Source organism: Rhizobium sp. WW_1, assembly GCF_003610155.1.
Classification (GTDB): Bacteria; Pseudomonadota; Alphaproteobacteria; order Rhizobiales; family Rhizobiaceae; genus Rhizobium; species Rhizobium tropici_A.
Genome location: NZ_RAIN01000011.1, coordinates 115,344 through 173,014 on the forward strand (window position 1 = coordinate 115,344; position 57,671 = coordinate 173,014).

Sequence of the window (57,671 nt, forward strand, 5' to 3'; positions counted from 1 at the left end):
TCTGACGGCCTCCCGCGTTCTTGCCTCCCGCCGATTCTTCGGCAGCGGGCGTAAGCCGGAAACCTTCATGCTGTGGGCGTGGCTCGCCGCGGCCTTCTCCTGGGTATCGGGGCTTCTTTGGGGGACGGTCGGCTGGGTCGGTTTCCTGCCAGAAAACCCGGTCGTGCTTTCCTTTACCGTGATCGTGCTGACCGGACTCGTCTGCGGCACGGTGCCGTCTCTATCGGCCTTTCCGCCGGCGCTTGTCGGCTCGATCATCATCACGGTCATACCGATTGCCCTGAAATGCATTCTCAACGATAGCGCGATATCCGGGGCTTTCCTGTTTCTGCTGGCCTCCCTGGTCGTCATCAATATCTATTATTGCCGCATCACATACGGCATGCTCCGGGAAACGGTGGCGCTGCGCCTGCGCAATGAGGAGCTGGTCGTTAGTCTGCAGGAGGAACGTGATCGCGCGCAGACGGCCGATCGCGCGAAAACACGCTTTCTTGCCGCGGCAAGCCACGACCTGCGCCAGCCGACCCATGCGCTCAGCCTCCTCATTTCTACGCTCGGCATTCTCGGGCAGCGCGGCAATGTCGCATCCCAAGCTGCGCGCGAACTTGCAGACAAGGCGAAATCGATCGTCGGCAATCTCAGTGACCTCCTGAACAGGCTACTCGATATTTCCCGGCTCGATGCCGGCGTGGTCACTGTCGCAAGAGAGCCGATCTCGCTGGCAAGGCTCTTTTCCGGGCTTGAAGACGAATTCGCCGGTGCCGCTGCCAGCCGCGGCATCGAATGGCGTGTCGTCGACAGTAGCCTCTGGGTCGACAGCGATCCCGTCTTGCTCAAGCGAATACTCGATAATCTGATTTCCAATGCGCTGCTTTATACGGAAAAGGGCCGCGTCCTCCTTGGTTGCCGCCGACGCGGCACGTCGGTCGAGATCCAGATCTGGGATACCGGTACGGGCATTCCCACCGATCAGCAGAAGCTGATATTCGAGGAGTTCGTGCAGTTGCACAATCCGGCGCGCGACCGAACACAGGGACTTGGCCTCGGCCTTGCGATCGTCCGACGAAGCGCGGGCCTGCTCGATCATCCGCTCAGGCTTGTATCCAAGCAAGGGAAGGGTTCGATGTTCGCCCTGATGGTTCCGATCGCCGCTCCGGACAGTCGCAAGTTCGGCGTCGCCGGTAGAGAAAGCGCATCTGATGGCGCGCTCGGCGTGGCGGTGATCGACGACGAGCGCGATGCGCTCGATGCAATCAGCCTGTTGTTGAACACCCTTGGCCACCGCGTCTATGCCGGACGCTCGGCGGCCGAGGCCCGCCGCGCCCGTGATGAAGCATCGCGGGATGGCGCCGCACGGATCGACATCATCATCACAGACTACCGGCTGGAGGCCGGCACGACTGGTCTCGAAGCGATCGAGGAGATGCGCATCCATGCAGGGGGCCGCCTGCCAGCTATCATCTTGACCGGAGACACGTCGCCGGCTCGCCTGAAGCAGGTCACCGAAAGCGGCCATCTCCTGCTCCACAAGCCCGTCGATGCCGAGCAGGTGCAGCAGGCCATTGACGAGCTGCGTACCGTTTGTCAGGCTGACCGTCGCGAAAGATCGACGACGAGCTGAAGCGAATATCGATGCTGAAAGAGTAGTTTGTCTGCCGAGCTGCGATCCGCACAAGCTGATCGCACCGCAGCTGTCGGTGCACAGCACCAACCCTTAAATTGCCCAGATTGTGCTATCATAGCCGCCCGGTACTAGCAGTTTTACCCCGGCTCCCGCGAGGAATGATGGTTCGTATTCTAAAAATGGTCGCAGCTGGCATATGCGTGGTGATGCTCGCCAGCGGCGCATTTTATGGATGGCCGATCGACACGCCGCGCAAGGCCGATGGCTTGCAGGAACGCATGACCAATTGCGACCGGAACATCGATGAATTGATGCGGCTGCATGATGAGAAAATTGCACCTGGGACCGGCGACCGCATAGTTGTCGAAGGCCATGTGAAGGCGTGCCTGGCCGAACTGAAGAACTATTTCTATGTCACGGTTGCCAGGGCGAAGCTGAAGGCCAAGGGCGTGTCCAGCTTCTGATCCCGCCGCCGTCATAGTCAACGCAAGAGCTTGCTGCCGACACTCGTGGCACACGGCACCCTGGCCGGAACCAGGCGCCTTGCTCGAACTACCATTTCACACGCAGCCCGACATTGCCCTGAAACACACGTTCATGCTCACCGCTGACGTCGAACCTGTAGTCGGCTGTCGCAAAGGCACTCAGCGACGTGTTGAAGGCATAGACCACGCCGCCGCCGACCTGCATCGAGGTACCCTTCATTGAGGTGTTCATCGCATCTGAATCGAAGCGGACCGTGTCCGTACTGTCGAAATTATGCCAGATGTCGGTCTTCAGATAGGGTTGAAGCAAACCTGCCGATGTTTGGAAATTGCCCTGCAGCCGGGCACCGACGCGCCCGGTCCAGCTGGTATCGGAACCGAAGGAAACGGCGGAGAAGGCATCACGCTTGTCGTCGAGCGATATATCCTGCCAGATCAACTGCGCCTGCGGTTCCAGCGACCACTCACCGCCGAGCGCGATTGGATAACCGCCTTCGAGAGACGCGGTGAAGCCGCTGCCGCCGACATCGATCCCGGTGCCGCCGATCGAGTTGGCGTCGCCGCCGAACCAGGTGCCCATCAGCACGCCATCGAGATACCAGCCTGTGGGGCCGATATGGGTCCAATGGGCGCCGACGCTTGTGGCATCGAGATTGATCTTGCCGGTTTTGACATTGTTCCAGCCGACTGCCTGCCCCGTCACGTCGGCGCGCAGATCGGCATAGCCGAAGAACAGGCCCGCAATATCGCGATGGCCATTGTCGCTCTCGTGGCGAAGAATGTCGATGCCGGTCTGCAGACCCCAGAGCGAGCCGTCGATCGACGGCGATACCGAGCCCGACCAGCCCTGGTCGACATGCTCTCCGAAGCCTCGTCCCCAGACCGCGGAAGCAACATTGCCCGAGGTCACCACGCTTTGCTCCCCGCGTCGCTCATGAAACGTTCCGAGCGTGGCGAGTGTCGCGACTTGAGCTGCCGGCGGGATAGCCGTGTAGGTCGCGACCTCGGGGCGGATCAGCGGGATGACCTCCACGTCAACGCCGCCGATATTCATGATCTCGGGAGAGATCGGTGTCGCGCCTGGATTGGGCGGTGTTGGCGTCGGGTTGTCTGGAGTCACCAGCGGCGGCTGAATCTCCGTGGTTCCGCCCGGAGGCGGGGTCAAAATGGGGCCTTCTGGGTCAGGGTCGGTCGGCGTCGGAACGGGCGCGACATAGGCCGAGCGCAGATACCAGTTGTTGCTCGTTCCCGCGCTGACGCCACCCTTGAAAAGGTAGTATTCATAGGCGCCCGCCGCGACCCGGCCGTTCAGGGAAAAGGCGCTGCTGCTGGCGGTGGCGCCGTTGGTCGCCTCGACGACATTGATGCCGTTCAGCATGGTGGCCGCGCCGCCTCCACCGATGTTGTTGACGGTGATGGCGGTCGAACCCGACGCCGTTCCGCCATTGATCACCAGCTTGTCGGAGGCGGAGGCATCGTCGCCAAGTACGGTATTGAGGAGCAGGCTACCGCCAGAGCCGACATAATTGCCGGCGACGGTGAGGCTGTTTGTGGTTTGAGAGCCGCCATTGGTCAGGTCGATCACGCCTGAATTGGTAAGTGTGATGGCCGGGCCGCCTGGATAGGGGGTGATCGAGGGATTGAAGCCGCCGCCGGCAAGCAGGCTAGCGCCGGACGACACCGTCACATTGCCTGTCAGGTTTGTTTGCAGCTGAAAGGTGCCGTTCTGAATGAAGCTGTCGCGAAAGTCGCCGGTGCCGGCCCAGGTCCAGTCTGTGCCTGTCATGTAGAGCGTCTGGAAATTGGTGAACGCGTTATCGATCACGCCTTCGCCCTGTAGCGTGACGGTGTTGCTGCCGTTGCCGCCATTGGCCGTGCCGATCATTTTCGATCCGGTTTGCAGGGTCAGGGAAATATTGCCGTTGCCGCCGCTGATGGCAAAGCCGTTGCCACCACTCAGAAGGCCGGCATTGGTGATGGCTGTCTGGCCGTTGAGCGTGCGGATCGCGGGCCCCTGGTCGCTGATGATCTGACCGCCGGCAAGGTTGATGATCGTCGCATTGAACCCCGAGCCGACCGTATTGGAGAACACGCCGTCCGACGGCGGGCTGCCCGAAGCTGCGCCGCCGCTAGCGTGAATGGTGCCGCTGTTCACCAGACGGCCGTTGATGCCCTGGATATAGACTGCCGGCGCGCTGTTTCCGCTCGTGGTCAGTGTTCCCGTGTTGGTGATTGTACCGTTCGAGCCGAGGATTGATGCTGCGCGTGCGTTGCTGCCACTTGTTGCGACCGAGCCGTTGTTGATGATGGTGTTGTTCGGGAAGCCGCCGCCGACCTGGCCCCAGCTCGCGGTCATGCCATAGGCGTTTGGTCCCGTCGTCGTGATCGAGCCGTTGTTGATGAGGGTGTTGCCGCTGCCGTCGGCAGCCATGCCGTCATTGTATTGGCCGGTATTGCTGATCGAGCCGTTGTTGGTGATCGAGTTATTGCTGCCGGTGCCGACCAGCCCCGCGCCGCGGTTGGTGCCAGTACTGCCGGAACCGGTGAGAGAGATGCTGCCATTGTTGACGATGGTGCTGGAATCGGCGACGCGAGCGCCGGCATTGGCGGTCGGCGAGCGAGTGACGGTGACGATCGCGCCTCCGAGAATGTCGATCGTGACGTTGGAGCTTCCCGCCGCTCCATAGATGCCCGTGGTAACCGGGTTGGGCGATGTCGCATCGCAGGTCGCCGTCTGGCCGCTTGCTGGCGTGAAGCGGCTGCATGCAGCCTGGGCTATCTCCGGCGCGACGAGGCTCGTTCCCAAGACGAGTGCTGCTTTGAGCGAGACGGAAGCGGTTTTCGAACCTCGATTCGTGATATGGCGCATCGGTCCCCCCAACTTCACCAGCACTTCCAGCCGATGGATCGCTCGCCTAAAGAGCATGGGTTAAGATTCGCATCAACTAAAAAATCTAAACCTAATAATACAGTGCAGGAGAGAAGTTAGCAGTCGAGGGGAGTCGATGGCCGACCTTGCCGAAAAATGGGACACCGACGACGGCAATCGCGAGTAAGCAAGGGAATGTCCATTCGTGGCGTGATCAGCGGCGGATCCGAGAACTCGAAAATCGTCGTTTGGTCGGGCCCCGCTCGGAGCCCGACCGCCGCTTTTGCTTACTTTATCTGCGTAACGGTCAGCTTGCCGTTCACGCGCTCGGCGATGAACTCGATTGCCGAGCCCTCCTTCAGTTTGGCGCGGATGGCGGGATCTTCGACGCGGAACACCATCGTCATCGCCGGCATGTCCAGGTTCTTCAATTCCTCATGCTTGATCGTGACCTTGTTCGTCTTGGCATCGATCTTGTTGATCACGCCCTTGGTGAATTCCTGCGCATGGGCGCTTGCGGCAGCGCCGATGGCCAGGGCAGTTGCAAGGGCAATTCCAGCGAGATTTTTCATGTTGCTTTCTCCAGATGTTCAAGAGTTCATTTGGTAGTGACAGACACGTCGCCATGCATGCCCGCTTCGTAGTGTCCGGGGATGAGGCAGGCGAATTTGAAGTCACCGTCATTGGTGAATTTCCAGACGATCTCGCCGGATTCGCCCGCGGCAAGGCGGATCGAATTGGCGTCGGCATGCTCCATCTCGGGGAACTTCGCCATGACAGCCTTGTGCTCGAGGATCTTGTCTTCCTGATCGAGCACGAATTCATGGTCGGTTTGGCCGGCATTGTTGAGCACGATCTTTACGGTCTGCCCCTTGCGCACCTTCATGACGGCCGGTTGGAACAGCATCCGGCCGTCTTCGGTTTCCTTCATGGTCACGCGGATCGTCTGCGTGACTTTGCTCTTGTCGCCGGGTTCGCCGACCGCGAGTTTGTCGTCATGGCCGCCGGCATGGTTTCCGGAGGCAAAAGCGGGACCGGCAAGGGTTGCAATGAGCATTGCGATTACGAGTTGCTTCACTTTGAGTTCCTTTGCAGTTGGGGATGTTTGGGCATCATTGATTGTTCGACTTCGGGGTAATGCGAGTTTCCGCATTCTTGGCTCTCGCCTGATCCGGCAACTCGCCGGTCCATTCGAAGGCCTGCGTTCCCGGTGGGTTCTGGTACCAGCCGGGATCGGCGTAATCGTCCGCGGAGATGCCCTGGCGGACTTTCACGACCGAGAACATGCCACCCATCTCGATGGGGCCGTGCGGACCCCAGCCAGTCATCATCGGCACGGTGTTTTCGGGTATGGGCATTTCCATTTCGCCCATATCGGCCATGCCCTTGGTGCCCATGGGCATATAGTCGGGCTGAAGCTTCCGGATCTTGGCGGCGAGTTTGGACTTATCAGCGCCGATGAAGGTCGGGATGTCGTGTCCCATGGCGTTCATCGTGTGATGCGACTTGTGGCAATGGATCGCCCAGTCGCCCTCATACTTGGCATCGAACTCATAGGCCCGCATGGCGCCGACCGGGATGTCGATGCTGACTTCCGGCCAGCGCGCCTCGGGCCGCACCCAGCCGCCGTCGGTGCAGGTCACCTCGAAGTCGTAGCCATGCATATGGATCGGATGGTTGGTCATCGTCAGGTTGCCGACGCGCACGCGCACGCGATCGTTCTTCGAGACGACGAGCGGTGTGATGTCGGGAAAGACGCGGCTGTTCCAGCACCACATGTTGAAGTCGGTCATTTCCATGACGCGCGGCACATAGGAGCCGGGATCGATGTCGTAGGCATTGAGGAGGAAGACGAAGTCGCGGTCGACCCGCATGAATTTCGGGTCCTTCGGATGGACGACGAAGAAGCCCATCATGCCCATTGCCATCTGCACCATCTCGTCCGAATGCGGGTGGTACATGAAGGTCCCCGACTTCACGAGATCGAACTCGTAGACAAAAGTCTTGCCGACGGGGATGTGCGGCTGTGACAGACCGCCGACACCGTCCATGCCCGATGGCAGGATCATGCCGTGCCAGTGGACGGTCGTGTGCTCGGGCAGCTTGTTGGTGACGAAAATGCGCACCCGATCGCCCTCTACCGCTTCGATCGTCGGGCCGGGTGACTGGCCATTGTAGCCCCAGAGATAGGCCGTCATGCCGTTCGCCATCTCGCGCTCGACGGGCTCGGCGACGAGATGGAATTCCTTGACGCCATTGTTCATTCGGTGCGGTAGGGTCCAGCCGTTGAGGGTGACGACCGGCTGGTAATCCGGCCCTGATGATGGCTGAACGGGCGGCTGCATGTCGGCCGAGGCCATGGAGGGTGCCTCGGGCAATCCCATGGCCGACGTCTTGCTCCAGGCGCCAGCCGCAAGCATGACGGCGCCCGCGCCGAAGAACTGTCTTCTGTTGAACATCGAAATATCCTTTCTACTCACCGGAGCCGGCGGCCGCGGTTTCCGAGGCACTGGAGGAGCCGCCGCCATAGATGGCGGGTGCGAGATTGGCCTCGGCGAGCCAGAAGTCGCGTTTGGCGTTGACGGACTGCACGAGGGCGTCGATCTTCTCGCGCGTGTCGGTGAGCAGCTCGAAGGTGTTGGTGATCATGCCGTTGTAGGTGAGCAGCGATTGCTCCTCGACCTTGGTGCGCAGGGGCACGACATTGTTGCGATAGTGACGCGCGATATCGAGGCTGGAGCGATAGGCCTCATAGGCCGATCGTGCCTCCGAGCGCACATTGACGGCCTTTTCCGCCAGCCGGTTGGCCGCGCGCATATAGGCGAGTTCCGCCTTTCGCATGCGTGCCTTGCCGCTGTCGAAGATCGGAATGGCAAAGCCGATTTCAGCCGATCCCGCGAATTCGACCTTCTTCGTCCCATCCTCGCGGCTGCGCTCGGCCTCAAGACCGGTCATGAGCTCCAGATCCGTGACGTAGCGGGTCGCTTCCGTCAGGCCGTAGGATTGTGCGGAGGCTGCAAGTTCCAGCCTTGCAGCCTTCAGGTCGATGCGATTCCCAAGGGCGTCCGCCTCGATACGGTCGCGTTTGGCTATCGTTTTCGGCAAAGACGGCAGGCGGTTCGGCAGCCGGTAGCTCATGTCCGAACCCCAAAGTCCGAGCCGTCGGGTCAGCTCCTCCTTGGCGAGACGGGCGGTCAGTCGCGCCTTGGCGGTTTCTGCGGCGAGTTCGGCGGAAAACGCATGCTCGCGAGCCTGCGGACCTTTCGCCATTGCTCCGGTTTCCCCGAGCTTCTCCGCCAGTTCCGATGCCGCATCCGCTGCCGCCTGCGCACGTTGCAGTCCGGCCACATTCTCGTCGGCGGCAACGGCGGTGATCCAGGCGCGGCGCGCATCGGCAGCGAGACTTAGCGTCTCGATCGCGGCATTGAGTTGCGCCTGCCGGAACCGCGTATCGGCCAATGCGACATCGCGCTTCTTGGTCATCAGCGCCAGGATGTTCGCCGTGAGCGCGCCCTCGATCGTCCGGAATGCTTCAAGCTCGGGCGTGCCGATGCCATTCAACCCGACGGAGGCGGTCGGATTGAGCAGCATGGTCGTCTGCCACGCATCGGCAGCACTATCTCCGAGATCGGCATAGCTAGCCTGAAGGCCCTTGTTGTTGAGGAGCGCGATCTGGACCGCGGTTTCGGCATCAAGGACTTTCTCGCGGGACAGAAGCGCTTTGGTTCGCGCCGACAGTGCCTTGGCCTGTTCCTGGTTTTGTACCCAGACGGCATCCTTTGCGATGACGGATCGGGTCGTCGTCGACACGGTAGAAAAGCCGGCTTCCTTTCCGGCATAGTTGGCGCCGCTGACGCAGCCGCCGAGAAAAATTGGAAATGCGGTGACCACCGCAAGCGTGCGAATTGAACTCATTGCGCATCTCCCTTGGCCGGAGATTGCTGGTCGTTCTGCTGGCGCCAGGGTCTTGGATCGACCGGCATGCGCGGGACATAACCCGAGACAGGGGAACTGAATTGCAGAGGCACGACAGAATGCGTCTGTTCGAAATCCGATGACGCGACGACGTCAGGAGGGAAGGTGGATGCGCAGCCGCCCACGAAAAGGGGCAGCCCCACCACGATTATGGAAGGTCTCATCTTTAGAAATCCGAATAGGAGATTGCCAATGGCATTCGCGGGAAAAATTCCGGCAAAAGCCATGCGAACCCGTCACATGCGGGTAGGACCTATTCAGATATTCGGGGGGCGATCGAGATTGGGCCGTTCGCCGGGCGCGTGCCGATCGTCGATGAACTGGCGGATGGAGGATACGGCAGGGCCGCCGGCATCATAGCCGTTGCAGACAATACCGAAGCCGACACAGAAATCCTTGCAGCATTCCTGCTTGGCGATCTTGGCCTTTGCCAATCCGGACGCATCGTCGTGATGCTTGCCGGTGGCGTCAGTCTGCATGGCATGATGATCGCCATGATCCACGAGCTTTTCGGCACGGAATTCCGGAAATGCCGAGCCATGCATGGCTGCGTTGGCATTGGACAACGTATAGCCCGCCAGCGATACGATGATCGCCAGCCGCACAAGAAGGAGCAGCTTGCTCAGTGCGATTCGATAGGCTTTACCCATGGGCTGACAGGTACAATCAAACGTGACCCGCTTCAACGGGAATTTGCACGGTGCCCGATATCATTTACGTGAGCGGGCAGGCGCATGGCATCGTCTCCACGGTCAGGGTGACGATGCCGGCTGGCTCAGCATCGAGTGGCTCCAGTCGTCGATGAAGCGCCGCCGCTGCGCTTCGTCTTGCGCGGCGAGCAATGCGGGGCCGATGCGGATCGGCTGGACGAAACTTAATTCGCCGAGGGTCGGTGGGCCGTCGACCCCTTCGGGAATATCGCCCTTTTCTGCAAAGAAGAAGGCCTTGCGGCGCGCCACGTCCTGACCGCGCTTGGAGAGCAGATAATCGAGAAAGCGCCGGGCGAGGTCCGGTCGCTGCGAGGTTTTCGGTATCAGCACGCCGCGGCTGAGGATCAGTGTATAGTCGCGCGGAATGACGACCTTCAGGTCGGGGTTGGCCTTGGCCGCCGCGTAGGAATAGGACCCGATCATATTGTAGGCGAGATAGAGGCGTCCGCTTGCAATCTCCTGCAGGATGGACCCTGTGCAGCAGCTGACCTTCACGTCGGCGCGGCTCATGCTTTCGAGAAGGCGGCCATAGGTCGCCGTCGCCTGGCGCGCATCGCTGAAGGCAAGGAGGTAGCCGACCCCGGAGGTCCTGATGTCGTAGGTTCCCACCCGCCTTTCATAATAATCGAGCCGACGCCTGAGGAGATCGGCAAGCTCGGCGCGGGTGCGCGGCACATCGCCAGCAGGCACGTAGCGCATGTTGTAGACAAAGACCGCCGGTTCGAAGGTGAAGCCGAAGACCTCGTCACGCCAATTGGCCCATTTCGGCACCTGGGCGGTTTCCGATGAGTTGTAAGCCGAGGCACAGCCATTATTGGCAAGGCTGACCAACTGGTCGAGTGAGGAGGAGAGCCACAGATCGCCAAGGGGGGTATTCTGCTCGCAGGCCGCACTGGCCTTCTGATGCAGATCGTTCGTGACATAGTCGGAATACTCGATGGCAATATCCGGCGCCATCTCCTGAAAATCCCGGATCAATGGCGCCATGGCTTCAAGATCGGCCGCGCCATGGATCGACAGGCGAGCCGCTTCGCTACTGATCGCCGGGAAGAGCCTTGTCGTGCCTTCGACGGCTGTTGCGAGCGTCGGCACAAGGGCAAAAGCCGCAATGCCCAGCGAGAAGGCGACGAGGTGCCGAGATTTCATTTTCCCTCCCTGTGAATGCGCGGAAGAGCGAGAATGACGGTGAAGCCGTGGGCATCCGCGCCCTTGGCGCGAAATTGCAGCGCGCCGCCATGCGCGGCCGCAACCTCCGAGGCGATGGCAAAGCCAAGTCCGGCACTTCCTTCGCCGGCTTTTGACGTCTGAAAACGCTGCGTAACGCGCGGCCATTCTTCCGATGGAATACCCGGACCGTCGTCCTCCACCTCGACATGAGCAAAGGGGCCGGCATCGCGCACCCGCACCTCGAGCCTGGAAAGGGTGCCATGCCTCAGCGCATTGTCAATGACGTTGACGATCGCCTCGCGCAGGCTGACGGGATCGCCGAGGACTGTAAGTTCGGCATCCGCTTCCTCAAAGGATACCACGATATCGGGGTCCACGGTGATCGGCACCGCGACGCGAAAGGCGCGCCGTGCGATCTCGTTGAGATCGACGGGCTCCAGCTGCACGGATTCGGCGCGATGAATGACCATGGCATGGCTCAGCAGCTGGTTGGTCAGTCGCGCCAGCTCGTCGGCGCGCTGCTGCACGCGGCTGAGATGCTGCCTGTCCGTCTCATCGAGCTCGCCGCTGTTCAATAGGTCGAGCTGGGCCGTGAGCGCAGTGAGCGGCGTCCGTATCTGGTGTGCCGCATCCGCGATGAAGCGCTGCAGCAGCACGACACGCTCGTTGAGGCGGCCCATGAAATGATTGATAGAGCCGACGAAGGGTCGCAGCTCGCGCGGCACCGATACGGAAAGCGGTGTCAGATCCTGCGGATCTCTGCGCCGAAGCGCGCCGCCCAATTGATTGACCGGCCGCAGCGCCTGACGGATGGAGAGGATCATGACAACCAGCGCCAGGAAGCACATGATGACGATGGTGATCGCGGCGCCGAGCGTCAGCTCATGCGTCAGCCCCCGGCGCGCCTCTACGGTCTGGGCGAGGATCACATGCGCCCAGCCCGAGGCGGCTGGGTCCGAGAGCGCCCGCCCGACGACCGCGATCCGCACCGCTTCCCCCTTATAGAGGCCGGAGCTCAAGACCGGCTCTCGATGCACGGTGGCAAGGTCGATGTTCGTCTCCAGGTCCCGGTGGCCGGTGAGCGTCTTTCCTGTGGGATCGACGATGCGATAGAAGATGCGATCGCGGTCGGCGAGCCCCAGCATTTCGAATGCCGAGGCCCTGAGATCGACAATCAGGGCGCCTTCCTGGACGGCCAGGCCATCGGCAATCTGGAGCGCTGCGCCGACCAGCACGCGATCATAAGCATCGTCGGCCGCCGTGCGGGCGGAATACCAGCTTGCGGTGATGAGCACGGCTGCCCCGGCAGTCAGGAGAACCGACATGACGACCGCCAGGCGGCCAAAGAGCGAGCGTTCAAGCGTCATCGGAGACCAACTGGTAGCCGATGCCGTGAAGCGTGACGATGCGGGCCTTCGCTCCCTCGAGCTTCTTGCGCAGTCGTCCCACATAGAGCTCGATCGCATTGGCGCTGACGGCCTCGTCGAACCCATAGAGCTGGTCGAGCAGCTCCTGCTTGCTGAATACGCGCCCGGGCCGGGAAGCAAAGATTTCCAGTAGCGTCATCTCCCTGCGCTTCAACTGAACCTCACGCTTGCCGACTTTGACCGAGCGGCTGGTACGATCGAGCACGATGTCGCCGCAGGTGACGAGGTTGGTGGCGTCGCCGCTGCGCCTTCGTAGCAGCACCCGGGCCCGCGCTTCAAGCTCGCGAAAGTCGAACGGCTTGACAAGGTAGTCGTCCGCGCCGAGGTCGAGGGCACCGACGCGATCGTCGACCTCAGAGCGTGCCGTCAGCATAAGGACCGGCGTCGTGACGCGGGCACGTCTCAAACCCTTCAGGATTTCGAAGCCGTCGAGCTCGGGCAGCATGACATCGAGGATGACGAGATCATAGTCCGTGAAGGCCAGGATCTCGGCCGCTGCGCGGCCGTTCACCTGCCAATCGACCGTATGGCCGACAGCCTGGAAACGACGGCAAATGGCCTCGCCGACATCCTGCGTATCTTCAACGAGCAGGATGCGCATGGCGACCGTCTTGTCCGATCCTCATGGGTTCCAGACGCAAAGTTCCTCCCTTTCCAAAGCGGCTCGGTTCTTCGCGGAGCTCCGAACCGCTTTTCTATTGCTTTTAGGCGGCTTCCGGATAGAGCCAGACGCTCTCGCGTGGGATCTCCGTCCAAACCGTGCCCGCCGCCATCAGCTTCGGGCCAAACGCCTTGGCTTTAAAATCGCCGTAGGACAGGCGATACTCCCAGCGATCGCCGAGGAACAGGCATGCCTCCAGCTGCATCTCGATGCGGCCCGGTGCCGGCTGATCGTGAACAGCGACCTGTTCGACGCGAATGACGGCCTTGCCTTCGCTTTCCGCCCCATCCCCCATCATCACGCCATCGAGCTGCCAGTTGCTACCATGGATGCTGGCTGCAGGGCCATCGCGTTTGATGCGACCTGCGGCAACATTGTTCGCACCGAGAAAATCGGCGACGTAGAAGCTCGAAGGCTTCGAATAGATATCCTGCGGCGGGCCTTCCTGCGCAACCTTTCCATTGCGCAGAAGCAGGATATTGTCCGAAGCCGCCAACGCTTCGGCCTGATCATGGGTGACAAGGACGCCGCAAATGCCGAGATCGAGAACGAGCTTGCGAATCCAGTAGCGGGCTTCTTCGCGCAGTTTCGCATCCAGATTGGAGAGGGGCTCGTCCATGAGCAGGATCTTCGGCTCGTAGACGAGCGCGCGGCAGATGGCGACGCGCTGCTGCTGGCCGCCGGAAAGCTGATCCGGATAGCGTTCGGCAAGGTGGCCGAGACCGATCTTGCCGAGCGTGTCGAGGACGCGCTTTTCCGCATCAGCCTTGTTGACGCCCCTGAGCTTCAGGCCATAGGCGACATTTTCCGCGACAGAGCGGTGCGGCCACAAGGCATAGGACTGGAAAACCAGCCCGATATTGCGTTTTTCGGGCGCGACGGTGACCCGCTTGTCACCATCGAAAACAACCGAGCCGCCGATCTTGATCTGGCCAACTTCGGGCTGCTCGAGACCGGCAATGCAGCGCAAGAGGGTCGTTTTGCCGCTGCCGGATGCCCCGAGCAGCGAAACGATCGATCCGCGATTGGCGGTAAACGAAGCGCCCTGAAGGATATGCAGGCCACCGAGATATTTATGCACGTTTTCAACGATGAGATCAGTCATGGATCTTGGCTCCGAGACGAAGGGCGAGGGCAAGGCCGCCGCCGGTAAGAAGGATGCTGACAAAGGCGAGGGCAGCGATGGTGTCCATGGCGCCGGACTGGAGCTGCGCCATCATAAGGGAACCGATGACCTCGGTGCCGGCGCTCATCAGATAGATGCCGGTGGCGTAGTCGCGCAGGAACACGATCATGATGAGCGCCCAGGCGCCGACGAGACCCGGCCGGATGATCGGGATGACGATGTCGCGCCAGCTCCGACCGATGGTCGCCCCCGTGGTGCGCGCCGCTTCTTCCAGCTCGGGGCTGACCTGGATAAGCGTGCCCTGCAGAAGGCGCAACCCATAGGAAAGGCCGACGATGACATAGGCTGCGAATAGACTGATCAGCGTCGTCCTCAGCGGAATGAGGAAGGGTACGAACAGGAACAGCCAGAAGAAGGCGAGACCGATGATGAGGCTGGGCATGGCGCGCGGCAGTAGTACCATATAGTCGAGCACGGTGTTGGACATGCCTCTGTGGCGATGTCCGGCAAGCCCGATCACAAGATAGATCGCCACGGCTGCCGCCCCGCCCACGACCGAAAGAACGACCGTGTTGACGATGCCACGAAAAAGCGTCGGCACTTCCAGAAGTGTGGCGAAATGCGCGACGGTCAGATGCGCCAGCGGATTGACGCCCTGGCCCCAAGCATCGACGAAGGCACGCAGCACGATGCCGCCGATCGGCAGTACAACCGAGACGAAGAGCCAGAAGCCGATGAAGGACAGAGAGATGATCTGGCCGGTAGGCCCCAGCCGCATCACGGTCGTTCGCGGCCCCTTGCCTCCGAGGGCGGCATAGCGGCGGCTATGGCGCAGCAGGCGGCGCTGATACCAGACGAGCGGCAATGTGAGCAGGACGAGGAGAACGACGACGACGGCCATCAGCTGATAGGTCGGCACGCCGAACAGCGTCGTGAGCTTGTAGACATAGGTTGTGAGAACGATGATGCCGCTCGGATCGCCCAGAACATAGGGAACGCCGAACATCTCGAAACCGATTAGCAGATTAAGGGCGGTCGCAAAGACGAGCGCCGGCAGGACCATGGGCAGCGTCACATCCAGGCAGACCCGCCAGATCGGCGAGCCCATCGAGCGCGCAGCCTCTTCCAGATCGGAAGGCAGGTTGCGCATGGCGGCCGACACATAGAGATAGACATGCGGCACATGGGCGAGCCCCGTGACGATGACGATCCCGGTCAGCGAGTACAGGTTCCAGGGCGCCGAGCCGAAGAGATCGCGCGACAGCATGGTGAGGAAGCCGGCAGGGCCGACCGAGACCGTATAGCCGAAGGCAAGCACGATCGCCGAAATGAACATCGGCACGAGGACGACGACTTCAAGCGCCTTGCGGAACTTGACATCAGTCCGCGTCAGCAGGAAGGAGAGCGCGGCGCCGAGCGGTACCGCGATCGCCACCATGCCGACCGCCATGATGACCGTATTCCAGAGCGCGTCGTAGAACATCTCGTCGGTCAGGATATAGCGATAGGCCTCGATGGACAGCTTGCTCTTCGGCGCGAAGAACGGTCCGTCGAGCAGGCTTTGGTAGATGATGAGGACGATCGGCGCCAGCACGACGACGGCCAGGAGGCCGATGACGATGCGCCTGAAGCCGAGGGCATTGGCCGGCTGCGGGATCGATGTGAATGTTGGGCTCGCATGACCCGCCGGCTGCGCGGCGTGAGACAGGGTCGATACTGTTGTCGACGGTGCCGACATCGGCGTGCCTCCTTCTCGATGGTTGTTGTTCCCAAGCACTTTCGCTTTCTTCACGTCGCGGAAATGCTCTATCTTCTTGTTTTTACGGGCACTCCTCATGGAAAGCCGCAGCGCGGCTTTCCGGGAAATGCTCTTAAGGGATCTGACGCGGCGTCAGCCCTTGACCGATCCGCGCCACTTCTTGAGGAAATCAAGGCGCTTTGCAGGGTCCATAAATTCCAGGCGCGAGTCGTCGAGCGCGATAGGCTTGAGGTTGCCGCCGACCAGCTCGTTGATGGTGTTGAGATTGTATCCCTGGTCGACATCGGTGCGCAGGGACGGCATGCCCTTCGACGCGATTGCGTTCTGGCCTTCCTGAGACAGCATGAAATCGAGGAAGAGCTGCGAGGCATTGGGATGCGGCGCGTTCTTGATGATGGCGGCGACACGCGAGAAGGCCGGCGTATAATCCTTGCCGAAGGCGACGCCGAGATTGGAGGCGCTCTTCACCCAATCGAGCGCATAGGAGCCGATGAGGTTGAAGGCAATCACATTCTCACCGGAAACCACCGTCTCGCGCATGGAGCCGGTCGAGGAATAGGTCTTGCCCTTGGCGGTGCCGAAGGCCGAAACCAGATCCCAATAATCGCTGCGCTGTTTGGAGTCGTTCGTCTGGATCATGAAGCCGACGCCGGACTTTTCCGGATCGAAGGTCGCGATCTTGCCTGCGACATCTTTCTTGCCGAGGAACTCGATCAGCGCGGCCCGCGTGCGCGGAACCTCGTCTTCCTTCAGAGCGACCTTGTTGTAGATCATGCCGATCGGCTCGAGCGTCGTGGCGTAGACGGTCTTGTCGTAGACGGCCCAGCTTGGCAGCGCGCCGATTTCAGTCGAGGCATAGGAGGCGAGATAGCCGTCGGCCGCAAGCTTCACGGTCTGGTCCATTGCCGATGTCCAGACGAGATCTCCGCCGACCTGGCCGGCCGCAGCTTCGGAGATAATGCGGTTGTAGACGCCGTTGGTGCCGATATCGTTGTAGTCGATGCGAATGCCTGTATATTTCTTGGTGAAGGCATCGAGCAGCGCCTGTGCCTGGCTCAAGTCGGTCGCGGCATAGATGGCGATCACGCCTTCCTTCTTGGCGGCGGCAACGAGTTCCTCGCTCGCCGCAAAGGCTGCGCCGTTGACGCCGATGGCGATCGCGGCTGCGATGCTGAGTTTTTTGAATAGCAGTGACATTTGTTCCCTCCCGGTTGACTGCTGCATGGTTTTGACTGCCGTCCGCATCCCTGAATTGAGGACATGCGCAAACGGCGCGGCACTCCCTGACGGATAGCCGCTGAATGAGATGTGCTTGGCTGATGATGGCCGGCGCCGATTGCCGGATGGCAGGCGCTAGTCGCGGCTAGGCGCGATTTTCATAATATCTCCTCCCCATGGCCGGCCGGCTTCAGATGCCGGCCGTCTCTGTCCTCTACAGATTGCAGAGAAGGTGACATTGATTCCTGTCAGAGAACTGTCACGGCGGAAGAAGATGGGAAAGGAGCCGCCTTCATGAGGGCGGGTCGTCTTTAGGTGATAGACGCGCTTTGTTATTCCGGCGCTGCCATTTCGAGTTCCGCCTGGCGTCCGAGACGCGTCATCCATTCGACGAAATCGGGCCGTTCCTTGATCTGTCGGGCATAATGTCGGGCCAGTGCAGCCTTCAGATCACCCTTCCTGCCAAGTTGTTCGTCGGCAAAGCCGATCATTTGAGAGTTTGGCCATGCCTGCGGGCGGATGGCGACCAGACGGGCAAACAGGCTCTCGCCGGATTCGTCCGGATTGGCCTGCGCCATCAACGAGAGCATGGCCGCCGTCGAGCGGGATACGCCCATATGGCAATGAACCAGCAGATGGCTCGGAGCCTCAGGATCTTGTTGGGCTCGAAACCGAGAGCCGAATGTCAGGATCGCGTCGACGTGCTCCGGCTGCGGCATTACCCTACCTGGAGCCGTCGCGATGATGTCGTGAAAGCGCAGCGTCGTGCGATGATGCGTGGCATAGGAATGAAACACATCGAGTTCGGGATATTCCGGATCGAGGAGGGAAAGCACATGGGTGACGTTTCGAGTGCGCTGATCGGGTAGCTCCTCAATGCCACAAACCGTGAGTTCGGGAGAAAGAAGCACGCTCATTGTCATATCCTTCAAATCGATTGGCGATTCCGCAATATCTCGATAAGATATAATGTCATAACCTTGAAGTGAAAGTACTTTTGCTTCTTGTTGTTGCCATATGGCCTGGCAAGACGTCTGCGCCGTCTAAGCCTTCGAAAACAAGACGATCTGCGTTCTGATCTCGTCTTCGTCCAGCTCGAGAATACGGTAGCCGAACGTCTTCATATCCGCTTTGAGATGTTCGGATTGCTTGACGAGCTGATAGGAAACCGCCGGCGTGACATACTGCCTGATATTTGCCTCCCGGGCTTCGTCGATCATGTGATAGTGGCCGCAGAACAGCGATATCTGGCAATCGGTGTCGATCAGAAGCGACCTGACGTCATCTCGGTCGCGCAGAGCCGCGCCGGTTCGATCCACTGATGTGTCGAGCGGCAGGATCGGGTGATGCAGGAAGATTGCCGCCTTCTTCACGCCCGCGAGTTCGCGTACCAGCCATTTGCGCTGGTTGTCGCCAACGGCATTATCGGACGTATCGAGAAAGATGCGTTTCAGATACGGGTCATGCTGGGAGAAGCACAGCTTGCCCGCGACGATGCTTTCGCCCAGATCGTAATGTTGTGTGACATTACCATAGCTGTCGTGGTTGCCGAGGATGAGCGACATGTCGAAGGCATAGCCACGCAGAAGCTCGAAAAAGCGGCCGACCGATTGGGCCGCGCCGATATCACCGCCGAAGACGATCCTGGAGATGTCCTTGCGGGCGATATCGTCGAGGACGACGCGCAGGTGATGTTCGTGTTCTCCCAGTGTTTCCTGATAGCCCATTTTGTCGCCGGCGATTTCGCCCTTTGCGACCAGTCGTTGGCCGAGGTGAGTGTCGGTGAGAAATGCAAGGGTCGTCTTCGTCATAGCCCGGTTCCATGGCAATTGCTTATGCCCCAGCCTACGGCGATAGCGCGTCGAAATGCTTCGATACGTGTCGAAACATGCGAACTGTTTCGGTGCTAAGATGCGCCTAGATAGAAGGAGGCCGAAAGATGATACCGCAGCCGAATATAGCAGCAGTCGCCTTTCTGATCGCCGATCCCGCGCGCGCCGCCATGCTGTCGGCATTGCTCGACGGTCGGGCGCGACCGGCCGGGGAACTCGCCTATGCCGCAGGCGTGACGGCGCAGACGGCCAGCTCCCATCTGGGCAAGCTTCTGGATGGCGGACTGGTGACTGTCGAAACCGAGGGTCGGCACCGTTACTATCGTCTCGCCGGCCCCCACGTCGCACTCGCGCTTGAGACGCTCGCCTCGATCGGACCGGGGGAGCCCGTGCGAAGAAAGCCGTTGACCCGCGAAGCGCAAAAGCTTCGGTTCGCTCGCTGCTGCTATGATCACTTGGCCGGCCGCGTCGGCGTCGCCGTGACCCATGGACTATTGGAGAAAGGATTTATCGTCGCGGCCGACAAGAAGCGGTTCGAACTCACGCCTGCGGGGACCAAGTGGTTCGACCGCATGGGCATGAACACGGCCGGGATCAGACCCACGCGTTATGGGCTGGCCCGGCAATGTCTCGACTGGACGGAACGTCAACATCATCTGGCCGGGCCACTTGGCGTTCATCTTACCAATCTCTTCTTTGCCGAGGGTTGCCTGCGGCGGTCGCCCTCGTCTCGGGCCGTTGACGTGACGCCGAAAGGCTGGAAAGTGCTAAATGAGCATTTCGGCATTCAGGAACGGGCCTTGCTCTGACCAGCGCTCTGCCGCATTGACTTCATTTCGACAATGGATGATTTTGGTAGGCCATATTATGGTATCCGAAGATCGAGGGTGCGGAAATGAATGATGATGCACATGGCGCCGCAATTCGCGTGGAGCGTCCAGCCAAGACGTTGCGTGAGCTTGCTCTCGACAAGGTGCGAGAGGCCATCATCAACGGCTATTTCCGCCCGGGCGACCGCCTGGTCGAGCGCGATCTCTGCGCCCAGCTCGGTGTCAGCCGCACGATCGTGCGTGAGGTCCTGCGCCATCTCGAATCCGAAGGTCTGGTTGCCAACCTGCCGAACAAGGGGCCGATCGTCGCGCAACTCAATCATGACGAGGCCAAGCAGATCTACGAGATCCGTGCGGCACTCGAAGGAATGGCGGCGCGGCTTTGCGCCGAGCAGAACAATCCCGCGATTGCCGATGCCCTCGACAAGTCGCTGGAAGATATAAGGCACAGTTACCGTGAGAAGGACATGCCGGGCGTGCTCGCCCATACATCGTCCTTCTATCAGACGCTGTTCAGCATGGTTGACCGCCATGTGGCCTGGGGCGTCGTCAATCTTTTGACCGTGCGCATCAATCACCTGCGCTCCATGACGATCAAGACGCAAAATCGCGATGTTCAGGGACCGGCGCAGATGGCCCGCATCGTCGATGCCATCCGGCGCGGTGACGGCGACGGCGCCTATCAGGCGGCGATGGATCATGTCACAAGCGCCAGCGCCATCGCCCAGGCCGTGCTTTCAGGGCGGCAGCCGATCGATTGATTTTAGGATCTCTCAACAAAACCATCGTCAAGGCCAGCAAGCATGACCGTTTCCCCTCCCTTTCTAGGCTTTCCGGATCGCCTTGACGATGGTCGCCTGCCGCGTGTGGTGATTTTCGGAGCCGGCCACGGCAGTACCTATCCCGGCAAGGACAGCAGCGGCTATGCCTTGTCCGCGGGCGCGATCCGGGCCGCCAGCCAGGGTGATGCCGGGCTTATCGAGCATTGGGATTTCGATCTCGGCGGCCCGTTATTCGACGGCAAGCCACCCTGCTGCATCGACACTGGAAACATTGAGACCGTCATGCACGACAATGCCGGCAACCGGGGCCGGATCGAGGCGAGGACGCGCGAGGTGCTGGCTCTGCAGGCCGTGCCGATCCTTCTTGGCGGCGACTGTTCCGTCACGATCCCCTTCATCGCCGGTTTTGCCGACGAGGGGCCGGTCTGGGTCTTGCAGATTGACGCCCATATCGACTGGCGCGACGAGTTGCATGGCGAACACCACGGGTATTCGAGCCCGATGCGGCGAGCAAGCGAGATGCCCCATGTCGCCGGAATGGTGCAGGTCGGTTTGCGAAGTGTTGGGAGCGCTCGCGCTTCTGACGTCGGGGCGGCACAGCGTTATGGCAGCCGCTTTGTCACTGCCCGTGAGATCCACGCCCAAGGGGTCGAGGCGGCTCTTCGCCATATTCCGGAGGGCGTGAGGGTTGTCGTCACGCTGGATTGCGACAGCATCGATCCCGGAATTATGCCAGGTGTCGCGGCGCGCACACCCGGCGGGCTGACCTATACGCAGGTGATCGACCTGATCGCCGGCCTTGGCAGGCGGGCCGACATTGCGGGCTTTGATCTGGTGGAGCTTTATCCTCCGGCCGACATCGGCGGCCTGTCTGCCGTCACCGCGGCGCGCATCGTCGTCAATGCGATCGGCGCTATCGTCCGCCAGGGATAGGGCCAGCGGAATTTTCGCTGTCCATGATGGTGGGCTGGTTCGCGTGACGCCGGATGATGCCGATTGATGTCATGACTCATCAAATTGCCGTTTGGCCGGTGAGGCGGGTTGACTCCCTCATGTCTTCGATGTGACGGTATACCATAATAACTAATACAAAAGCGGAACACCGACAGCTGAAGATAAGCGACGGGCAAGCTCGCTTTCGCGAGTGCTTATTGCTGCCTATCGATAAGGCATTGTCATAACTGTCTCTTTTCGGCATTCGGCCGGGTTTTTAAGTCCGGTCGCGCAAAGCGGCTTGACAGTTGTGTATTATGGCATACCATCATACACAACATCAGATGAGAGCGAGCCATGAGCCTTCAGATCCGAAAAACCGTCCTGCAGATCGAAACGACGCTTGTCGAAGGGGGGAGAGCGGCAGCCGCGCCGTTGAAACTTTTCTCAGCCTGCGCGATCGTTAAAAATCCCTGGGCTGGTCGCGGCTTTGTCGAGGATCTAAAGCCCGAGATTCACGCCGTTGCTCCCATCCTCGGCGAATTGCTGACCAAAATGATCATCGATGCGGTCGGATCGGGCGAGGCAGTCGAGGCCTATGGCAAGGCGGCGGTCGTCGGGCTGGACGGCGAGATCGAACATGCTTCCGCCCTGATCCACACGCTCCGGTTCGGTAATCACTATCGCCACGCCGTCGGCGCCAAGTCCTATCTGGCCTTCTGCAATACGCGCGGACCGGCCAACGCGCCGATCATGATTCCGCTCATGGACAAGAACGACGAAGGCCGTCGCTCGCATTATCTGACGATCCAGACGTCGGTCCCCGATGCGCCTGCCGCCGATGAGATTGTCGTGGCGCTTGGCGCGTCCGTCGGCGGCCGGCCGCATCATCGCATCGGCGATCGCTATCAGGACCTCAAGGATCTGGGGCAGGACGTCTCCAATCCGGCGGGCGTGTAGGGGATCGGAGCCTGGATGTCGACGATGGAAACCATGGACCAGAACGAGCCCGATCATCTGAATGCCGGAGCTTTGCGCCGCAAGCATACGGCAGGCGGCACTGCCTATCACGAGGTGGGCAAGGGTGAGCCGCTTGTTTTCATCCATGGCGTCGGCATGCGGCTTGAAGCCTGGTCGCCGCAGATTGAGGCCTTCTCCCGCAGCCATCGCGTCATCGCCGTCGATATGCCGGGGCACGGTGAAAGCGTCGCCCTGCCTGCCGGAAGTCCACTGGAAGCCTTTGTCGCCTGGTTCGGTGGTTTCCTTCACGAGATGGAACTTGGCAAGGTCAATGTTGCCGGCCATTCGATGGGTGCGCTCGTTGCCGGAGGGGCTGCTGCCACCTTCGATGAGCGGATCAAGCGGATCGCCTATCTCAACGGCGTCTATCGTCGCGATCCCGAGGCCAAGGCGGCCGTCCTTGCGCGTGCAGCGGCAATACCGTTGACAGGCGTCGACAAGGAAGGCCCGCTGCTGCGCTGGTTTGGCGATGATGCCCAAAGCGCGGTGGCGCGCGAGCTCACGCGCAACTGGCTGAGCCTCGTCGACCCGCGCGGCTATGCCACGGCCTATGCTGCTTTCGCCGGCGGTGATGAAACCTACGCCGATCGCTGGCCCGATGTCCGCGCACCTGCTTTGTTCCTGACAGGCTCGGACGATCCGAATTCGACGCCGCTGATGGCCGAACAGATGGCTACTGCTGCACCCAGAGGCTGGGCGCGGATCGTCGAGGGGCACCGCCATATGGTGAACCTGACGGCACCGGACATCGTCAATGAGCTGCTCGCCGAGTGGCTTTCATGCGGGGAGGACGCAAGATGACGACGCAAGATTTCGATCCAAGGGCGTTGCGTGACGCCTTCGGTGCATTTCCGACCGGCGTTACGGTCGTGACCGCACGCGATCAGGACGGCCTGCCGCTCGGCTTTACGGCAAATTCCTTCACGTCGGTCTCTCTCGATCCGCCGCTTCTCCTCGTCTGCCTGGCAAAGACCTCGCGCAATTTCACGGCTATGACGAGCGCCAACCACTTTGCGATCAATGTGCTGTCGGAAACGCAGAAGGCCGTCTCCAACACATTCGCGCGGCCCGTCGAAGATCGGTTCGCCGCCGTCGAATGGAGCTCGGGTGCTGATGGCTGTCCGATCCTTGCCGATGTCGCCGCCTGGTTCGAATGCGCCACGGAACAGGTGATCGAAGCCGGCGACCACGTCGTCTTGATGGGGCGCATCGTCTCCTTCGACAATAGCGGCCGCAATGGCCTCGGCTATGCGCGGGGCGGCTATTTCACGCCGATCCTGGCAAGCAAGGCGGTTTCCGCCGCTGCGGAGGGCAATATCGAGCTCGGCGCGGTCGTCGAACGCGATGGCGAAATCCTGCTTCTTGGCATGGACGTGTTTGCTCTTCCGAATTGCGAGGGCAGGGAGGGAAGCCCCGCCGACATTCTTGGCCAGTATCTGACTGCGTTGACGGGCCTGACGATAACAGTCGGCTTTCTCTATTCGGTCTATGAAGGCAAGAGCGATGGGAAGCATCACATCGTCTATCGTGCGTTTGCCTCGCAAGGCGAGCCGCGCGAAGGCAGGTTCATGAAGCCGGATGCCTTGAAGGCGGCGCACTTCAAGACCAGTTCGACGGCCGATATCGTCGCTCGCTTTGCAATGGAAAGCCAGATCGGCAATTTCGGGGTCTATTTTGGCGACGAGACCTCCGGCATGGTGCGGGCAGTCTCGGCTAAGGCGGTGCAAGCATGAAGTTCTCCCTCTTCGTTCACATGGAACGCCTCGACGCGAGCCAGACCCATAAGAGCCTCTATGAGGAGTTCGTCGCGCTCTGCGAGATCGCCGACAAGGGCGGCATGCACGCGATCTGGACAGGCGAGCACCACGGGATGGATTTCACCATCGCGCCCAATCCCTTCGTGACGATTGCCGATCTGGCGCGGCGCACGTCGCGGGCGAGATTGGGTACGGGAACGGTGATCGCGCCCTTCTGGCATCCGATCAAGCTTGCCGGCGAAGCCGCCATGGCCGACATCATCTGCGACGGCAGGCTCGATATCGGCATTGCCCGCGGCGCCTACTCTTTCGAATATGAACGGTTGCTGCCGGGTCTCGACGCCTGGGGAGCCGGCCAGCGCATGCGCGAGCTGATCCCGGCTGTCAAAGGGATCTGGCAGGGGGATTACGCTCATGACGGCGAGTTCTTCAAATTTCCGGCGACCACTTCTGCGCCAAAGCCGCTGCAGCAGCCCAATCCACCGATCTGGGTTGCAGCGCGCGACCCGAATTCGCATGAATTTGCCGTCGCCAACAACTGCAATGTCCAGGTGACGCCGCTCTGGCAGGGCGATGACGAGGTCGAGGCGCTGATGGGCCGCTTCAACGATGCCTGCGCGAAAAACCCCGGCATCGAGCGGCCGAAGATCATGCTCCTGCGCCATACTTATGTCGGCTCCACAGAGGACGACATCGCACGGGCCGCGCATGAGCTCAGCGTCTACTACAATTACTTCTTCGCCTGGTTCAAGAACGAGAAGCCGATCCATCAGGGCCTGATCGAGCGCATCCCCGAAGAAGATATTCGCGCCAACGCCATGCTGTCCGATGCGGTCATGCGCAGCAACAATGTCGTCGGCGATGCCTCGACCGTGATTGCCCGGCTAAAGACCTATGAGGCGATGGGCTACGACGAATATTCCTTCTGGATCGACACCGGCATGTCGTTCGCGCGCAAGAAAGCTTCCCTCGAACGGTTCATCGCCGAGGTCATGCCGGCATTTGCGGAGTAAACGCCATGCAGCGCTTCCAGTATTTTATCGACGGTGAGTTTCTGGACGGGGAAGGCCTCTTCCAGAGTATCGACCCCGCGACCGGCGACGTCTGGGCGGAGATGCCGGAAGCGCGCGAGATCGATGTCGACCGCGCCGTCACTGCCGCCGAGAAAGCCCTCTATGAAGGCCCGTGGGCGAAGATGACGGCGACGCAGCGCGGCAAGCTTCTCTACAAGCTCGCCGATCTGGTTGCGGCCAATGCGCAGAAGCTCGCCGAACTGGAGACGCGCGACACCGGCAAGGTCATCCGCGAGACCTCGGCGCAGATCGCCTATGTCGCCGACTATTATCGCTACTATGCCGGCATCGCCGACAAGATCGAAGGCTCCTATCTGCCGATCGACAAGCCTGACATGGACGTCTGGCTGCGTCGCGAGCCGGTCGGCGTCGTCGCCATGGTCGTGCCCTGGAACAGCCAGCTCTTCCTGTCCGCCGTCAAGATCGGCCCTGCGCTTGCGGCAGGCTGCACCATGGTCGTCAAGGCATCGGAAGACGGGCCGGCGCCGCTCCTGGAATTTGCGCGCCTGGTCCATGAAGCCGGTTTTCCGGCTGGCGTCATCAATATCATCACTGGGTTCGGCCCTTCCTGCGGCGCCACGCTGGGGCGCCATCCGAAGGTCGCGCATATCGCCTTTACCGGCGGGCCGGAGACGGCGCGTCATGTCGTGCGCAATTCGGCCGAGAACCTTGCCTCGACATCACTGGAACTGGGCGGCAAATCGCCCTTCATCGTCTTTGCCGACGCCGATCTCGAAAGTGCCGCCAATGCGCAGGTTGCCGGAATTTTTGCGGCAACCGGCCAGAGCTGTGTTGCCGGCTCCCGCCTGATCGTCGAAGCCAGCATCAAAGACAGCTTCCTGTCGATCCTCAAGCGCAAGGCTGAGGCGATCCGCATCGGATCGCCGCTCGACATGGAAACCGAGGTCGGTCCCCTTGCCACGAAGAGGCAGCAGGGCCATGTCGCGGCACTCGTCGAGAAATCCATTCAGAGCGGCGCGCGGCTCGTCACCGGCGGACAAAGGCCCGACGGCGCCGGCTACTATTTCCCGCCGACGATCCTGGATTGCGATGGCGTCAATTCGCCGTCGCTCGCCGAGGAATTTTTCGGGCCGGTTCTCTCAGTCGTCTCCTTCGAGACGGAGGCCGAAGCCCTCAGATTGGCAAACGACACCCGCTATGGTCTGGCATCCGGCGTCTTCACCCAGAACCTGACGCGCGCCCATCGTCTGATGAAGGGCATCCGCGCCGGGGTCGTCTGGGTCAACACCTATCGCGCGGTGTCACCAATCGCGCCCTTCGGCGGTTTCGGCCTTTCCGGCCACGGCAGGGAAGGCGGCCTTGCGGCAGCTCTCGACTATACCCGCACCAAGACCATCTGGCTGCGGACGTCGGATGATCCGATCCCCGATCCCTTTATCATGAGGTGAGGCCGATGTTTTACGAGATCCGCACCTACCGGCTGAAGAACGGCACGATCCCGCAATATCTGAAGGTCGTGGAGGAGGAAGGAATTGCCATCCAGAAGACGCATCTCGGCAACCTCGTCGGCTACTTCCATTCGGAGATCGGGGTGATCAACGAGATCGTGCATATCTGGGCGTATGCAAACCTCGACGACCGCGAAGCGCGGCGCGGGCAGCTGGCGGCCGACCCCAAGTGGCAGGCCTTCCTGCCGAAGATCCGCGACCTGATCGAAGTCGCGGAAAACAAGATTATGAAGCCTGCCGCTTTCTCCCCCTTGGGGTGAACGGGTGGCCGCATAAGGCATGCATCAAGAACTGAAAAACAAGGACAAGGGAACATGAAAGCAAAAATTGCACTCGCGGCCTTTGCCGCAATAATGGCCGCATCGGTGCCCGCCAAGGCCGATACCATGGTCTTCACGAGCTGGGGAGGAACGACGCAGGATGCGCAGAAGGTCGCCTGGGCCAACCAGTTTACCGCAAAGACCAATATCGGCGTCATGCAGGACGGTCCGACGGACTACGGCAAGCTGAAAGCCATGGTCGAGGCCGGTCAGGTCAGCTGGGATGTCGTCGACGTCGAGGGTGATTATGCCGCGCAGGCCGGCAAGGCGGGCCTGCTCGAAAAGCTCGACTTTTCCGTCATTGACAAGTCGAAGCTCGATCCACGCTTCGTCAGTGACTATTCGGTCGGAAGCTTCTATTATTCCTTCGTCATCGGATGCAATGCCGATGCCGTCAGCGCCTGCCCGAAGACCTGGGCCGATCTTTTCGACACGAAGAAGTTCCCCGGCAAGCGCACCTTCTACAAATGGTCCGCCCCGGGCGTGATCGAAGCCGCACTGCTTGCCGACGGCGTTCCCGCCGACAAGCTCTACCCGCTCGATCTCGACCGCGCCTTCAAGAAGCTCGATACGATCAAGTCCGATATCGTCTGGTGGTCGAGCGGCGCGCAGTCGCAGCAACTGCTGGCGTCGGCCGAGGCGCCCTTCGGCAGCCTCTGGAACGGCCGTATGACGGCGCTGGCCAATAGCGGCGTCAAGACGGAGACGTCCTGGAGCCAGAATATCACGGCTGCGGATTCCCTCGTCATCCCGAAGGGTGCCCCGAACATGGAAACGGCGATGAAATTCATCGCGCTCGCGACCTCGGCACAGGCGCAAGCCGACATGGCGAAGGCGACCGGATATGCGCCGATCAATGTTGACTCGGCGAAGCTGATGGACCCTGAAACAGCCAAGACCCTGCCGGACCAGCAAACGGCAAGCCAGGTCAACGCCGATATGAATTACTGGGCAGCAAACCGCGATGAGATCGGCAAGAGATGGTACGCCTGGCAGGCAAAGTAAGCTTTTAGGATGACTAAGTCACCGCAGGCCATTGCCTGCGGTGCGGCAATGCGAGGAGTGGGCCTATCGGCAGCCATGGCTGTCCGTCAGACCCCGATGGGAAGGAATTGCCATGTCGACATATATGGACATTGCGGACGAGGCCGCACCGGCGCGCAAGGCGGCAAGGCCCACGGGGTTTGCGCAGGTCGCGCCGGCTTTCGCTTTTGTGGCGATCTTCTTCATATTTCCGGTCATCGCGCTGCTCCTGCGCAGCGTGCTGGAGCCGGCCTTCGGCCTTGGCAACTATGCCGAGCTGTTGGGCTCCGCGACCTATATCAAGATCTTTGCCAACACCTTCATCGTGTCGGGCCTTGTCACCATCATATCCCTCCTGATCGGCTTTCCAGTCGCGTGGACATTGGCGATCATGCCATCGCGATGGGCCTCGGTGATCTTTGCGATCCTGCTTCTATCGATGTGGACCAATCTGCTGGCGCGCACCTATGCCTGGATGGTGCTCTTGCAGCGCACGGGACTGATCAACAAGATGCTGATCGGCGCAGGATTGATCGACAAACCGCTCGCTCTCGTCAACAATCTCACAGGCGTGACGATTGGCATGACCTATATCATGTTGCCCTTCATCATCCTGCCGCTCTATGGTGTCATCAGGAAGATCGATCCTGCCGTGCTGCAGGCGGCAGCGCTCTGCGGTGCCAGCCGCTGGCAATGCCTGACCCGGGTGCTGCTGCCGCTTGCCGCTCCCGGCATGATGGCGGGCGCCCTGATGGTGTTCGTCATGTCGCTCGGCTACTATGTGACCCCGTCGCTGCTCGGCGGCACGGCGAACATGATGCTCGCCGAACTCATCGCCCAGTTCGTACAATCCCTGGTCAATTGGGGCATGGGCGGGGCGGCGGCTTTCGTCCTGCTCGTTGTCACGCTGACGCTCTATGCCGTGCAGCTGCGCCTCTTCGGCGTGCAGAATACGGGAGGGCGCTGAGATGCTGTTGAATTTCGATCGCCTCGGCTGGTGGAAATATGTGCTGCTCGTCATCACGGTCCTGACCGCGGCTTTTCTTCTGATGCCGATCCTCTTTATCGCGGCCCTGTCGTTCGGCTCGTCGCAATGGCTAATCTTTCCGCCGCCGGGCTGGACGTGGCGCTGGTATGCGGAGCTGCTTTCCGATCCGCAATGGCTGGCCTCCGCCTGGACGAGCTTCAAGATCGCATCGATCGTTACCGTGCTTTCGGTGCTGCTCGGCCTCGTGACTTCTTTCGGCCTCGTGCGCGGAAAGTTCATGTTTCGCGATGCGCTGAAGGCGCTGTTCCTCACACCGATGATCTTGCCCGTCGTCGTCTTCGCAGTTGCTCTTTATGCATTCTTCCTGCGAATTGGCCTTGGCGGCACCTTGATCGGCTTCGTGGTGTCCCACCTTGTGTTGGCGCTGCCTTTTTCCATCCTGTCGATCTCCGGCGCGCTCGAGGGCTTCGATAAGTCGATCGAGGATGCGGCCGTGCTTTGCGGCGCCTCTCCGCTCGAGGCAAAGATCAGGGTGACGCTGCCGGCCATCAGCCACGGATTGTTCTCGGCCGCCGTCTTCTCGTTCCTGACATCCTGGGATGAGGTGGTCGTGGCGATCTTCATGGCGAGCCCGACATTGCAGACCCTGCCGGTCAAGGTCTGGGCGACGCTCAGGCAGGACCTGACCCCGGTCGTCGCTGCTGCCTCCACTCTTCTCATTCTGTTGACGGTCATGTTGATGACACTGGCCGCGATCGTACGTAAGGTTCTGAAATCATGAGCGAATCCTTCCTGAAGATCAAAGGTATCCGCAAGGAATACGGCCCTGTCGTCGCTGTCCACGATGTCAATCTCGAGGTCAAGCGCGGTGAGTTCCTGACCTTTCTCGGCCCCTCCGGCTCGGGCAAGAGCACGACGCTCTATATCCTCGCCGGTTTCGAGAACCCAACCAAAGGGGATATCCTGCTGAACGGCGAGACGTTGCTGTCGACTCCCTCGCACAAGCGCAATATCGGCATGGTGTTCCAGCGCTATACGCTGTTTCCGCATCTGACCGTTGGAGAGAACATTGCCTTCCCGCTGAAGGTTCGCCGCAAATCCAAGGCCGAGGTCGACAGCCGGGTCAGGGAAATGCTGCGTCTCGTTCGGCTCGAAGGCTTCGAGGATCGCAAGCCCGCGCAGATGTCGGGCGGCCAGCAGCAACGCGTGGCCCTTGCAAGAGCCCTTGCCTATGATCCGCCGGTGCTTCTGATGGACGAGCCATTATCGGCGCTCGACAAGAAGCTGCGTGAGGAGATCCAACACGAGATCCGGCGCATCCACCAGCAGACGGAAGTGACGATCCTCTATGTGACCCACGATCAGGAGGAGGCGCTGCGCTTGTCCGATCGTATCGCCGTCTTCTCCAAGGGCGTCATCGATCAGATCGGTACGGGGCCGGAACTCTACGCCAATCCCAAGACCCGCTTCGTCGCCGAATTCATCGGCGACAGTGATTTCATTTCCTGTCACCTGCTGTCTTCGGACAATGGCCAGGCGACGATCTCGCTCGGCGACAAGACCGTCTTCGACAGCATTCCGGTTCATGGCCGGCCGTCATCGGGTAGCAAAGCGGCATTGATGTTGCGGCCGGAGCGTATCCGGCTCGGGCGGCAAGGAGGTGCAAGCAAGGGCCTCAACGCAACGGTCAACGATATTACTTTCCTTGGCAACAATGTGCATGTGACGACGCGGATCGCCGCTGGCGAAACCCTGTCCGTGCGCCTGCCCTTCGGCCATGAAGCAATCTCGGGCCTCAGCCGCGGCGACAATGTGCATCTGGAGTTCGATCCCGATGCGGCACATGTCTTCTGCTGATATGTGTCATATAAAACTGGTAGATTGACTCTAGTGTGTGCCGTGCATAGATTTCTGCAGTATTCCTAATGTGCGCCTGCGTTAAAATATAACGAAAACGGTTGACGAGGAATTTTGATGGACATGGCTCACCCATCTCGCGATGACTGTCCCGAGGAGTTCAGTCTTACACGCCGCAAGTTGATGGTGGGTGGCGCGTTGTTCGTCGGAGGCGTGTTGTTGTCTCCGGAAGTGTCGGCACAAACCTTAGGCGCCGCCGCGCCGGAGGTCTCGACAAGCTTCATGGAGGTGTCGTCTCTCCTCATCGATCACCACTTGGATGCGCAGATCGGATCGCGCATGGCGGCTGCCATGTTGAGGCTACATCCGACGCTCGCACAGGACATCGGCGCAATCATTGAGATTGCGAAGAAGAAGAACGCCAGGATCGTCGAGGATTTCTTTGCCGATATTCCTGAGGGGAACCTCAAGGATACGGCCCTGGCCATCATTTCCGCCTGGTACACAGGTGTTGTCGAAAATTCCAGCACTGCCGAGGTCTTCGCTTTCGAAACCGCGCTTATGTACCAGCCGACCCATGACGTCATGACAATCCCGACCTACGCGATATCCGGTCCGAACGGATGGAACGCGCAGGCCCCGCCTCTCGGCAATATGCCGGCATTCTGACGAGAACCGCGCTTCTGCGAACGCACGGTGACGGTGGCTCCCAGGCAAAGCAAGAAAACCTCCTGAGAAGGATTTTATCAGGAGATGGCTCGTAGCGGTTTTTGACGTGCCTAGCCTAGTCTTTGGATATTTGGGATTGATAGGATGGCAAACGACTATAGTGCCGATGTTATTGTCGTTGGGACCGGCGTCATAGGTTGCATCGTCGCCGAGCAGGCGCTGGACGCAGGCCTGTCCGTTCTCATGCTGGAAGCAGGCCCCCGCGTGGAGCGCTGGCAGATCGTCGAAAATTATCGAAACGTGCCCCCGCGGTTCAAGCAGAATTGGAACGCCCCCTATCCGGCAAAGCCGTGGGCACCGCATATTGAATCCGAGCTGCCGGATGCCACGACCGATTACCTGCAGTTGGAAGGGCCGAACGGACGCGCATACCGGCAGGGTTATGTGCGCTATGCCGGCGGCGCCACCTGGCATTGGGCAGGCATCTGTTGGCGCCTCCACCCCGATGATATGCGCTTGAAAAGCCTTTACGGCGTCGGCCGGGACTGGGCGTTTGACTACAACACGCTGGAACCATATTACACTCGTGCGGAATACGCGCTTGGTGTGTGCGGGCCATCGGAGGTCGAACTGCAATGGCCGCCACTGCCACGCTCCAAGCCCTACCCAATGGGCCGTATTCCTTTCGGCCAGGGCGAGCAGCGCTTTACGGAGGCTGCGGCACGGGTTGGCATCACCAATCTTCCGGCGCCTCAGGCACGCAACAGCGGCGTTTCATACGATGGGCGACCGCCTTGCTGTGGCAACAACAACTGTTTTCCGGTCTGTCCGATCTCCGCGAAGTATGATGCGGCATCGGCCCTGCCTAGGATCGAGTCAAAAGGCGGCAAGATCCTTGCGAATGCTGTCGTCTATCGGGTGGAAACGGATGCAAAGCAAAACATCCAAGCCGTCCATTTCTTCAATCCCAACAAAGAAACGCAAAGGGTTGTCGGCAAGCTTTTCGTCATTGCCTGCAATGCGATAGAAACGCCGAAGCTGCTGCTGATGTCCAAGGACGAGCGCAACCCGAATGGCGTTGCCAATCGCTCCGATCAGGTCGGGCGCAATTTGATGGATCAGCCCAAGATCACCGCGCAGCTGCTGCTGGCCGAGCCGATGTGGACAGGCGTCGGCCCCGTGCAGGGTAGCAGCATCATGATGACGGGGCAGGGCGATTTCCGAAGCCAGCATGCAGGCGCAATGCTTCGTTGTGAAAATGCCGCTCTCAGCGCGGCGGGCGGTCTGGCCGCACTTGCGAAAGGACTGGTCGGCAAGGCGCTGGATACCGAGATCCGTAGACTATCGGCCTGCACCGCGCGACTGACGATCGAGCACGAGATCCTATCGGACCCCAACAACCGGCTGACTTTGTCGGACAAGAAGGACTGGCTCGGTCTTAACAAGCCGAACATCTACTATGATGTCGGTGACTATGTCCGCCGCGGCCACCAGGAATACACCCTGCCGCTATTGAAAAAGTTGATTGCGGAGCTCGGCGCCGTCGAGAGCCAGATTGCCACGACTTTTACCAACAGCGATCACATGATGGGGAGCTGCATCATGGGCACCGATCCCACCGACTCCGTCGTCGATGTCGACTGTCGCGCGCATGATCATCACAATCTCTTCTTGCCGGGCGGAGCGGCGATGACATCAGGAGGATGTGGCAACAGCACCATCACAATGGCCGCCTTGGCCATGAAAGCCAGTGATGCCATCGTCGACCAGTTGAAGCGAGGCTGAACGTGGACATTCTCTTCAGGTTTGTGGGCGCTGCAATCTGTCTGATGTCGGCAAGCTCGGCGGCCCTCGCGGCCGGTGACGACGCGCAAGCCGCTTCGATCAAGCGTGGCGCCTATATCGCCATCGCATCGGATTGTTCCGCCTGCCACACAGCGCCAGGTGGCAAGCCTTTCGCTGGAGGATTGCCGATCGTCTCCCCGGTAGGCACGATTTATTCGACCAACATCACACCTTCTGCAACTGCGGGCATCGGGCAATATAGCGAGGAACAGTTTGCCCGTGCCGTGCGGCGCGGTATTCGCGGCGATGGCGCCAACCTCTACCCGGCAATGCCCTACACGTCGTACAACGTGCTGACGGACGCCGATATCCATGACCTCTATACCTATTTTCAGCACGGGGTCGAACCTGTTGATGCGATGCCGACACGCACGGCGCTGCCATTTCCGATGAATGTTCGTCTGTCGATGATGGCGTGGAACCTTCTATTCGTCGGCAGCGGCGACAACCTCACCGATACCACGCAATCAGCCGAATGGAATCGCGGCAAGTATCTTGTCGACGGACCGGCGCATTGCAGCACCTGCCATACGCCGCGCGGCTTCCTGATGCAGGAACTCACCGGCTCCTATCTGGGCGGCGCCCAAGTCGGCCCATGGTATGCGCCCAATATCACCTCGGATGCCACCAGCGGCATCGGGAGCTGGAGCAAGGACGAACTGGCTCGCTATTTGTCGACCGGCTCGCTGCCAGGCAAAGCGCAGGCCGCCGGCAGCATGGGCGAGGCCGTCGAGCACAGTTTTTCCCAGCTCACGCAGGAAGATATAGCGGCGATCGCAACCTATATTAAAACCGTGCCGCCTTTGCATGACGCTTCCGACGAGCAGTCGCGGTTCGACTATGGCAAGCCATTCTCAGAACTTGCAAGCTTGCGGGGTACAAACCCTATTCGTTCCGATACGGATGCCCAGGCGAGCGGTGCGGTCCTGTTTTACGGCAACTGTGCCTCCTGCCATCAGCCTCTCGGCCAGGGCAGCAAGGATACTTATTATCCGAGCCTGTTTCACAATTCGGCAACAGGTTCGGCCAATCGCGACAATCTGATTGCCACGATCCTGAACGGCGTCAATCGGACCACGCCGAATGGCCAGGCCTTCATGCCTGGTTTCGGCGGCAAGGCGAATGACATCAATGCTCTGGATGACGGCCAGGTCGCGACGCTGGCGAACTATGTCATCGAACATTATGGTCGGCCCGGCGCGCCGGTCACACCCGCCGATGTTGCCGAGGTTCGGGCCGGTGGCCCTTCGTCTTCGCTTCTGCTTCTGGCGCGCATCGGTATCGCTGTGGCCGCAGCCGTTGGCTTGGCGATCATACTGCTGCTGATCGTCTGGCGTCAGCGGCGAGCCAGAATGGCATGACGGCTCCGTCCCCAACTGCGGGGAAAGCCGTCCTTGTAGTCGTAGTCCCGCACAAGGCTGCGATTTTGACTAGTGCTGACCGGTCGGCGCTCCTCGAAGTGCGATGAAGACGACGAGCGCGAGGATCGCAATCATCGCGGCCACCAGGATCAATACGGAACCGTGCGCCTGCAGGAAGGCCGTCTTGGCCGCACCCGCGATCGCCCCGCCCATATCGCCACCGAGGTTACGCGCTGCGGCCATGGCCTCGCCGATCGAATGCATCGCTCCATCCGGCGTACCCGCCGGGCCCGAGAAGGAGGACCGGTAGATGGAGTTTACGAGAACGCCGAACAGGGTGACGCCGAGCCCGCCACCAAGCTCGTAGCCCGTACTCTCTAGCGCACCCGCCGCACCCGCGCTCTCCTTTGGTGCGCTTCCCATGATCGCGATCGAGGATGCCAGAAGGCCGACGCCGAGCGCAAATCCGAGAACGGCCAGAAGCAGGGCGACGAGATAGTCGTGTCTTGCGAAGTCCGTAAAGGAAATTGCGAAGAGTGACGCGGCTGCCGCCGCCATCGACAACGACGCCACCACGCGAAGACCGAAGCGGGTCGCCAGCCGGCCGCCGAGCGGACCGCCGACAGCAGCGGCACCAACGAGCGGCAGCATGAAGATGCCAGCCTCGAGCGGCGTCTTGTCGAGAACGAACTGGAGCTCCTGCGCCAGCACAAGCTCGAAGCCGGCAAGCGATCCGCTCGCCACAAAGGCCATCAGCAGGCCGACGGCGATCGCCGGCTTCCTCAGCAGTGACAGATCTAGGATCGGGCTTTTGGACGACACCTGCATCCGTCCGAACCAGCCGAGTATCGCGACGCCGCCGAGGAGCGCGGCCGTCGATGATGCGTGGAGCCCGTCCTTGACGCCGGATTTGATGCCGAAGACGGTCAGGATCAGGCCGGCGACCAGGACCAGAGCTTGCCACGGATTCCACGCGGTCTGGCGATCGCCCGGCAGCGCCGGCACCAGGATCCAGACCATCGGGATGACGATCGCCATCACCGGTACGTTGACAAGGAAGACCGAGCCCCACCAGAAGCGCTCCAGAAGCAGGCCGCCGATCAGCGGGCCAATCGCGGCGCCTGCCGTGCCGACCACGCTCCAGATGCCGAGCGCGGTTGCCCGTTCGGCGTCATCCTCGAAGGCTTGCCTGACAAGCGCAAGCACACAGGGCATGATCATCGACGATCCGATGCCGAGAGCCGCGCGTGCAGCAATCAGCGCCGGGGCCGTCGGCGAAAATGCAGCGGCGATCGAAGCCAGGGTGAAGATACCAAGGCCAAGAAGCAGCATTTTTCGGTAGCCGATGCGATCGGCAAGCGTGCCCATAGGAACGAGAAGGCCGGCCATCACAAGCGGATATATGTCGATAATCCAAAGGACCTGGTTTCCCGATGCTCCGAGCGCGACGGTCAACGAGGGGATGGCGATATGAAGGATCGTCATGTCGACGACGACCGGAACGAATGCGGCAATGACCGCGGCGAGAATGAGCCAAGGATTGGATTGCATGGGACACCTAAGTATATGGTTTCGAGACTATTGTCTCGTTCACCGTCGAAAAGGCGGCTCGATGCCGCCTTCATCGGGCAGGCGAGCCGCCCATTCGGATCAGGGATAAATCGGAGCTAGTCCATGATGCTCTGTTGTCATTAATTATGATATGATATCAATATATTGCGTCGACTTATTAATGCATTTCCAGTTGTCCTCATCCTCCAGATTCCGATCATGGCGGTATCCTGATGCGGTCTTGTTCCACATCCTGAAGGTGAAAATTGGGCAGGTGAAGCGCAAAGCTTGCCGCCAAGCATGTCGTCGACACGGCTCGTCCCGATCACTCCTCTACCACATTTGGGATAGCGAACTTTCGGGCTTTGGTCTTAGCGTCAGGTCGAATACTCAGGGTACTTGATCGATTGAAACCGTTAATTTCACTATAGACGCCATCTGGTTCCCGCATTTGCAAGAATGCAAGTCGAGCACTGGATGCAGGCGCTTCAACCGATTCAATTTCGATAGTCTGCCGACCCGCGCATCCGGTGGCGGCTGCTGGAAAACACGTAGCGTGCCACGGACATGACTGCGCTGTCCATTAGAATGCGCTGCTCGATCGATAGGCAAGGCTCAGCGGGCAATAACGCGAGGAGAGTGCGCTCCCACGGTTGGGGGACGACGGCCTGAACGGAATAGGTGGTGTCGGGCGTGCAGATCTCTCGCAGGAGACAGGCGTGGGGCGTTTGTGCAGAAAAGTCCTGCGTCAAGTAGCCGGGAGCCACCGCGGGCAGGACGAAGCGATCCTCAAGCTGCACTGGAACGCCGTCTTCATTATGAACAACGATCGAGTGATAGACAGTCGAGCCGAGGCCGAGACCAAGCTCGTCGGCAAATGCTAAGGGGACCGGCACCTGAGCAAGGTGGACGATGCGGGCGCTGTAGACATTGCCACGTGTGCGAATGACGTCGGCAAGCTCGGTGAACTCCAAGGAGATCTGACAACGCCTTGTTCTGGCGACAAATGAACCTATTCGAGGGAACCTGACCAGTTCACCTTCGCGGGCCAGTTCGCATAAGGCACGCTCCGCCGTCATTTTGCTGACGCCATAGGTTGCCATCAGCTGATTTTCTGAGGGTATGCGATGGTCTGGGGGCCATTCGCCGCTGCGAATGCGCGCCAGGATCATCCGCTTGATGTTTTTGTAGCGCGGCAAGGTATCCGAAAGCATCCCGTCCATCACCGAGCCATCATCATATGGGCGCTTCTGTCTCAGCTCATTGCCCCGTAAACAGAGGTGGTTCCTTGGCTGCGAATGCTCGCATTCCTTCCGCCCGGTCGTCGCTTGCCGTGATCAACGCTGACAGGGAGCGCTCGAAGCGGATGCCAGCCGAAAGAGGGGCCTCGAAGCTTTCGAGAATTGCCGCCTTCGCCATGGTGACCGCCAGGGGTGCTGCCTGCGCGATGCGCTCGGCAATCTCCAGGGCGTGATCTGCGATAGGCCGGCCGTCGGCGGCGATACTGCTGATCAGGCCACAAGCCTTGGCTTCCCTGGCGTCAAGTCGACGCCCGGCCAGGATCATTTCCATGGCCATCGACTTGCCGATGGCGCGCACAAGGCGCTGCGTTCCTCCCGCGCCGGGTATGATGCCGATCGTCGCTTCGGGCATGCCGAACAGTGCCGTCTCGTCGGCAACGACGATGTCGCAGATGAGGGCAAGTTCGAGGCCGCCGCCAAGCGCATAACTTGAGATGGCGGCGATCAATGGCTTGGAAATTGCCGCAACTTCATCCCATTTTTCGCTGAAGCCGCTAGTGTAAAGCTCGATCGGATTGGCGGACGCCAATGTCCCGATATCGGCGCCGGCCGCAAAACCCCGTTCGCTGCCGCTGATGACGATCGCCCGCACGGAAGGATCCGCCTGGCAGTCACGCAGGGTGCTGACGAGTTCGGTCAGCATCTCGGCATTCAGCGCATTGCGCTTGGCCGGCCGGTCGAGAATGACGTGGGCGACCCCGCGCTGCTTTTCGGTTCTGACAAGAGAATTCGTCATGGCTTGCGCCTTTCCGTCAGCAGGCGGACTGTCTCGTCGCGCTGTGCAACTACGTTGGCGATCGTCTCGTCCGTCCATTGATAGAAGCCGCGCCCACTCTTCGTCCCGAATGCTCCCTCGCTGCAAAGGCTGCGCACGAGAGCAGGCACATTCTCGCCGCGATCCAGCGCCGGCATGAGGATGCTCGAGACCTTTTCGACCGTGTCGAGGCCGGCAAGGTCCATCAGTCGCAGCGGGCCCGCTGCCGACCAGCGCGGGGCAAGCGTCGTTTCGACCGCGCGATCGACATCCTCGATCGAGGCGGCGCCGGTCTCGACGAGATGGAGCGCTTCACGCAGGATCGCATATTGCAACCGGTTGACGACGAAGCCCGCTATGTCGGTCTTCACCTCGATCACTTCCTTGCCGATATCGGCGGAGAGCGAGCGGGCCCGCTCAACGACTTCGTCCGACGTTTTCTCGCCGCGGACGATTTCGACAAGCGGCATGACGGCCGGCGGATTGAACCAGTGAATGCCGACAACTCGTTGCGGCCGGCTGAGGCCGGAGGCGATCTGCGTGATTGGAACGCTGGACGTATTCGTCGTCAGAAGGCAGTCGAGCGGTGCCGCAATTTCAATCTCGGCAAAGACGCGCTGTTTCAGCGCAACGTCTTCTGCCAGGTTCTCGCTGATGATATCGGCCCCGACGACACACTCTTTGAGCGATGTCGTATAGTCGACCGCCACTTCGTCGCCGGCGATTGCGGCAATTCGACCTTTTGCCTTTTCAAGGGTTGCTTCGCTCCGTGAATAGACGGAAACGGTATAGCCCTTTGCGGCAAATACGCCGGCAATGCCTGCCCCCATGGTGCCTGCACCGAGAATGGCGACCTTCGGGCGGAATTGCCCTAAAACCTTGTCGTTTTTCGCCATGATCAGACGATCCCCCGCGACCGCAGCTTTTCGATGTCGACAGGATCGAGCCCAAGATCACTGCGCAATACCGCATCGGTGTGCTGGCCAAGCGTTGGCGCGGCATAATCGCCCTCGGGCGAGACGCCGCTAAAGCGGACAGGCTGCGGCATGACCTGGAACTCGCCAGCACTGGAATGACGGACGGTGTGCAGCAATCGACGGTGCTTGGCGTGCGGCGTTGCCAGTGCCTCGGCGAGATTGTAGATCGGCGCGGCCGGCACGCCCGCTTCATCGAGCAATTGGGTTATCTCCTCCGTCGAACGTTCCCTGGTCCATTCTTCAATGATTGTGCGCAGTTCCTGTTGGTGGCTCTGTCGCTGCGGGTCCGTCTTGAAGCGAGCGTCTTCGCTCAAACTAGGCTTACCGAGTGCGCGTGCCAGTCGAACGAAGAGAGCATCATTGGCAACGGCGATGACCACATGCCCGTCCGCCGCCTGGTAGGAATCCATCGGCGCACTGATCGGATGGGCGTTACCGACCCGACCGGGTGGTTCTTTGCCGCCGGCAATCTGGGAAAGTGAAACCATCTGCAGCGAGATGATGGAATCGAGCATCGCGACATCGACATGCTGGCCCTTGCCGGTGCGCTCCCGCTGAATGAGGGCCGCAAGAGCACCCCAGGAACCATATATTCCGGCCGTGACGTCGCCAATGGCATCGCCCACTCGTGTCGGCGGACCATCGGGCCAGCCGGTGACCGTCATGATGCCTCCGATTGCCTGAACCACATGATCGTAAGCGGCGCGGTGGGCAAGTGGCCCGTCCTGACCATAGCCGGAGATGCTGACGTAGATCAGCCGCGGGTTCAGCGCCTTGACGGTTTCGTAGTCGATGCCCAGCCGTGTCGTGACGCCGGGCCGGAAATTCTCGACCAGTATGTCGGACTGCTTGATCAGTCGCAAAAGGATGTCTCGGCCCTCATCCGATTTCAAATCGAGCGTAACGCTTTTCTTGCCGCGATTGACCAGCAAGAAGTAGCTGCTTTCGCCGCCGACATGAGGCGAAAAATGACGGGAATCGTCACCGTGCTCGGGAATTTCGATCTTTGTGACCGCAGCACCGAGATCGCCCAGCATGGCCGAACACAGAGGGCCGGCAAGAACGCGGGCCAGATCCAACACTTTGATCCCGTCGAGCGGACGTGGGGCTTGCATTTCTTCAGTCACGGAATGTCTCCCAACTTTCAATTTTTGTCGGCCAGGGCGCGCTCGACGGCACTGGTAATCGTGCCTGCATCGATGAGGTCGCGGATGGCCTGTAACTCCGGATACATGGCGCGGTCGCTGTCGCGGTGTGGAACCACATTGCGGATGGCATCATAGGCAGCGCTCGTTCCTCTTCCCGGCCGAAGCGGCCGGTGGAATTCCAGCCCTTGCGCGGCGCAGATCAGCTCGATGGCGAGGATATCGGCGAGATTGTCCGCCGCGCTGCGCGCCTTGATCGCCGCCGATACACCCATGCTGACGTGATCCTCCTGGCTGGCGCAGGTCGTCACTGTGTGGACCGAAGCCGGCGCGGCGAGGCTGCGATTGTCGCCCGCGATCGCCGCGGCCGCATAGGGCGGGATCATGAAGCCGGAATTGGCGCCGCCCTCATCGATCAGGAAAGATGGCAGCTCGCTGATATGGCCGTTGGTCAACCGGTCCGAGCGTGCCTGCGACATGGTGCTCACATGGGCTATCGCGACGGCCAGTACATCGAGCGCCAGCGCCGTTGGAGCGCCATGCCCGTTGCCGCCGGGCAGCGGCACGAGCTCATCGTCCTCGATGACGAAAACGGGGTTGTCGGTGACGGAGTTGATTTCGACCGTCAAAACATCGCGGCAATAGGCGATCGCATCGCGCACGCCGCCATGTACCTGCGGAATGCAGCGCAGGCTCAGCGCATCTTGAAGGCGGTGATCGCGATGCGCCGTAAGCACTGTGCTATCCTGCACGAGCGCTCTCAGCCGTTCGGCCGTTGCGATTTGGCCTGGATGCGGACGCATCTGCTGCAGGCGAGCATCGTAGCCCCGGCTGTTGCCCTTCAGCGCTTCCAGGCTCATGGCGCCGGCAACATCGGCGAGCAGAACCAGTTCTTCGGCCTGGTGGATGGCGAGCGCGCCGATGCCGGTAATCTCATAGGTGCCGCTGATCAGCGCGTGGCCTTCGCGCGGACCGGGCGCAATGATGTCGATACCCGCGCGGGTCATTGCCTCGCGCCCCGGAAGCAGTTCGCCCTGGTACCAGGCCTTGCCCTCACCGAAGATGACCAGGCCGATATGGGAGGTGGCGATCAGATAACCGACTGATCCCTTTGCTGGCGACCAAGGTGTCACGCCGCGATTGAGCATTTCGGTCATGGTCTGCACGAGCCCGGCGCTGACGCCGCTATGACCCTGCAACAAGGCCTTGATCATCGTCGCCATGATTGCGCGCACGGCCGGCACATCCAGCGGCGCGCCCATGCCACTGGCGTGGCTGCGCAGCATGTTGAGCTGCGCTCGGGAAATGTCCTCGGGCTTGAGCTTGACGGTATAGAGATCGCCGACGCCGGTGGTGAGCCCGTAGATCGGCCGTCTCTCCTCGATGGCTTTCAGCAGATGGTGCTGAACCTTGCCCATGCTCTCGATGGCATCGGGGCACAGCGCAACCTTTGCTCCGGCGGCTATCGCGGCAATCTCCGCAATCCCTGTCGGCGACGTGCCGAGTATCACGGTTGCCGGCTGGTGTTGCGCCTGTTCGATCTTTTCCATGTCCGCCTCCCTTGGACGGATACCGGCTTCACAGCGGGGGCGAAGGCGGTCTCTCGACTTTTGTATTTTCCAGATAGCGGCGGCCGCCAGAGGTTCAGACGACCGCCGGATTGGATTGCTGATTAGTTCAGTTTGTTCTTGGCCAGCCAATCGCCGGCAACCGTATCGAAGCTTTCCTGGTTGGCGAGGCGGCCGTTCATCTCGATCAGATCCTCGGTCGTCAGGGCGGCAGAAACGGCATTCAGGACTGCGGTGACCTTGTCGTCGACCTTGGCGGCGGCAATGATCGGTACGATGTTCTGGGCCGGGAACAGATTCTTCGTGTCCTTCAGCGCGACCAGCTTGTTTCCCTTCATCGCGGGATCGGTCGAGGTCATGTCGGCTGCGTCAACCTGGCCGTTTGTGAGCGCTGAAAGCGTCAGCGGACCAGCCACATCAAGGGTTTTGAAATCCTTGAACTCCAGGCCATAGACTTCTCGCAAGCCGACGACGCCTTCCTTGCGCGTCTTCCATTCCGGCGGCCCGCCAAGGACCAGCTGGCCGGCAACAGGCTTCAGATCCTCGATCGATGTCAGCGAGTATTTCTTTGCCGTGTCCTCTGTCACCGCCAGCACGTCGGAATCCTGCGCATCGGATGCCTTGAGCATGGAAATGCCCTTCGGGAGAACCTTGGCCAGCGCATCGATGACATCCTGCGGCGCGTGCGCGGTCGCGCTCTTGTCGAGATAGCTCAAGGTCGCGCCGGCATATTCCGGGATGAGGTCGATCGAACCATCAAGCAATGCCGGCATATAGACTTCGCGGCTGCCGATATTGAGTTTTGTGTCGACCTTCATGCCCTTGGCGCCAAGCGCCAAAGCGTAGATCTTTGCCAGCAGCTGGCTTTCCGGGAAGTCCGCCGAGCCGACGACGATCGTGTCGGAATTCGATCGCGGCGTGCTGGTGGAAAGGGGATCTCCGGCGTGCGCGAGTGGCGTGACCGAAAGCAGCGCCGAAATGGCTATGGCGCCGATTGCAAACATGTTTCGCTTCAACATCTTCGTTCTCTCTAGCTGTTCCGTTGTTTTCGTTGGGCAAGAAGGTGCCGAATGCCGGCACCCCTCGCAGTCCGGCGCGTCAAGCCGGGCGAGACTGCGATCCTGGATGCAAGGCCGAAAATGAGGTCGACGATCAGGGCAAGTACACCCACGAGAACGGCGCCAGCGGCCATCTGCATGTAGTCGTTTTGAGCGCGGCCATCGATGATGAGCCGGCCAAGGCCACCAAGGGAGACGTAAGCGGCGATCGTTGCCGTCGATATCACCTGAAGGGCGGCGCTGCGGAAACCGGAGAAGATCAGCGGCAGGGCGCAGGGCAATTCGACGCTGAAGAGAAGGGCGAGTGGGCGATAGCCCATGCCTCTGGCGGCATCGACGGCAGCCGGATCCACGGAAGCAATACCGGAATAGGCACCCATCATGATCGGCGGCACGGCGATCAGCACGAGGACGGCGATGCTCGGCACCAGAAAGGCTAGATCCGATTTGAAATAGGGGCCGACGAGAATGACGAGCAGCACGATAAGGCCAAGGCTCGGCAATGCGCGCGTCGCATTGGCGGCACCCGCAATCAGGAAGGTTCCCTTGCCAGTGTGTCCGACATAAAAGCCGATCGGCAGGGCAATGATCAAGGCGATCAGCAGCGCGATAAAGCTATATTGAAGATGCTGGGCAAGCAGGGTCGGGATGCCGCCTGAACCATGCCACTGTGTCGGATTGAGAAACCAGTCGATCATGGGGTCACGCCTTTCTCGGGCGCCATGGCGTGAGCCAGCGGCTGAGCAGGATCACCATCCCGTCGAGGACGATGGCAAGCAGCAGGCAGAGCACGATGCCGGCGATCAGCGGCGTTACGAAACGAAGCTGCAGTCCTTGCGTGAACAGCAATCCGAGCTGCGGCGTTCCGACGAGGGCGGCAACCGAGACGACGCTGACATTGGAAACGAGTGCCACACGCAGGCCGGCGGCAATAACCGGTACCGCGATCGGAAGCTCGACCAGAAAGAATCGACCAGCGGCCCGATATCCGATGGCGGTGGCAGCCTGCAGCGTGTCGGGCGGCACGGCATCAAGGCCGTCGCTGACGGTTCTGACAAGCAGCGCCATGGAATAGACCGTGAGGGCCACGATCACGTTCAACGGGTCGAGGATCTTCGTTTGCAGAACCAGCGGCATGAGCACGAAGAGTGCCAGCGACGGAATGGTGTAAAGCAGGCCGGCCGCTCCGAGAATGACCGATTTGAACAGGCCGCTTCTATGCGCCAGCCATCCGAGCGGCAGTGAGATAAGAAGGGCGGCGATCACCGGAATGGCGGACAGGCCGACATGCCACCAGAACAGATTGACGATATTGCCGGATTCACGCAGCAGCCAGTCAAACCGCATGGCCCACTCCCGTTCTCGCAGTTGCGGGTTCTGGCGACCTGTCGAGCAGCGCGGCCAGATCGGTGACCGCCACGCAGCCCATCAACTGGCCCTTGCCGTCGATGACGACACCGCGCCGGCTGGGTGAACTAAGGGCTGCATCGAGGAGCTGTCGCAGGGAATCGTTTTCGGTGGCAAAGGTACTGCTGAGGTTGAGGTCGCCGGTCCGGATCGGGCCGCGCAGGCTCGCCGGCTCGGTCCAGCCGAGCGGCTTGCCTTGATCGTCGATTACGAGCAGCCATCGATCCCTGGCGGCGTTGCGCGCAGTTTCAGGTGTGTCGCCGAGGCGGGCGGTCGGTTCGGCTCTTATGGCCAGGCGCCCGTCAGCTCCGACAAATCCCAGGAAGCGATAGCCGCGGTCGCGGCCAACGAAATCGGCAACGAATCCATCCGCCGGCCTGGTCAGCAACTCCTGCGGCGTCGCGATCTGGGCAAGTTCTCCACCAACCCGCAGCACTGCAACCTGGTCGCCGAGCTTCAGTGCCTCGTCGATATCGTGCGTGACCATGATGATGGTCTTGCTCATTTCCCGCTGCAGGCGGAGAAATTCGTCTTGTAGTTGCGTGCGGACGATCGGATCGACGGCGCTGAAGGGCTCGTCCATCAGCATGAATTTTGGATTGGATGCCAGGGCGCGCGCCACGCCGACGCGCTGCTGCTGGCCACCGGAGAGTTGCCAGGGGTAACGTTGCGCGAAAGCCTCGGAAAGGCCGACCCGTTCGAGCAATTCCATGGCGATTGTCCGCGCCTGCTTCTTCGGCGTGCCGTTCAGGCGGGCGGTCGTGGCGACATTGTCGACGACGGTTCGATGGGGGAAGAGCCCGGCATGTTGAATGACATAGCCGATGCGGCGGCGAAGTATCGCCTCGTCCATATTCGATGTCGGCTCGTCACCAAGTTTGATGGTGCCCGAGGTCGGGCGAACGAGGCGATTGATCATACGCAGCGAGGTAGTCTTGCCGCATCCCGAAGGGCCGACAAGCACCGTCAATTTGCCCGTCGGCGCCGTGAACGACAGTTCCTTCACCGCAACAACATCACCATGATAGCGCTTCGTCACATTCTCGAAAGTGATCAACGTCTCTCACCAACCTATATGTACCTATATGTACCTGTATATATAGGTTACATGAATCAGCGGACGACGCAACAGGAGGAGCAAGAATTTTCATCCTGCTTCCTGTATGCCTATTAATTGAGCGGATTCAGCGGTCTAACAGGAGGTTGAAGAGCATTCGAGGGAAGCGGCTTGAAATATAGCTGCGCGGAATTGCCGGTCTGTCCGTGAAACAAAGTGAGTGCTAATGGCGCTCGTCGATCGTTTCCTGGGTGACAAAGCTATGCCGCATGCCGGGGTGCACAAAGCGGGTAAAGGTTGTCACCATCGGCCCGACCCAGGTCTTGCGCGAGACGACAAGACAAGGATCGCTTTCGCGAAGATCGAGAAAGCCAGCTTCTGCTGCGGTCGGAAGGACGGCTTGGATTTCGTGTTCCATGCGGGTGGGTAATGCGATCCGTTGCAGATAGTCCGTTGTCGACTGCTTGGCGAAATCCTGGCTGAGGTAGGCAGGCGCGAATTTGGGCGATACGTAGCGATCCTCGAGCTGCAGCGGGCTGCCGTTTGCGCTGTAGACGATCAAGCTGCGAAAGACCGGCTCGCGTGAACGTATTCCCATGCGCTCCGCGACTTCGGGCGTTGCGTTCTTACGCTCGAGAGTATGGACCTGAATGGAAAGTACCTGACCGCGATTGCGGATATCATCGGCGATATTGTGCAGAAGAACAAAGGTCGAGGAAGCTTTGGGCTGGGCGACGAACGTCCCGACTCCATTGATGCGTTGCAGGGCGCCGCTGACAGTTAGCTCGCGCAGCGCCCGATGCGCGGTAAGGCGGGATACGCCCAGCTCTGCGGCTAGCTGATTCTCGCTCGGGATCTTGGATCCCGGACGGTATGTTCCATCGGCAATTCGTTCCAGAACATGCAACTTGACCTGTTCGTATAACGGGTGCGGCTGCGATAGCATGCCGATCTCCATCTCAAATTTGGGGGCCTGACACTATAGCCCGATAGTTCTTTTTACGTCGGCTTGCAAATATGAGGTCGATTGCGCGCGTATAATTCGTATTGCTCTCAGCCGCTTGGCACATCAGCTGTACTGGCGGCAACGGCTGCAAAATTGATCTCCTCATCAATCGGCCGCGGCTCGTCCCAGAATTGCGAGCCTACACACGGTGACGCCGGAAATTGCCCCGGGGTAAGCGCATCGGGCCAAAGCCGAGATCGCAAACGGACGTTGCCGTGGCCCCTTGCACGGCATTCTCATCACGCTGAAGGATGTCTTCGACACCACCGGCATTGTCGGGATTGTGGCCATGCCCATTCACGCGAATCGAATTCCGATGCAACTATGGTCAGGCGTCTGGCTGAGACCGTCGGCGTTCTTCTCGGAAAGCTGCAGCTGACCGCGGGCGTTTTTGCGAAGCGTCATCCCCGCCGATCGGGTGCCGCAATGGCTGCCGGTACCGGCTTTGCATCGCTTGGTAGCGATACGGGAGGTTCGATCTTTTTTCCGGTATGGCTTCGACTTCATCAAGCTACACTCGTGAGGGAGATGCGTTACGAGCCTCGACGATAATATTCAGAGCCGATCATGAGTGGCTTTTTGTCCAGGCCCTTTTTCATGAGTACGCCGGTATCTGGGCCAAACATCGAATAAATGGGCAGTAAGCTAGCGCCATGTGCTGAACCGCGAGATCCGAGCGCTCCAGCAGCAATAACGGGCGGGATAAGACCTGGCGGCAACATTTCGGTGAAGCTTTGCCGGATAAGTTCGACCGTGTCATGTAGGAGCGATTGAGGTAGGAGCCCGTCGATTACCACGGCTTCCAAGTCAACCACAGCGATGCTGCCAATGATTGCTTGAGCTAGTGCATCTGCGCAATCAACCTGCCATTCTGATACCAGCTTCCGTGCAGCTTCCGGCATTGGGTCGAGATCGCGTACCCTTGTGATGTGAAAGCCATTGTGTCGCAGATGCTGTACAAGCGTGTAGATGGAAGCGCGATGTAACAGAACCTCAAACCGTCCCGCCGGTTTTGGCACGGAATTGAGTGTCGATGGCGTCACCGGAAACGGGCCGAATGCTGCAGTGTTTCCATTTGGGCCTGTTTGCAGCGTCCCATCGAGGACAAGGCCTGCACCCACGAAAGTGCTCAGCGAAATATGGAGGAAATCCGAGTATTGTCGCCCAAGGCCGTAGACCAGTTCCGCTACGGCAGCCGCCGACGCGTCATTCTCGATGAGCACGGTGAGGGACTCCGATTGAGCAAAATGTGATCTAAGATCAAAGGAACGCCAAGCCAACTGAACGTCAGAAGGAAACCCAAGTTCCTCATCCCACCCACCGATGAAGTAGGGAGCCGAGATCCCAATTCCGATCAGTCGAGATTGCCTTTCTTTTCCAAGTTCATTTCTGAAGCGACTTATTGCTTCTTCCCCAAGCTTCCGAATGTTTGCTGGATCAGGGTGGTCGTATTCGTGTGTTTCGAACGCGACGGCCTCGCCAGCAAAATTTATCAAAATGGCGTCCATTGCACGTCGACCAATGTGGAGCCCGATCGAATACGCGCCATCTACAGAGAGCCGATACATTGCTGAGGGTTGGCCCCGCTCACCAAAACGTTTCCCGTTCTCGACCAGATAACCAGCAGCAACAAGCGAATCGACAATTCCCGCAACTGCAGGAGGAGTGAGGTGTGCGAATCGAGCGATCTCGGCCTTGGACGCATCCCCGAAGCGCCGGACCGCATCAAGCACCACTCGCTCATTGTAGTGACGCAATTGAACAGAGTTGCTACCCTTGCCAGCCATTTCTTCGCTCCGTTCCCCTGCCTGTTCAACCCTTCTCGCTCTTTTACGCGCAGCCTGCCGATTGTCAAAAGCACCTCTACGACGACGCTTGACGAACCGCAACAATAATTATAGTAAACTGCTTTAATAAATAAAGGCTGAGAAAATCAGTTTCTTTTATTGGGTGAGGAGGCCGAAATGACATCTGCCAAGTGCCGCTTCTCGGTGCGGAATGAAATCGAGTTTGGTGTCAGAGATGAATGACGCGATCTCGTTGCCCGTCGGCAGTCAGACTCAAGTCGATACCAACATTGTTGCGTCACTTGCAGGCGTAACGAAAAGATTCGGCGGAACGGTTGCGGTCTCAGATGTCACAATAGAATTGAGAGCGGGAGAGGTTCTTGCGCTTCTTGGGGAGAATGGTGCTGGAAAGAGCACCTGCGTAAAGCTTCTCGCTGGCGTCCATCGACCGGACGCCGGAGCGGTCGTCATTGGTGGTCAATCGATGCACTTGTCATCGCCACTGGAGGCGCAGCGAGCAGGTGTTGCCGTCATGCACCAGCATCCAGGTCTCTTCCCCGACCTCAGTATCGCGGAAAACATGTTCATCGGACAGACGGGAACACAGTGGAAGCTTGATCATAACGGCATGCAAGCGGAGGCTAAGCGCCTCCTCAAGATCGTCGGTTTGAACGCGGACGCGACGCTGCCGCTACGAAAGTTGCGGACTTCCGAGCAGCAGCTTGTCGAGGTGGCGCGAGCACTTTCTCTCAATGCGCGGGTTCTGATCATGGACGAACCCACCGCTGCGCTTTCACAAAGGGAGGTTGAACGGCTCTTTGCTGTTGTGGAGGACCTGAAGAAACAAGGCGTGGCTATGATGTTCGTCGGCCATCGCATGGATGAAATTTATCGTGTCGCCGATAGAATTACGGTACTTCGCGACGGTCGTCTCGTTGGTACAGAACTGACGATTGAATTGTCGCGCGAGCGGGCGATCCAGATGATGGTTGGTCGCGCCCTCGATAATCTCTATCCGCATCATGCTGCCGTCCCTGGGGATGTTGTTCTGGAAGTCCAGAACCTCTCTCTCGATGGTGTCTTCAAGGACATTTCTTTCCAGTTGCGCGGCGGAGAAATTCTTGGCTTCGGCGGCCTGGTCGGCAGTGGGCGCACGGAGATTGCCCGCGTTTTGTTCGGCATCGATCAGCCCACCAATGGAACTATCGCCATCGACGGCAAGAGTGTCGACCTCTCTTCACCACGCGAGGCGATGAAGCAGGGCATTGCCTACGTGTCTGAGGACCGACTTGGCCAGAGCCTGATTATGGATTTCTCCATCCTGAACAACGCCTCCCTCACAGTGCTTGACGAGGCCACTCGTGGCGGACTCATGTCTCGATCGAAGGAGCTTGGCTTGGCAGAGCCATTCCTCGATCGGCTGCGTCTTCGCTTCAGTTCTTATGATCAACCGGTCAGTTCACTATCGGGTGGCAATCAGCAAAAAGTCGTCCTCTCAAAATGGCTGGCGACAAATCCCCGGGTTCTCATTCTCGATGAGCCGACGCAAGGGATCGATGTGCAGTCCAAAGCAGGTGTCCACGAGATGATGGCTAATCTTGCTAGCCAAGGGATGGCGATCATTCTGATCTCGTCAGAGCTTCCAGAGCTACTGGGAATGTCCGACCGAATGATTGTGCTTCGCGAAGGACGTATCTCCGGCAATTTCGGCCGTGAGGAAGCAACGCAAGAGAAAATCATAGAGGCGGCAACCGATGCGATCGCTCAAAAGGTTGAGGGAGAGCTTGTTGCAAAGTCGGCGCATCCAAACAGCGAGCGCGTCGAGCGAGTGCCAGAGCAAGGCCTGCTGAAGCAAATATTCGCACGGCGTGAGTTCGGATTGGTTGCCGCGATGCTCGCAGTGATCGTTCCAATCTCGATTGTAAATTTTCGCATGCTGAGTGGTTCAAATCTCTCGGCCCTGGCGATGGACGCCGGACTGTTGATGATCGTCGCCATCGCTCAGATGCTTGTTCTAATCACTCGCAACATTGATCTATCGGTTGCGGCCGTCATTGGTTTGGCCGCATATGGCGCAGCTTCGACGCTCCATTCTCACCCGGAAATCGGGGTCCTTGGCGGAGTGTTGTTGGCCTGTGGCATAGGTCTCGCCGCGGGGGTCGTGAATGGGCTGGTGATCACTTACGGGAGAGTTCCGGCCATTGTGGTAACGCTCGGGACAATGTCCGTATTTCGAGGTCTAAACAGTCTTTGGGCCGGGGGTACTCAGGTAAGCGCGGATCAGGTTCCGCAATCATGGCTCGACTTGACGAGCGCTAACATTCTTGGTGTCCCAGCAATTATCCTCATTGCAATCGCGACGCTTCTGGCCGCCGGATATGTGCTTCGATACACGACACTTGGTCGTGAACTCTACGCTATCGGATCAAATCCCGATGGCGCTCGGCTGATCGGAATCCCAGCTAGGCCACGAATCCTATTGGCCTTTGCTGCGGCAGGCTTACTGGCAGGATTCGATGGTGCGCTTTGGGCCTCGCGCTATGCCACAGTCGATGCACGGGTCGCTTACGGTTTCGAGCTGACGGTCATTGCGGCCGTGGTTGTTGGTGGCGTCGCGGTGCGCGGCGGTTCAGGCACCATTCTCGGCGTTGCGGCAGGGTCGCTTTTGCTTCTTGTGATCAACAATGGTTTGACGCTTGTGCGCATTGACCCACTCTGGCTTCAGGGGATCTACGGCCTCGTCATTCTTGCCGCCATTGCGATCGACGCCTACGTCGCGCGAAGAGCATCTGCCGGGGGAGCAAGGCCATGACCGCCAATCCAAAGCACGGATCCGATTTTGTTGCTCGAATTGGCAACTGGGATAATTTCCTTGCCGCCATCACGATTCTCGTAATCATTTATGCGATCTTTGAGGTACCGAACTTCGCGTCGACCTTCAATATTTCCCAAGCGGTTGCCGGGATTTCAGAGCGAGCACTTATCGTTCTGCCGATGGTTTTCTTGATCATCGCGAGAGAGATTGACCTTTCTGTCGGAAGCATTCTAGCGCTTACGAGTGTCATATTTGGATTGTTGGTGCAGGCAAATTTCCCGCTTTTCCTGTCGGTATCGCTTACCCTTTTGGCAGGTGCAGTATGTGGAGCGTTCAACGGGGTATTGGTGACGAAGTTAGGTCTTCCGTCCCTCGTCGTCACGCTCGGCACGATGGCCTTATACCGTGGCGTCGGCTACATCCTTCTTGGTTCGGGATCGATCAACGATTTCCCTGATAGCTTCCTTGATCTTGGCATAAACACCGTCGGCGACAGTCCCGTACCGTGGACGATCGTGCCCTTCATCGTGCTTGCGCCGATCTTTGCTGTCGCCCTCCAACGGATGCCCCTGGGACGCCGGATATACGCAATCGGAGGGAGCCCCGAGGCGGCCCGATACTCCGGAATTCAGCTGGCGCGGACAGTCCTTGGACTATTCATCACATCCGGTGTCATCTGTGCCGCAGCGGGGATGGTTTATGCTGCACGTTTGGCCAATGCACGTGCAAACAATGCAGTCGGCATTGAGCTTGACGTGATCACCATTGCGCTGCTTGGAGGCGTCAGTGTCTTTGGGGGAAAAGGCAGGCTGACAGGTGTTCTCTGGGCTCTGCTGTTGTTTGCGACACTCCGAAACGTACTTGGCCTTTTGCAAATCGGCGGCGATGCACAGGGAACCGTCATTGGGCTTCTCTTAATTGTGTCACTGCTCGTGAGCAACGCGGCTGAGCGCATCTTCGCTGGCGTCAGACTGCGTTACTTCCCACCCAAAATAGACGAGTAGCGACCGGCGGCTCGTTTGTTCATCGAAGCCGGAATCTTGGAGGAGAGATCTCAATGAAATCAACCGTTCTTAAATCGATACTTATGGCGAGCAGTCTTCTCGCGAGCGTAATGACGGCGAGTGCGGAGGAGTGTGCCAAGGCTCCCGTCACTGTGGGTTTTCTGCCAAAGCTCGACACAGACCCCTACTTCCAGGTCGCCCAAACTGGTGCGGAGGAGGCGGCAGGCGAGATTGGCGGCAAAGCGATCAAGCAGGCTCCCTCACAGGCAACTGCCGAAGCGCAGATCGACTTCATTAATAACCTTGTGTCCCAGAAGGTTGGCGTTATCGCCATCTCCGCAAATGATGCCAACGCTGTCGCACCTGCTCTGCGACGTGCTGAAAAGCAAGGTGTCAAAGTTGTATCCTACGACTCTGACGTCTCGACCGCAGCGCGTACGGTCTTTCTGAACCAGGCGGCAGGAGACAGCTTGGCTGAAATGATGTTGGAATCGATGGGGCAACTGATCAACTATGAGGGCGATTTCGCCATCTTGTCGTCGACGCCCACAGCGACCAATCAGAACGCCTGGATCGACTTCATGAAGAAGAAGATGGCAGACGACAAGAAGTACGCAAAAATGAAATTGGTCCAGGTTGCCTATGGCCAAGAAAGCGAGCAGGTCAATCAGCAACAGGCGCTTGGCCTTGCCCAAGCCTTCCCGAACCTGAAGGGCATTATCATTCCGGCTGGTATTGGTCTACCAGCGGCTGCTCGTGCGATGGATCAGGCCGGTCTTCTCGGCAAGATCAAATTGACCGGTTTGGCCCCGGCAACATTGATCAAGAAATATATCCAGAATGGCTCGGTACAGGACATCTGGTGGAATGTGAAGGATCTTGGCTATCTCACCTATTACGCCGCGCAAGCCGTGGCTTCGTGCAAGGTGACGGGCAAGGAGGGGGAAACCTTCAAAGCTGGTCGTCTCGGGGATTACAAGATCGGAGCAAAGGGTGAGGTGTTGCTTGGACCTGCCAAGATCGTCACCCCGGCCAATGTCGAAGAGTTCAAATTCTGACGCGCTTTGGGCAACGTCATTGGCGTTGCCCACCCTCATCAAGGAATTTTCATGAAACAAGTGCTGCTCGCTGGTGAGACTTTCCATGTGACCTCCTTCGCTTCCAAGGGTCTGGAGGTTGGCGCATCGTCGCGTTATTCGAATGGGGCGACACGCTTCATCCAAGCACTTGCCAACCAAAATATCGATTTAATTCAGATTGGTGGTGAACGCTGCGAAGATGAGTTTCCGAAATCGCTGGAGGCTCTTTCCGCATACTCGGTGGTAGTGCTTTCGGATGTCGGAGCGCTATCGTTGTTATACACGTCTGAAACACGGGCGGGCCAACGTTCGATCAATCGGCTGGAACTTCTCCGCCTTTGGGTAGAAAGAGGGGGCGCTCTAATGATGGCTGGAGGCTATACCAGCTTTCAGGGAATGGATGGATCGGCGATGTTTCATGGCACTCCAGTTGAAGAGTGTTTGCCTGTCTTGATCCATTCAAGCCCAGACGGGCTCGAAGCGCCGGAAGGGCTCGATCCTACTATTGTGGATGCTGAACACCCTGTGCTGAGAGGGGTCGCGTCTCGCATGCCGTACATCCTGGGAATGAACCGCGTCGTCGCACGGCCGGACACGATGACGCAGACTCTGGTGGAGTGTACGACCCGAGGGATCTCGATGCCACTTTTGGCTGCCCGGAAATATGGTGCCGGACGCACGCTCGCCTGGATGACCGACATTGGGCCGCACTGGTTGTCGGCCGATTTCATGGCTTGGCAGGGATATGATCTGTTGATGGCCAACATGATCCGTTGGCTTGCATCTGAGATTTAAAAGGTTCAGAACGTGAATACTCTATCTGAAGAGCAGCTTATGAAGCGAACTTCCAATGTTAGCGGGGGCTAAACGCTAATCACCGCGATTGCAGGTCCCCCAGGATCTGGAAAGTCTACTCCGGCGGAGATGCTGAATTCGGCCTCAATGCGGGAAGGCCCGGTTACGCGGCTGTGAACTGTCTCCAATTCAATTTCCGTGGTATTTCGAGCAACAATAGCAAATGCGTCGCGTCAAGATATTTTGATAAATTATTGAATTAATGCGATAAAATATAATATTCGAACATCATTCCACTCAACGCCTCACCCTTGCGGAGAATGATAACCCACCGCTGACCAACCTTCAGCTCGTCCGCACGTCGCACCTGGCAGCTCCGTCTCCTAGAAAGGACATTCTCAGACAGGCGCCTTTCGAAGTGGTGTTGACCACGGCGATGGAACCGCCATGGAGCTGCATGATTTCCCGAACCAGATTGAGTCCCAGTCCCGCGCCCCGACCGTCGGCGCCCACGCGATTGAAGGGTTCGAAGATTTGCTCGCGTTCATCGAGCGGAATGCCGTTACCCTCGTCACAAACCTCGACAAAGCCGCCTTTGCCGACGCGCACGGTGATCGTTCCCTGGCGCCCGCCGTGATCGATGGCATTCTGGACCAGATTGGTCAGCGCGCGTTCCAAAGACGTCTGATCACCGGTCACCCATACCTGGTCGCAGGCGGGTTCGAAGGATACGTCGTAACCGGCGGCCAGCGCCAGTGGCCCCAGCTCGAACAGCACCTGCTTGGCCATGGCGACCAGATCGACCGGCAGGAAATCGTTGTGCTTCTGGCCGAGGCGTTGAAGATCGAGCAGCTGTCCGGCAAGTGTCGTCAGTCGCGCCGCGTCTTCCAAAAGGTCGCGTTTGTCTGCGCTGGCGGGCAGCACGGAGACGCGGGCGTTCAAGATGGCGATCGGTGTGCGTAATTCATGGGCCGCCTGGGCGAGAAAGTGCTGGTGTCTCTCATAGCCCGCGTCCAACCGGCGTAGAGCATCGTTGATCGCAGTGACCAGTGCCCTGATCTCAATTGGCACGCCGCTTACCTCCAGTTGGGCGCCGCGCTTGTCGAATTCAATGTGTGTGGCTTGCGTTACGGTCCGGCCGAGACCTGCCAGTGCACGACGTACCACCAGCGGAGTGACAAGCGAGGTTGCCAGCGCCATCAGTACGATGACGGGCAGGATCACCGAGATGAAGCCGCCGGAAATGCCCTTGGCAAATCGCTGCGCCGACATTTGCCCATGTGTTCCGGTGAAGATCTGGACCCTTCCCGCCGGGCTTTCGACCCATTTGATTACGGCGTCGGGTTTCCCCTCCAGTTCGGGCTGATCGCTCAATCGCGCATCGCTGAGTTGGCCGAGTACTGCGACCGCCGGCAGATACGCGGCCGGAATATTGCCCTCCTGCAGCCGCTGTCCCAATGTGTCGCGGATCGAGAACCATAGTTCCGGTGTCTTGGCGCGCAGGCGAACGAGGTCCGGCGTGGCTCGCAACACCAATTCACCCGCGGCATCGCGCTCCGTAGCGTCTGCCAGCACATCGAGACTGCCGCCTTCGTAGTCGTCAAGCAGATAACCGGTAGCCCATATCGTCGCCATGGCAATGAGCAGAACGACGGCGAGCATGGTTGCCTGTAGCGCCACCAGCCTGCTGACAAGCAGCCATTTTAGTGAAGGTCGGCGCATCATGAGATCTCGCGCAGAAGATAGCCGACGCCACGGATACCACTGATGGTGATGCCGGCCTCGGTATCCGCGAGCTTGCGACGAACACGCGAGATATGCGTATCGAGCGCGTTTGACTCGATTTCGTCGTTCATGCCGAATACCGCCTCCATCAAGGTTTCGCGCAGAACCATTCGTCCCATGCGTCGCATCAGGGCTTCAAGTACGAGCAGTTCCCGGCGTGGCATGCGCAGGTGAACGCCATCTATATGCACCTCGCGATGGGTGAAATCGAACGACATGCGACCGAGGCTGACGACGTCTGGTTGCATGTGGACCGGGCGGCGCAAGATTGCCCGCAAACGGGCCAGAAGCTCTTCGAAAGCAAAGGGCTTGCCGAGATAATCGTCAGCGCCGCTGTTGAGCCCCGCGACCCTGTCGATCAGGTCGCCCTTTGCCGTCAGTACTAGGACCGGCACGACATCGCCTTTGGCTCGCAGCCACTTGATCAGCGAAAGACCATCGCCATCAGGCAGGCGGCGGTCTAAAACGACGGCGTCGTATATGTCGCTGTGAAGCGCAGCCTCGGCCTCCGACAGCCTCGCCACCTCGTCCACGACCATGCCATGGCGAACCAATCCGTCGCGCAGGACGACGGCCATGGGTCGCTCGTCTTCGACCAAAAGCACGCGCATTCAGTGAGCTCCATCCTTCGCCGGCATCTGCAGGGTTTCAAGATTCTAGCATCGCTGCATTGAGATAACCTTGCAAAGGTCGATTGACGTTCGTGATCGTCGCGGAGCATGCGCGGCCGTCCTCGGGGTATCGGCGTGACAGGTTTTCTCAATCTGGGTGTGTGAGACCTTGCTCTCTCATCTTGAAGGGACGAACCCGATGACCATTGACCCCAACGGCCTCACGGCCAAGCGACGCTGTATCATTGAGGATGGTTTCCATGCTCATCACTGATGCCGCCTCGTTCTTTCTTGCCTGGCTTCGCAACCCGCGGACCATTTCGGCTGTAACCCCTTCGGGCTCTCGCGTATCGGCATTGATGACGCAGGGCATCGGACCGGCCACGGGTCCGGTTATGGAATTAGGCCCCGGCACCGGGGTCTTCACCTATTCGCTTCTCCAACGCGGCGTTCGCGAAGAGGATCTGACGCTTGTCGAGCTAAGTGCCGACTTCGCCGCCCTCCTGCGTCGTCGTTTTCCCAAGGCGCGCGTCCTATGCCTCGACGCAATGCGGATCGAGCAGGCAAATGTCTTCGCCGACGTTTCGTTCGGTGCGGTCGTGAGTGGGTTGGGCTTTCGGGCCATGCGGCCGCTGGAGATCCGCGCAATTCTGAGCGGGGCCTTCAAAAATCTCAGATCTGGTGGTGCGTTTCATCAGATTACTTACGGACCTCGCTGCCCGGTCCCGAGTCAGGTTCTGGATCTCTTGAAGCTCGCGGAAGTGCGGATCGGTCAAACGATATGGAACTTGCCGCCCGCTTCCGTCTACCGGATATCCAGGAGGGAGGACTGCATAATCGCAAGCGGTTCCCAGTCTGCCGGACTACCAGTCGCATGACGGCGCAGGAATTGGCGGCCGAGGTGCCGAGCACGATCACATCGTTCATGAGCTTTGGGCTGGCGGGGATTTTCTGCCTTGCAATCGCCGAGAAATTTGTTCCGCTCTTTCCATCTTATATCCTCTTAATGCTGCTCGGGTTGATGCTCCCCGATTCTCTTACGCTTGCTCTTTCCGTTGCGGCGGTAACGGCCGGTTCGGTTGTGGGCGGCTTCGGTTGGTATGCAGTCGGCTGGTTGTTCGGACCGCAAAGGGTGCGCCGCACTGTCGCGCGTTACGGCGGGTGCGTTCTGTTGAGACTGGCGTTTTACGA

53 protein-coding genes (2 of these 53 cut by a window edge) are annotated in these 57,671 nt (G+C 59.7%); 24 read left to right on the forward strand and 29 right to left on the reverse strand.

The genetic code is table 11. From position 1 onward, the window contains the following. Positions 1-1,621 carry the 3' portion of a hybrid sensor histidine kinase/response regulator gene (locus BJ928_RS27185; protein WP_047633588.1) on the forward strand. Its footprint begins 161 nt before the window's first position, so 1,621 of the gene's 1,782 nt are visible here — the last part of the coding sequence; its start codon lies beyond the left edge, outside the window; it ends in the stop codon at positions 1,619-1,621. 161 nt (positions 1,622-1,782) lie between these two features. After that, entirely contained in the window at positions 1,783-2,088 is a 306-nt protein-coding gene (locus tag BJ928_RS27190) for a hypothetical protein (protein WP_147413946.1), read from the forward strand. A gap of 88 nt (positions 2,089-2,176) precedes the next feature. On the opposite strand, the gene BJ928_RS27195 is transcribed toward BJ928_RS27190, so the two are convergent. From BJ928_RS27195 to BJ928_RS27265, 15 genes are all read right to left on the reverse strand, one after another. Continuing rightward, positions 2,177-4,978 (reverse strand): autotransporter outer membrane beta-barrel domain-containing protein, encoded by a 2,802-nt coding sequence (locus BJ928_RS27195; protein WP_052227795.1) that lies wholly within the window; start codon positions 4,976-4,978, stop codon positions 2,177-2,179. A 287-nt stretch (positions 4,979-5,265) separates the two neighbouring features. Then, positions 5,266-5,550: a copper-binding protein gene (locus BJ928_RS27200; protein WP_047633585.1), complete on the reverse strand. Its 285-nt coding sequence runs from the start codon at positions 5,548-5,550 to the stop codon at positions 5,266-5,268. 26 nt (positions 5,551-5,576) lie between these two features. Continuing rightward, positions 5,577-6,056, reverse strand: a complete 480-nt coding sequence (locus tag BJ928_RS27205) for a plastocyanin/azurin family copper-binding protein (RefSeq protein WP_047633583.1) — start codon at positions 6,054-6,056, stop codon at positions 5,577-5,579. Between the two features lie 34 nt (positions 6,057-6,090). Continuing rightward, the gene (locus BJ928_RS27210; protein WP_047633582.1) at positions 6,091-7,437 is read right to left on the reverse strand and encodes a copper oxidase; all 1,347 of its coding nucleotides are present in this window, start codon (positions 7,435-7,437) and stop codon (positions 6,091-6,093) included. 13 nt (positions 7,438-7,450) lie between these two features. Then, complete coding sequence (locus BJ928_RS27215) at positions 7,451-8,893, reverse strand: TolC family protein (RefSeq protein ID WP_047633580.1); 1,443 nt, start codon at positions 8,891-8,893, stop codon at positions 7,451-7,453. After that, positions 8,890-9,117, reverse strand: coding sequence for a hypothetical protein (locus BJ928_RS27220; protein WP_047633686.1), 228 nt, complete (start codon positions 9,115-9,117; stop codon positions 8,890-8,892). The genes BJ928_RS27215 and BJ928_RS27220 overlap by 4 nt, the downstream gene beginning before the upstream one ends. Before the next feature lie 93 nt (positions 9,118-9,210). Beyond that, entirely contained in the window at positions 9,211-9,603 is a 393-nt protein-coding gene (locus tag BJ928_RS27225) for a hypothetical protein (protein WP_047633579.1), read from the reverse strand. Positions 9,604-9,705: 102 nt separating this feature from the next. Then, on the reverse strand, positions 9,706-10,809 hold the full coding sequence (locus tag BJ928_RS27230) for an ABC transporter substrate-binding protein (RefSeq protein ID WP_052227794.1): 1,104 nt from the start codon (positions 10,807-10,809) through the stop codon (positions 9,706-9,708). After that, on the reverse strand, positions 10,806-12,197 hold the full coding sequence (locus BJ928_RS27235; RefSeq protein ID WP_047633577.1) for a sensor histidine kinase: 1,392 nt from the start codon (positions 12,195-12,197) through the stop codon (positions 10,806-10,808). The genes BJ928_RS27230 and BJ928_RS27235 overlap by 4 nt, the downstream gene beginning before the upstream one ends. After that, positions 12,187-12,858 carry a response regulator transcription factor gene (locus tag BJ928_RS27240; protein WP_047633575.1) on the reverse strand — a complete coding sequence of 224 codons (672 nt, stop codon included), beginning with the start codon at positions 12,856-12,858 and terminating at the stop codon, positions 12,187-12,189. Before BJ928_RS27240 ends, BJ928_RS27235 begins: the two co-directional genes overlap by 11 nt. 103 nt (positions 12,859-12,961) lie before the next feature. Then, complete coding sequence (locus BJ928_RS27245; protein WP_047633574.1) at positions 12,962-14,023, reverse strand: ABC transporter ATP-binding protein; 1,062 nt, start codon at positions 14,021-14,023, stop codon at positions 12,962-12,964. Next, entirely contained in the window at positions 14,016-15,782 is a 1,767-nt protein-coding gene (locus BJ928_RS27250; protein WP_082011914.1) for an iron ABC transporter permease, read from the reverse strand. Before BJ928_RS27250 ends, BJ928_RS27245 begins: the two co-directional genes overlap by 8 nt. A 153-nt stretch (positions 15,783-15,935) precedes the next feature. Beyond that, entirely contained in the window at positions 15,936-17,000 is a 1,065-nt protein-coding gene (locus BJ928_RS27255; RefSeq protein ID WP_047633572.1) for an ABC transporter substrate-binding protein, read from the reverse strand. 353 nt (positions 17,001-17,353) lie between these two features. Then, entirely contained in the window at positions 17,354-17,938 is a 585-nt protein-coding gene (locus BJ928_RS27260) for a protein-tyrosine-phosphatase (RefSeq protein WP_047633571.1), read from the reverse strand. A 126-nt stretch (positions 17,939-18,064) separates the two neighbouring features. Then, positions 18,065-18,832, reverse strand: a complete 768-nt coding sequence (locus tag BJ928_RS27265; RefSeq protein ID WP_047633569.1) for a metallophosphoesterase — start codon at positions 18,830-18,832, stop codon at positions 18,065-18,067. 128 nt (positions 18,833-18,960) lie between these two features. Between BJ928_RS27265 and BJ928_RS27270 the strand changes: the two genes are divergently transcribed. The 16 genes from BJ928_RS27270 to BJ928_RS27345 all read left to right on the forward strand — a co-directional run bounded on the left by BJ928_RS27270 (position 18,961) and on the right by BJ928_RS27345 (position 34,780). Continuing rightward, complete coding sequence (locus BJ928_RS27270) at positions 18,961-19,662, forward strand: helix-turn-helix transcriptional regulator (protein WP_047633568.1); 702 nt, start codon at positions 18,961-18,963, stop codon at positions 19,660-19,662. A gap of 86 nt (positions 19,663-19,748) precedes the next feature. Continuing rightward, positions 19,749-20,444, forward strand: coding sequence for a GntR family transcriptional regulator (locus tag BJ928_RS27275; RefSeq protein ID WP_047633567.1), 696 nt, complete (start codon positions 19,749-19,751; stop codon positions 20,442-20,444). 42 nt (positions 20,445-20,486) lie between these two features. Further along, positions 20,487-21,398 carry an agmatinase gene (locus BJ928_RS27280; RefSeq protein WP_047633566.1) on the forward strand — a complete coding sequence of 304 codons (912 nt, stop codon included), beginning with the start codon at positions 20,487-20,489 and terminating at the stop codon, positions 21,396-21,398. A 357-nt stretch (positions 21,399-21,755) separates the two neighbouring features. Next, the gene (locus tag BJ928_RS27285) at positions 21,756-22,358 is read left to right on the forward strand and encodes an amino acid synthesis family protein (RefSeq protein WP_047633565.1); all 603 of its coding nucleotides are present in this window, start codon (positions 21,756-21,758) and stop codon (positions 22,356-22,358) included. A 15-nt stretch (positions 22,359-22,373) separates the two neighbouring features. Beyond that, the gene (locus tag BJ928_RS27290; protein WP_052227793.1) at positions 22,374-23,219 is read left to right on the forward strand and encodes an alpha/beta hydrolase; all 846 of its coding nucleotides are present in this window, start codon (positions 22,374-22,376) and stop codon (positions 23,217-23,219) included. After that, the gene (locus BJ928_RS27295) at positions 23,216-24,151 is read left to right on the forward strand and encodes a flavin reductase family protein (RefSeq protein ID WP_047633563.1); all 936 of its coding nucleotides are present in this window, start codon (positions 23,216-23,218) and stop codon (positions 24,149-24,151) included. The genes BJ928_RS27290 and BJ928_RS27295 overlap by 4 nt, the downstream gene beginning before the upstream one ends. Next, positions 24,148-25,188: an LLM class flavin-dependent oxidoreductase gene (locus BJ928_RS27300; protein WP_047633562.1), complete on the forward strand. Its 1,041-nt coding sequence runs from the start codon at positions 24,148-24,150 to the stop codon at positions 25,186-25,188. The genes BJ928_RS27295 and BJ928_RS27300 overlap by 4 nt, the downstream gene beginning before the upstream one ends. A 5-nt stretch (positions 25,189-25,193) precedes the next feature. Continuing rightward, the gene (locus BJ928_RS27305) at positions 25,194-26,657 is read left to right on the forward strand and encodes an aldehyde dehydrogenase (protein ID WP_047633560.1); all 1,464 of its coding nucleotides are present in this window, start codon (positions 25,194-25,196) and stop codon (positions 26,655-26,657) included. 5 nt (positions 26,658-26,662) lie between these two features. Then, entirely contained in the window at positions 26,663-26,977 is a 315-nt protein-coding gene (locus tag BJ928_RS27310) for an NIPSNAP family protein (RefSeq protein WP_047633559.1), read from the forward strand. A gap of 54 nt (positions 26,978-27,031) precedes the next feature. Further along, positions 27,032-28,042, forward strand: coding sequence for an ABC transporter substrate-binding protein (locus BJ928_RS27315; RefSeq protein ID WP_047633557.1), 1,011 nt, complete (start codon positions 27,032-27,034; stop codon positions 28,040-28,042). Positions 28,043-28,154: 112 nt separating this feature from the next. Then, complete coding sequence (locus BJ928_RS27320) at positions 28,155-29,027, forward strand: ABC transporter permease (protein ID WP_047633556.1); 873 nt, start codon at positions 28,155-28,157, stop codon at positions 29,025-29,027. A gap of 1 nt (position 29,028) precedes the next feature. Beyond that, a complete protein-coding gene (locus BJ928_RS27325; RefSeq protein ID WP_047633554.1) occupies positions 29,029-29,829 on the forward strand; it encodes an ABC transporter permease in 801 nt (266 codons plus the stop codon). Beyond that, positions 29,826-30,905 (forward strand): ABC transporter ATP-binding protein, encoded by a 1,080-nt coding sequence (locus tag BJ928_RS27330; RefSeq protein WP_047633553.1) that lies wholly within the window; start codon positions 29,826-29,828, stop codon positions 30,903-30,905. Before BJ928_RS27325 ends, BJ928_RS27330 begins: the two co-directional genes overlap by 4 nt. 123 nt (positions 30,906-31,028) lie before the next feature. Next, a complete protein-coding gene (locus BJ928_RS27335) occupies positions 31,029-31,574 on the forward strand; it encodes a sorbitol dehydrogenase family protein (protein ID WP_245432566.1) in 546 nt (181 codons plus the stop codon). Positions 31,575-31,718: 144 nt separating this feature from the next. Continuing rightward, positions 31,719-33,359, forward strand: a complete 1,641-nt coding sequence (locus tag BJ928_RS27340; protein WP_047633551.1) for a GMC family oxidoreductase — start codon at positions 31,719-31,721, stop codon at positions 33,357-33,359. A gap of 2 nt (positions 33,360-33,361) precedes the next feature. Then, the gene (locus tag BJ928_RS27345) at positions 33,362-34,780 is read left to right on the forward strand and encodes a cytochrome c (protein WP_047633550.1); all 1,419 of its coding nucleotides are present in this window, start codon (positions 33,362-33,364) and stop codon (positions 34,778-34,780) included. A 69-nt stretch (positions 34,781-34,849) separates the two neighbouring features. On the opposite strand, the gene BJ928_RS27350 is transcribed toward BJ928_RS27345, so the two are convergent. The 12 genes from BJ928_RS27350 to BJ928_RS27410 all read right to left on the reverse strand — a co-directional run bounded on the left by BJ928_RS27350 (position 34,850) and on the right by BJ928_RS27410 (position 48,391). Then, positions 34,850-36,331 carry an MFS transporter gene (locus tag BJ928_RS27350; RefSeq protein ID WP_047633548.1) on the reverse strand — a complete coding sequence of 494 codons (1,482 nt, stop codon included), beginning with the start codon at positions 36,329-36,331 and terminating at the stop codon, positions 34,850-34,852. A gap of 497 nt (positions 36,332-36,828) precedes the next feature. Beyond that, on the reverse strand, positions 36,829-37,545 hold the full coding sequence (locus BJ928_RS27355; RefSeq protein ID WP_183079458.1) for a UTRA domain-containing protein: 717 nt from the start codon (positions 37,543-37,545) through the stop codon (positions 36,829-36,831). 46 nt (positions 37,546-37,591) lie between these two features. Next, positions 37,592-38,368, reverse strand: coding sequence for an enoyl-CoA hydratase-related protein (locus tag BJ928_RS27360; RefSeq protein ID WP_047633545.1), 777 nt, complete (start codon positions 38,366-38,368; stop codon positions 37,592-37,594). Beyond that, on the reverse strand, positions 38,365-39,282 hold the full coding sequence (locus BJ928_RS27365; protein WP_047633544.1) for a 3-hydroxyacyl-CoA dehydrogenase family protein: 918 nt from the start codon (positions 39,280-39,282) through the stop codon (positions 38,365-38,367). The genes BJ928_RS27360 and BJ928_RS27365 overlap by 4 nt, the downstream gene beginning before the upstream one ends. A 2-nt stretch (positions 39,283-39,284) precedes the next feature. Continuing rightward, positions 39,285-40,490, reverse strand: coding sequence for a CoA transferase (locus BJ928_RS27370; protein ID WP_245432568.1), 1,206 nt, complete (start codon positions 40,488-40,490; stop codon positions 39,285-39,287). A 17-nt stretch (positions 40,491-40,507) separates the two neighbouring features. Continuing rightward, positions 40,508-42,058: an aromatic amino acid ammonia-lyase gene (locus BJ928_RS27375; RefSeq protein WP_047633541.1), complete on the reverse strand. Its 1,551-nt coding sequence runs from the start codon at positions 42,056-42,058 to the stop codon at positions 40,508-40,510. A 122-nt stretch (positions 42,059-42,180) separates the two neighbouring features. Then, positions 42,181-43,095, reverse strand: a complete 915-nt coding sequence (locus BJ928_RS27380) for an ABC transporter substrate-binding protein (RefSeq protein WP_047633540.1) — start codon at positions 43,093-43,095, stop codon at positions 42,181-42,183. An 11-nt stretch (positions 43,096-43,106) separates the two neighbouring features. After that, positions 43,107-43,832: an ABC transporter permease subunit gene (locus BJ928_RS27385; protein ID WP_047633538.1), complete on the reverse strand. Its 726-nt coding sequence runs from the start codon at positions 43,830-43,832 to the stop codon at positions 43,107-43,109. A 4-nt stretch (positions 43,833-43,836) separates the two neighbouring features. Further along, positions 43,837-44,481 (reverse strand): ABC transporter permease subunit, encoded by a 645-nt coding sequence (locus tag BJ928_RS27390; protein WP_047633537.1) that lies wholly within the window; start codon positions 44,479-44,481, stop codon positions 43,837-43,839. Then, positions 44,471-45,598, reverse strand: a complete 1,128-nt coding sequence (locus BJ928_RS27395) for an ABC transporter ATP-binding protein (protein ID WP_047633536.1) — start codon at positions 45,596-45,598, stop codon at positions 44,471-44,473. Before BJ928_RS27395 ends, BJ928_RS27390 begins: the two co-directional genes overlap by 11 nt. Positions 45,599-45,821: 223 nt before the next feature. Further along, entirely contained in the window at positions 45,822-46,556 is a 735-nt protein-coding gene (locus BJ928_RS27400; RefSeq protein WP_047633535.1) for a UTRA domain-containing protein, read from the reverse strand. Between the two features lie 581 nt (positions 46,557-47,137). After that, on the reverse strand, positions 47,138-48,391 hold the full coding sequence (locus BJ928_RS27410) for an ROK family transcriptional regulator (RefSeq protein WP_047633534.1): 1,254 nt from the start codon (positions 48,389-48,391) through the stop codon (positions 47,138-47,140). A gap of 235 nt (positions 48,392-48,626) precedes the next feature. On the opposite strand from BJ928_RS27410, the gene BJ928_RS27415 reads away from it, so the two are divergent. The 4 genes from BJ928_RS27415 to BJ928_RS27430 are packed head-to-tail and all read left to right on the forward strand — an operon-like array spanning position 48,627 to position 54,084. Beyond that, on the forward strand, positions 48,627-51,203 hold the full coding sequence (locus tag BJ928_RS27415) for an ATP-binding cassette domain-containing protein (RefSeq protein WP_052227812.1): 2,577 nt from the start codon (positions 48,627-48,629) through the stop codon (positions 51,201-51,203). Further along, a complete protein-coding gene (locus BJ928_RS27420) occupies positions 51,200-52,210 on the forward strand; it encodes an ABC transporter permease (RefSeq protein WP_047633533.1) in 1,011 nt (336 codons plus the stop codon). The genes BJ928_RS27415 and BJ928_RS27420 overlap by 4 nt, the downstream gene beginning before the upstream one ends. Before the next feature lie 53 nt (positions 52,211-52,263). Continuing rightward, a complete protein-coding gene (locus BJ928_RS27425; RefSeq protein ID WP_047633531.1) occupies positions 52,264-53,268 on the forward strand; it encodes a rhamnose ABC transporter substrate-binding protein in 1,005 nt (334 codons plus the stop codon). A 51-nt stretch (positions 53,269-53,319) separates the two neighbouring features. Continuing rightward, a complete protein-coding gene (locus BJ928_RS27430; RefSeq protein WP_047633529.1) occupies positions 53,320-54,084 on the forward strand; it encodes a glutamine amidotransferase in 765 nt (254 codons plus the stop codon). 345 nt (positions 54,085-54,429) lie between these two features. Here the strand turns inward: BJ928_RS27430 and BJ928_RS27435 are convergent, their stop codons facing one another. Both BJ928_RS27435 and BJ928_RS27440 read right to left on the reverse strand, forming a co-directional pair. Further along, a complete protein-coding gene (locus BJ928_RS27435) occupies positions 54,430-55,806 on the reverse strand; it encodes a HAMP domain-containing sensor histidine kinase (protein ID WP_047633680.1) in 1,377 nt (458 codons plus the stop codon). Then, a complete protein-coding gene (locus BJ928_RS27440) occupies positions 55,806-56,480 on the reverse strand; it encodes a response regulator transcription factor (protein WP_047633528.1) in 675 nt (224 codons plus the stop codon). Before BJ928_RS27440 ends, BJ928_RS27435 begins: the two co-directional genes overlap by 1 nt. A gap of 260 nt (positions 56,481-56,740) precedes the next feature. Between BJ928_RS27440 and BJ928_RS27445 the strand changes: the two genes are divergently transcribed. Both BJ928_RS27445 and BJ928_RS27450 read left to right on the forward strand, forming a co-directional pair. Continuing rightward, positions 56,741-57,358 carry a methyltransferase domain-containing protein gene (locus tag BJ928_RS27445; RefSeq protein ID WP_047633526.1) on the forward strand — a complete coding sequence of 206 codons (618 nt, stop codon included), beginning with the start codon at positions 56,741-56,743 and terminating at the stop codon, positions 57,356-57,358. Then, positions 57,355-57,671 carry the 5' portion of a VTT domain-containing protein gene (locus tag BJ928_RS27450; RefSeq protein ID WP_047633524.1) on the forward strand. 307 nt of this gene lie beyond the right edge of the window, so only the first 317 of its 624 coding nucleotides appear in the window; its start codon is at positions 57,355-57,357; the stop codon falls past the right edge of the window. The genes BJ928_RS27445 and BJ928_RS27450 overlap by 4 nt, the downstream gene beginning before the upstream one ends.

Coding starts and splice junctions, on each gene's coding strand:
- BJ928_RS27190 (WP_147413946.1), top strand. CDS start 1,783: ATGATGGTTCGTATTCTAAAAATGGTCGCAGCTGGCATATGCGTGGTG.
- BJ928_RS27195 (WP_052227795.1), bottom strand. CDS start 4,978: ATGCGCCATATCACGAATCGAGGTTCGAAAACCGCTTCCGTCTCGCTC.
- BJ928_RS27200 (WP_047633585.1), bottom strand. CDS start 5,550: ATGAAAAATCTCGCTGGAATTGCCCTTGCAACTGCCCTGGCCATCGGC.
- BJ928_RS27210 (WP_047633582.1), bottom strand. CDS start 7,437: ATGTTCAACAGAAGACAGTTCTTCGGCGCGGGCGCCGTCATGCTTGCG.
- BJ928_RS27215 (WP_047633580.1), bottom strand. CDS start 8,893: ATGAGTTCAATTCGCACGCTTGCGGTGGTCACCGCATTTCCAATTTTT.
- BJ928_RS27220 (WP_047633686.1), bottom strand. CDS start 9,117: ATGAGACCTTCCATAATCGTGGTGGGGCTGCCCCTTTTCGTGGGCGGC.
- BJ928_RS27225 (WP_047633579.1), bottom strand. CDS start 9,603: ATGGGTAAAGCCTATCGAATCGCACTGAGCAAGCTGCTCCTTCTTGTG.
- BJ928_RS27230 (WP_052227794.1), bottom strand. CDS start 10,809: ATGAAATCTCGGCACCTCGTCGCCTTCTCGCTGGGCATTGCGGCTTTT.
- BJ928_RS27235 (WP_047633577.1), bottom strand. CDS start 12,197: ATGACGCTTGAACGCTCGCTCTTTGGCCGCCTGGCGGTCGTCATGTCG.
- BJ928_RS27240 (WP_047633575.1), bottom strand. CDS start 12,858: ATGCGCATCCTGCTCGTTGAAGATACGCAGGATGTCGGCGAGGCCATT.
- BJ928_RS27245 (WP_047633574.1), bottom strand. CDS start 14,023: ATGACTGATCTCATCGTTGAAAACGTGCATAAATATCTCGGTGGCCTG.
- BJ928_RS27250 (WP_082011914.1), bottom strand. CDS start 15,782: ATGTCGGCACCGTCGACAACAGTATCGACCCTGTCTCACGCCGCGCAG.
- BJ928_RS27255 (WP_047633572.1), bottom strand. CDS start 17,000: ATGTCACTGCTATTCAAAAAACTCAGCATCGCAGCCGCGATCGCCATC.
- BJ928_RS27260 (WP_047633571.1), bottom strand. CDS start 17,938: ATGAGCGTGCTTCTTTCTCCCGAACTCACGGTTTGTGGCATTGAGGAG.
- BJ928_RS27265 (WP_047633569.1), bottom strand. CDS start 18,832: ATGACGAAGACGACCCTTGCATTTCTCACCGACACTCACCTCGGCCAA.
- BJ928_RS27270 (WP_047633568.1), top strand. CDS start 18,961: ATGATACCGCAGCCGAATATAGCAGCAGTCGCCTTTCTGATCGCCGAT.
- BJ928_RS27275 (WP_047633567.1), top strand. CDS start 19,749: ATGAATGATGATGCACATGGCGCCGCAATTCGCGTGGAGCGTCCAGCC.
- BJ928_RS27280 (WP_047633566.1), top strand. CDS start 20,487: ATGACCGTTTCCCCTCCCTTTCTAGGCTTTCCGGATCGCCTTGACGAT.
- BJ928_RS27285 (WP_047633565.1), top strand. CDS start 21,756: ATGAGCCTTCAGATCCGAAAAACCGTCCTGCAGATCGAAACGACGCTT.
- BJ928_RS27290 (WP_052227793.1), top strand. CDS start 22,374: ATGTCGACGATGGAAACCATGGACCAGAACGAGCCCGATCATCTGAAT.
- BJ928_RS27295 (WP_047633563.1), top strand. CDS start 23,216: ATGACGACGCAAGATTTCGATCCAAGGGCGTTGCGTGACGCCTTCGGT.
- BJ928_RS27300 (WP_047633562.1), top strand. CDS start 24,148: ATGAAGTTCTCCCTCTTCGTTCACATGGAACGCCTCGACGCGAGCCAG.
- BJ928_RS27305 (WP_047633560.1), top strand. CDS start 25,194: ATGCAGCGCTTCCAGTATTTTATCGACGGTGAGTTTCTGGACGGGGAA.
- BJ928_RS27310 (WP_047633559.1), top strand. CDS start 26,663: ATGTTTTACGAGATCCGCACCTACCGGCTGAAGAACGGCACGATCCCG.
- BJ928_RS27315 (WP_047633557.1), top strand. CDS start 27,032: ATGAAAGCAAAAATTGCACTCGCGGCCTTTGCCGCAATAATGGCCGCA.
- BJ928_RS27320 (WP_047633556.1), top strand. CDS start 28,155: ATGTCGACATATATGGACATTGCGGACGAGGCCGCACCGGCGCGCAAG.
- BJ928_RS27325 (WP_047633554.1), top strand. CDS start 29,029: ATGCTGTTGAATTTCGATCGCCTCGGCTGGTGGAAATATGTGCTGCTC.
- BJ928_RS27330 (WP_047633553.1), top strand. CDS start 29,826: ATGAGCGAATCCTTCCTGAAGATCAAAGGTATCCGCAAGGAATACGGC.
- BJ928_RS27335 (WP_245432566.1), top strand. CDS start 31,029: ATGGCTCACCCATCTCGCGATGACTGTCCCGAGGAGTTCAGTCTTACA.
- BJ928_RS27340 (WP_047633551.1), top strand. CDS start 31,719: ATGGCAAACGACTATAGTGCCGATGTTATTGTCGTTGGGACCGGCGTC.
- BJ928_RS27350 (WP_047633548.1), bottom strand. CDS start 36,331: ATGCAATCCAATCCTTGGCTCATTCTCGCCGCGGTCATTGCCGCATTC.
- BJ928_RS27355 (WP_183079458.1), bottom strand. CDS start 37,545: ATGCTTTCGGATACCTTGCCGCGCTACAAAAACATCAAGCGGATGATC.
- BJ928_RS27360 (WP_047633545.1), bottom strand. CDS start 38,368: ATGACGAATTCTCTTGTCAGAACCGAAAAGCAGCGCGGGGTCGCCCAC.
- BJ928_RS27365 (WP_047633544.1), bottom strand. CDS start 39,282: ATGGCGAAAAACGACAAGGTTTTAGGGCAATTCCGCCCGAAGGTCGCC.
- BJ928_RS27375 (WP_047633541.1), bottom strand. CDS start 42,058: ATGGAAAAGATCGAACAGGCGCAACACCAGCCGGCAACCGTGATACTC.
- BJ928_RS27380 (WP_047633540.1), bottom strand. CDS start 43,095: ATGTTGAAGCGAAACATGTTTGCAATCGGCGCCATAGCCATTTCGGCG.
- BJ928_RS27385 (WP_047633538.1), bottom strand. CDS start 43,832: ATGATCGACTGGTTTCTCAATCCGACACAGTGGCATGGTTCAGGCGGC.
- BJ928_RS27390 (WP_047633537.1), bottom strand. CDS start 44,481: ATGCGGTTTGACTGGCTGCTGCGTGAATCCGGCAATATCGTCAATCTG.
- BJ928_RS27400 (WP_047633535.1), bottom strand. CDS start 46,556: ATGGAGATCGGCATGCTATCGCAGCCGCACCCGTTATACGAACAGGTC.
- BJ928_RS27410 (WP_047633534.1), bottom strand. CDS start 48,391: ATGGCTGGCAAGGGTAGCAACTCTGTTCAATTGCGTCACTACAATGAG.
- BJ928_RS27415 (WP_052227812.1), top strand. CDS start 48,627: ATGAATGACGCGATCTCGTTGCCCGTCGGCAGTCAGACTCAAGTCGAT.
- BJ928_RS27420 (WP_047633533.1), top strand. CDS start 51,200: ATGACCGCCAATCCAAAGCACGGATCCGATTTTGTTGCTCGAATTGGC.
- BJ928_RS27425 (WP_047633531.1), top strand. CDS start 52,264: ATGAAATCAACCGTTCTTAAATCGATACTTATGGCGAGCAGTCTTCTC.
- BJ928_RS27430 (WP_047633529.1), top strand. CDS start 53,320: ATGAAACAAGTGCTGCTCGCTGGTGAGACTTTCCATGTGACCTCCTTC.
- BJ928_RS27435 (WP_047633680.1), bottom strand. CDS start 55,806: ATGCGCCGACCTTCACTAAAATGGCTGCTTGTCAGCAGGCTGGTGGCG.
- BJ928_RS27440 (WP_047633528.1), bottom strand. CDS start 56,480: ATGCGCGTGCTTTTGGTCGAAGACGAGCGACCCATGGCCGTCGTCCTG.
- BJ928_RS27445 (WP_047633526.1), top strand. CDS start 56,741: ATGCTCATCACTGATGCCGCCTCGTTCTTTCTTGCCTGGCTTCGCAAC.